The organism is Parabacteroides sp. ASF519, assembly GCF_000364265.2.
Taxonomy (GTDB): Bacteria; Bacteroidota; Bacteroidia; order Bacteroidales; family Tannerellaceae; genus Parabacteroides; species Parabacteroides goldsteinii.
Window position 1 is genome coordinate 2,479,873 of sequence record NZ_AQFV02000006.1, and the last position, 57,671, is coordinate 2,537,543.

Annotated in this window: 45 protein-coding genes (2 of these 45 only partly in view); 37 read left to right on the forward strand and 8 right to left on the reverse strand. The window is 44.6% G+C overall.

What is annotated here, in order from left to right:
* From hisH to metH, 11 genes are all read left to right on the forward strand, one after another.
* Positions 1-354, forward strand: the 3' portion of a protein-coding gene (gene hisH, locus C825_RS09620) for an imidazole glycerol phosphate synthase subunit HisH (RefSeq protein WP_007657442.1). Its footprint begins 237 nt before the window's first position; the window shows 354 of its 591 coding nt (coding positions 238-591); its start codon lies beyond the left edge, outside the window; its stop codon occupies positions 352-354.
* 6 nt (positions 355-360) lie between these two features.
* Positions 361-1,080, forward strand: coding sequence for a 1-(5-phosphoribosyl)-5-[(5-phosphoribosylamino)methylideneamino]imidazole-4-carboxamide isomerase (hisA, locus tag C825_RS09625; protein WP_007657444.1), 720 nt, complete (start codon positions 361-363; stop codon positions 1,078-1,080).
* Between the two features lie 20 nt (positions 1,081-1,100).
* Complete coding sequence (gene hisF / locus C825_RS09630; protein WP_010802324.1) at positions 1,101-1,856, forward strand: imidazole glycerol phosphate synthase subunit HisF; 756 nt, start codon at positions 1,101-1,103, stop codon at positions 1,854-1,856.
* 13 nt (positions 1,857-1,869) lie between these two features.
* On the forward strand, positions 1,870-2,466 hold the full coding sequence (gene hisIE, locus C825_RS09635; RefSeq protein WP_007657448.1) for a bifunctional phosphoribosyl-AMP cyclohydrolase/phosphoribosyl-ATP diphosphatase HisIE: 597 nt from the start codon (positions 1,870-1,872) through the stop codon (positions 2,464-2,466).
* Between the two features lie 6 nt (positions 2,467-2,472).
* A complete protein-coding gene (locus C825_RS09640) occupies positions 2,473-3,150 on the forward strand; it encodes a cell division ATP-binding protein FtsE (protein WP_007657449.1) in 678 nt (225 codons plus the stop codon).
* A gap of 66 nt (positions 3,151-3,216) precedes the next feature.
* Positions 3,217-4,533, forward strand: coding sequence for an aspartate kinase (locus C825_RS09645; RefSeq protein WP_007657450.1), 1,317 nt, complete (start codon positions 3,217-3,219; stop codon positions 4,531-4,533).
* Positions 4,534-4,594: 61 nt separating this feature from the next.
* Complete coding sequence (lysA, locus tag C825_RS09650; protein ID WP_010802325.1) at positions 4,595-5,752, forward strand: diaminopimelate decarboxylase; 1,158 nt, start codon at positions 4,595-4,597, stop codon at positions 5,750-5,752.
* Positions 5,753-5,904: 152 nt separating this feature from the next.
* Positions 5,905-6,669 carry a hypothetical protein gene (locus C825_RS09655; RefSeq protein WP_007657453.1) on the forward strand — a complete coding sequence of 255 codons (765 nt, stop codon included), beginning with the start codon at positions 5,905-5,907 and terminating at the stop codon, positions 6,667-6,669.
* A gap of 58 nt (positions 6,670-6,727) precedes the next feature.
* Positions 6,728-7,294, forward strand: a complete 567-nt coding sequence (locus tag C825_RS09660) for a YIP1 family protein (RefSeq protein WP_007657454.1) — start codon at positions 6,728-6,730, stop codon at positions 7,292-7,294.
* Between the two features lie 13 nt (positions 7,295-7,307).
* Entirely contained in the window at positions 7,308-7,769 is a 462-nt protein-coding gene (gene smpB / locus C825_RS09665) for an SsrA-binding protein (protein WP_007657455.1), read from the forward strand.
* A 45-nt stretch (positions 7,770-7,814) separates the two neighbouring features.
* Positions 7,815-11,507 carry a methionine synthase gene (gene metH / locus C825_RS09670; protein WP_010802326.1) on the forward strand — a complete coding sequence of 1,231 codons (3,693 nt, stop codon included), beginning with the start codon at positions 7,815-7,817 and terminating at the stop codon, positions 11,505-11,507.
* A 319-nt stretch (positions 11,508-11,826) separates the two neighbouring features.
* On the opposite strand, the gene C825_RS09675 is transcribed toward metH, so the two are convergent.
* A complete protein-coding gene (locus tag C825_RS09675; protein ID WP_010802327.1) occupies positions 11,827-12,252 on the reverse strand; it encodes a transposase in 426 nt (141 codons plus the stop codon).
* Between the two features lie 860 nt (positions 12,253-13,112).
* On the opposite strand from C825_RS09675, the gene C825_RS09680 reads away from it, so the two are divergent.
* The 7 genes from C825_RS09680 to C825_RS09710 all read left to right on the forward strand — a co-directional run bounded on the left by C825_RS09680 (position 13,113) and on the right by C825_RS09710 (position 24,750).
* On the forward strand, positions 13,113-13,865 hold the full coding sequence (locus C825_RS09680; protein WP_007657457.1) for a DNA-binding domain-containing protein: 753 nt from the start codon (positions 13,113-13,115) through the stop codon (positions 13,863-13,865).
* A 154-nt stretch (positions 13,866-14,019) separates the two neighbouring features.
* Complete coding sequence (locus C825_RS09685; RefSeq protein ID WP_010802328.1) at positions 14,020-15,834, forward strand: Mfa1 family fimbria major subunit; 1,815 nt, start codon at positions 14,020-14,022, stop codon at positions 15,832-15,834.
* 12 nt (positions 15,835-15,846) lie between these two features.
* Positions 15,847-16,863 carry a FimB/Mfa2 family fimbrial subunit gene (locus C825_RS09690; RefSeq protein WP_010802329.1) on the forward strand — a complete coding sequence of 339 codons (1,017 nt, stop codon included), beginning with the start codon at positions 15,847-15,849 and terminating at the stop codon, positions 16,861-16,863.
* Between the two features lie 3 nt (positions 16,864-16,866).
* Positions 16,867-18,039: a fimbrial protein gene (locus C825_RS09695; protein ID WP_228100005.1), complete on the forward strand. Its 1,173-nt coding sequence runs from the start codon at positions 16,867-16,869 to the stop codon at positions 18,037-18,039.
* Positions 18,040-18,047: 8 nt separating this feature from the next.
* Positions 18,048-19,265, forward strand: a complete 1,218-nt coding sequence (locus C825_RS09700) for a hypothetical protein (RefSeq protein WP_010802331.1) — start codon at positions 18,048-18,050, stop codon at positions 19,263-19,265.
* 21 nt (positions 19,266-19,286) lie between these two features.
* The gene (locus C825_RS09705) at positions 19,287-22,595 is read left to right on the forward strand and encodes a hypothetical protein (RefSeq protein WP_010802332.1); all 3,309 of its coding nucleotides are present in this window, start codon (positions 19,287-19,289) and stop codon (positions 22,593-22,595) included.
* Between the two features lie 163 nt (positions 22,596-22,758).
* Positions 22,759-24,750 carry a tetratricopeptide repeat-containing sensor histidine kinase gene (locus C825_RS09710; RefSeq protein WP_228100004.1) on the forward strand — a complete coding sequence of 664 codons (1,992 nt, stop codon included), beginning with the start codon at positions 22,759-22,761 and terminating at the stop codon, positions 24,748-24,750.
* Here C825_RS09710 and C825_RS09715 read toward each other — a convergent pair.
* A complete protein-coding gene (locus C825_RS09715; protein ID WP_010802334.1) occupies positions 24,743-25,150 on the reverse strand; it encodes a type II toxin-antitoxin system VapC family toxin in 408 nt (135 codons plus the stop codon). The two genes, C825_RS09710 and C825_RS09715, sit on opposite strands and share 8 nt — an antisense overlap.
* Positions 25,150-25,413 carry a hypothetical protein gene (locus tag C825_RS09720; RefSeq protein WP_007657482.1) on the reverse strand — a complete coding sequence of 88 codons (264 nt, stop codon included), beginning with the start codon at positions 25,411-25,413 and terminating at the stop codon, positions 25,150-25,152. Before C825_RS09720 ends, C825_RS09715 begins: the two co-directional genes overlap by 1 nt.
* Positions 25,414-25,504: 91 nt before the next feature.
* Here C825_RS09720 and C825_RS09725 point away from each other — a divergent pair, with 91 nt between their 5' ends.
* Positions 25,505-26,641: a DUF3810 domain-containing protein gene (locus C825_RS09725; protein ID WP_010802335.1), complete on the forward strand. Its 1,137-nt coding sequence runs from the start codon at positions 25,505-25,507 to the stop codon at positions 26,639-26,641.
* 107 nt (positions 26,642-26,748) lie between these two features.
* Complete coding sequence (locus C825_RS09730) at positions 26,749-28,191, forward strand: TlpA disulfide reductase family protein (RefSeq protein ID WP_010802336.1); 1,443 nt, start codon at positions 26,749-26,751, stop codon at positions 28,189-28,191.
* Positions 28,192-28,224: 33 nt separating this feature from the next.
* On the opposite strand, the gene C825_RS09735 is transcribed toward C825_RS09730, so the two are convergent.
* Positions 28,225-28,815 carry an RNA polymerase sigma-70 factor gene (locus tag C825_RS09735; protein ID WP_010802337.1) on the reverse strand — a complete coding sequence of 197 codons (591 nt, stop codon included), beginning with the start codon at positions 28,813-28,815 and terminating at the stop codon, positions 28,225-28,227.
* A gap of 129 nt (positions 28,816-28,944) precedes the next feature.
* On the opposite strand from C825_RS09735, the gene C825_RS09740 reads away from it, so the two are divergent.
* The 4 genes from C825_RS09740 (at position 28,945) to C825_RS09755 (ending at position 36,741) form a co-directional block, all read left to right on the forward strand.
* Positions 28,945-29,961 (forward strand): FecR family protein, encoded by a 1,017-nt coding sequence (locus tag C825_RS09740; RefSeq protein ID WP_010802338.1) that lies wholly within the window; start codon positions 28,945-28,947, stop codon positions 29,959-29,961.
* Between the two features lie 233 nt (positions 29,962-30,194).
* Entirely contained in the window at positions 30,195-33,491 is a 3,297-nt protein-coding gene (locus C825_RS09745; protein WP_007657492.1) for a TonB-dependent receptor, read from the forward strand.
* Between the two features lie 14 nt (positions 33,492-33,505).
* Entirely contained in the window at positions 33,506-35,197 is a 1,692-nt protein-coding gene (locus C825_RS09750; protein ID WP_010802339.1) for a RagB/SusD family nutrient uptake outer membrane protein, read from the forward strand.
* Positions 35,198-35,298: 101 nt separating this feature from the next.
* Positions 35,299-36,741, forward strand: a complete 1,443-nt coding sequence (locus C825_RS09755) for a family 43 glycosylhydrolase (RefSeq protein WP_010802340.1) — start codon at positions 35,299-35,301, stop codon at positions 36,739-36,741.
* Between the two features lie 163 nt (positions 36,742-36,904).
* On the opposite strand, the gene C825_RS09760 is transcribed toward C825_RS09755, so the two are convergent.
* Positions 36,905-37,510 carry an HU family DNA-binding protein gene (locus C825_RS09760; protein ID WP_010802341.1) on the reverse strand — a complete coding sequence of 202 codons (606 nt, stop codon included), beginning with the start codon at positions 37,508-37,510 and terminating at the stop codon, positions 36,905-36,907.
* A 253-nt stretch (positions 37,511-37,763) separates the two neighbouring features.
* Here C825_RS09760 and C825_RS09765 point away from each other — a divergent pair, with 253 nt between their 5' ends.
* The 3 genes from C825_RS09765 to C825_RS09770 all read left to right on the forward strand — a co-directional run bounded on the left by C825_RS09765 (position 37,764) and on the right by C825_RS09770 (position 39,327).
* Entirely contained in the window at positions 37,764-38,048 is a 285-nt protein-coding gene (locus tag C825_RS09765; RefSeq protein ID WP_010802342.1) for a BT4734/BF3469 family protein, read from the forward strand.
* A gap of 8 nt (positions 38,049-38,056) precedes the next feature.
* Positions 38,057-38,197 carry a DUF3874 domain-containing protein gene (locus tag C825_RS27715; RefSeq protein WP_081615940.1) on the forward strand — a complete coding sequence of 47 codons (141 nt, stop codon included), beginning with the start codon at positions 38,057-38,059 and terminating at the stop codon, positions 38,195-38,197.
* 236 nt (positions 38,198-38,433) lie between these two features.
* Positions 38,434-39,327, forward strand: coding sequence for a HEPN domain-containing protein (locus C825_RS09770; protein WP_010802343.1), 894 nt, complete (start codon positions 38,434-38,436; stop codon positions 39,325-39,327).
* Between the two features lie 210 nt (positions 39,328-39,537).
* Here C825_RS09770 and C825_RS09775 read toward each other — a convergent pair whose 3' ends face one another.
* Together C825_RS09775 and C825_RS09780 are read right to left on the reverse strand one after the other, a co-directional pair.
* The gene (locus C825_RS09775; protein ID WP_007657504.1) at positions 39,538-39,696 is read right to left on the reverse strand and encodes a hypothetical protein; all 159 of its coding nucleotides are present in this window, start codon (positions 39,694-39,696) and stop codon (positions 39,538-39,540) included.
* A gap of 121 nt (positions 39,697-39,817) precedes the next feature.
* Positions 39,818-40,111 carry a nucleotidyltransferase family protein gene (locus tag C825_RS09780; RefSeq protein ID WP_010802344.1) on the reverse strand — a complete coding sequence of 98 codons (294 nt, stop codon included), beginning with the start codon at positions 40,109-40,111 and terminating at the stop codon, positions 39,818-39,820.
* 163 nt (positions 40,112-40,274) lie between these two features.
* Here C825_RS09780 and ileS point away from each other — a divergent pair, with 163 nt between their 5' ends.
* The 4 genes from ileS (at position 40,275) to C825_RS09800 (ending at position 45,639) form a co-directional block, all read left to right on the forward strand.
* On the forward strand, positions 40,275-43,703 hold the full coding sequence (gene ileS, locus C825_RS09785) for an isoleucine--tRNA ligase (RefSeq protein ID WP_010802345.1): 3,429 nt from the start codon (positions 40,275-40,277) through the stop codon (positions 43,701-43,703).
* Positions 43,704-43,821: 118 nt separating this feature from the next.
* Entirely contained in the window at positions 43,822-44,202 is a 381-nt protein-coding gene (locus tag C825_RS09790; RefSeq protein WP_007657507.1) for a TraR/DksA family transcriptional regulator, read from the forward strand.
* Positions 44,203-44,829 (forward strand): lipoprotein signal peptidase, encoded by a 627-nt coding sequence (locus C825_RS09795; protein WP_007657509.1) that lies wholly within the window; start codon positions 44,203-44,205, stop codon positions 44,827-44,829.
* Positions 44,830-45,639 carry a DUF4296 domain-containing protein gene (locus C825_RS09800; protein ID WP_007657511.1) on the forward strand — a complete coding sequence of 270 codons (810 nt, stop codon included), beginning with the start codon at positions 44,830-44,832 and terminating at the stop codon, positions 45,637-45,639. It begins immediately after the preceding gene.
* 263 nt (positions 45,640-45,902) lie between these two features.
* Here the strand turns inward: C825_RS09800 and C825_RS09805 are convergent, their stop codons facing one another.
* Positions 45,903-46,670, reverse strand: a complete 768-nt coding sequence (locus C825_RS09805; RefSeq protein WP_010802347.1) for a TrmH family RNA methyltransferase — start codon at positions 46,668-46,670, stop codon at positions 45,903-45,905.
* A 441-nt stretch (positions 46,671-47,111) separates the two neighbouring features.
* Here C825_RS09805 and C825_RS09810 point away from each other — a divergent pair, with 441 nt between their 5' ends.
* The 6 genes from C825_RS09810 to C825_RS09835 form a co-directional block, all read left to right on the forward strand.
* Entirely contained in the window at positions 47,112-47,705 is a 594-nt protein-coding gene (locus C825_RS09810) for a DUF3575 domain-containing protein (RefSeq protein ID WP_044214758.1), read from the forward strand.
* A 13-nt stretch (positions 47,706-47,718) separates the two neighbouring features.
* Positions 47,719-49,149, forward strand: coding sequence for a DUF3868 domain-containing protein (locus tag C825_RS09815; protein ID WP_007657518.1), 1,431 nt, complete (start codon positions 47,719-47,721; stop codon positions 49,147-49,149).
* Positions 49,150-49,172: 23 nt separating this feature from the next.
* The gene (locus C825_RS09820) at positions 49,173-51,140 is read left to right on the forward strand and encodes an Mfa1 family fimbria major subunit (protein WP_010802348.1); all 1,968 of its coding nucleotides are present in this window, start codon (positions 49,173-49,175) and stop codon (positions 51,138-51,140) included.
* Between the two features lie 19 nt (positions 51,141-51,159).
* Positions 51,160-52,182 (forward strand): FimB/Mfa2 family fimbrial subunit, encoded by a 1,023-nt coding sequence (locus tag C825_RS09825; RefSeq protein ID WP_010802349.1) that lies wholly within the window; start codon positions 51,160-51,162, stop codon positions 52,180-52,182.
* Positions 52,179-53,540: a hypothetical protein gene (locus C825_RS09830; protein ID WP_010802350.1), complete on the forward strand. Its 1,362-nt coding sequence runs from the start codon at positions 52,179-52,181 to the stop codon at positions 53,538-53,540. The genes C825_RS09825 and C825_RS09830 overlap by 4 nt, the downstream gene beginning before the upstream one ends.
* Positions 53,541-53,700: 160 nt before the next feature.
* Positions 53,701-57,671, forward strand: the 5' portion of a protein-coding gene (locus tag C825_RS09835) for a T9SS type A sorting domain-containing protein (protein ID WP_010802351.1). Its footprint extends 1,522 nt past the window's final position; only the first 3,971 of its 5,493 coding nucleotides appear in the window; it begins with the start codon at positions 53,701-53,703; the stop codon falls past the right edge of the window.

Sequence of the window (57,671 nt, forward strand, 5' to 3'; positions counted from 1 at the left end):
ATGCAATTAATGTGTCGTCATTCTGAGGAAGGAGATGCAGAGTGCCTGGGGATTTTTGACACGGAAGTAAAGCGGTTCATTCCCCACCGTCATGAGGATAAGGTGCCCCATATGGGATGGAATACCATCACTCAGGTTAAAGACGGTTTATTTACCGCACAATTGGAGAATAAATTTGTTTACTTCGTACATAGTTATTATGTACCCGTAAATGAATATACGGCTGCTACCACTAATTATATATTACCGTTCAGTGCTTCGCTGCATAAGGATAACTTCTACGCAACGCAGTTCCATCCGGAGAAAAGTGGTTCGGTCGGTGAAGTAATTCTGAGGAACTTTCTAAAACTGTAAGAGAATATGATCGAGCTTATCCCTGCAATAGATTTGATAGATGGCAAATGTGTCCGCCTGACGCAAGGCGATTACGATACCAAGAAGGTGTACAACGAAGATCCTCTGGAAGTGGCGAAGATGTTCGAAGCGCATGGCATCCGTCGTTTGCATGTAGTGGATCTGGACGGTGCCCGTCAGGGACGGATCATCAATTACCGTGTGTTGGAAAGACTGGCGACACGGACCGCTTTGGTGATAGACTTTGGCGGCGGACTGAAGCAGGAAGATGATCTGGAGATTGCTTTTGAAAGCGGTGCGCAGATGGTGACCGGCGGAAGTATCGCAGTGAAGAACCCGGAAGTTTTTACTTCCTGGATTACCAAGTTCGGAAGCGAAAAGATTATATTAGGCGCTGATGCGAAAGATAAAAAGATTGCTATCAGCGGGTGGGAAGAAACTACTGATAAGGAACTGATCCCTTTCATCGAGGGGTATTACGACAAAGGAATCACAAAAGTGATCTGTACGGATATCAGCCGGGATGGAATGCTGCAGGGACCGGCTATCGGATTATATAAGGAAATACGGGAAGCATTACCTTTTATATATATCATAGCCAGCGGCGGCGTCAGTTCGATAGAAGATATAGAAAAACTGGCTGAGGCGGGAATACCGGCGGTAATTTTCGGCAAAGCCATCTACGAAGGAAAGATCGATTTGAAAGATCTGCTTCGTTTTACGTGAAACAAAGGAGAAATCAACGTATGCTAGCCAAGAGAATAGTGCCCTGTCTGGATATTAAAGATGGAAAAACAGTAAAAGGTATTAATTTTGTAAATTTCCGCGATGCAGGAGACCCTGTGGAGTTGGGAACGCAATATAGCCGGGAAGGAGCTGACGAACTCGTCTACCTGGACATAACCGCTTCGCATGAAGGACGTAAGACCTTCACCGAACTAGTCAAAAAAGTAGCTGCAAATATCAGCATCCCTTTTACTGTGGGCGGCGGTATTAACGAATTGAAAGATGTAGACCGTCTGTTGAGTGCCGGTGCCGATAAGGTATCCATCAACTCGGCGGCACTGCGCAACCCTTCGTTGATCGAAGAGATCGCGAAGAACTTCGGAAGCCAGGTCTGTGTCGTGGCTATCGATGCAAATTATGAGAATGGCGACTGGATCTGTTATCTGAACGGCGGACGTATCCCGACAGAGAAACATCTTTTCCAGTGGGCGGCCGAAGCTGAAAACCTGGGAGCCGGAGAGATCCTGTTTACCAGTATGACACACGATGGTGTGAAAGACGGCTATGCAAACGAGGCGTTGTCGACCCTGGCGGACAACCTGCATATCCCGGTCATTGCATCGGGTGGTGCCGGAAAGATGGAACATTTCCGTGATACATTCGCGGCAGGTAAGGCTGATGCGGCATTGGCTGCCAGCGTATTTCATTTCGGTGAAATCGGCATAGCCGACCTGAAGCAGTATCTGAACAGGGAAGGAATCAATGTAAGAATATAATTACAAGAATAAGATGAAATTAGATTTTGAAAAAATGGGCGGACTTATCCCGGCAATCGTTCAGGATAACAATACCAACAAAGTATTGATGCTGGGTTTTATGAATGAAGAAGCCTATGAAGAAACAAAGGAAACCGGTAAGGTGACCTTCTTCAGCCGTACAAAGAACCGTTTATGGATGAAAGGCGAAACCAGCGGCAACACCCTGCAGGTGGTTAGCATGATGGTGGATTGCGACAATGATACGATCCTGATCAAAGCCAATCCCGCCGGTCCGGTTTGCCATACAGGTGCTGATACCTGCTTCGGCGAAAAGAATGTGGAAGATATCATGTTCCTGAAATATTTGCAGGACTTTATCGAACAGCGCCGTCAGGAAATGCCGGAAGGCTCCTATACGACCTCCCTGTTTTTGAAAGGTGTGAACCGTATGGCCCAGAAAGTGGGAGAGGAAGCGGTTGAAACTGTGATCGAAGCGACCAACGGAACGGAAGACGGCTTTATCTACGAAGCATCCGACCTGATCTATCATCTGATCGTATTACTCACCAGCAAAGGACTTCGTCTGGAAGACCTGGCACGCGAATTAAAGAAAAGACATAAAGGATAAATTACTATGGAAGATACAACACTGCTCAGACTGGATGGCGTAGAAATCTGCCGCGATGAAAATGTCATATTGCACGATGCCTCTTTTACTTTGTGTAACGGGGAGTTTGTGTACGTCATTGGAAAAGTAGGCTCCGGAAAGAGCAGTCTGTTGAAATCCTTGTATTGCGAAATCCCCATCAGCCAAGGTGATGCCTGGCTGTTGGATTACAATCTCTGTAAGATGAAACGGAAAGATATCCCGTATCTTCGCCGTAAGTTGGGGATTGTGTTTCAGGATTTTCAGCTGCTTACCGACCGTTCGGTGATCAAAAACCTGGAGTTCGTCTTGCGGGCGACAGGCTGGAAGAAAAAGAGCGAGATTAAGGAGCGCATCGACGATGTGCTTCACCAGGTGGGTATGCATAACAAAGGGTACAAGATGCCGCACGAACTATCGGGTGGCGAGCAGCAACGTATCGTCATAGCAAGAGCACTCCTGAATGATCCTAAACTGATATTAGCCGATGAGCCGACCGGCAATCTGGACCCTGAAACAAGCGGCCAGATCGTACAGCTTCTGCACGACATCTGTGAGAAGGGTACGGCGGTGATAATGACTACACATAACTACACACTGGTGCATAATTATCCGGCCCGTATAGTTAAATGTGAGAATGCACGCCTGGGTGATGTCGGTGAATAATTTTTTATGTAACTTTGCACACGCAAAAGAAGCAAGGAACGAACAATTTAATTATAGGAAAAGAAAATGAAAATTTTAAAGTTTGGCGGTACTTCTGTGGGATCTGCACAGAGAATGAAAGATGTAGCAAAATTGATTTGCACGGGCGACCGTAACATTGTCGTATTGTCTGCCATGTCAGGTACAACCAACTCGTTGGTTGAAATATCCGACTACCTGTACAAGAAAAATCCGGATGGTGCAAATGAAATCATCAATAAGCTTGCACAGAAATATTACGGACATATCGAAGAACTGTACAGTACCGACGAATATAAGCAGAAAGCCAAAGAACTTGTAAAATCTCATTTCGATTATATCCGCACTTTTACTAAAGACCTGTTCACCCTGTTCGAAGAAAAGGTCGTGCTGGCACAAGGCGAATTGATCTCTACCGGCATGATGAACCTGTATCTGAATGAAACAGGTGTGAAGTCTGTCCTGCTTCCGGCATTGGAATATATGCGGACGGACAAGAATGCAGAACCGGACCCTGTATATATCAAAGAGCGTCTGGTTAAACTGCTGAATGAACATAAGGATGCCGAGTTGTATATCACTCAGGGTTACATTTGCCGTAATGCTTACGGTGAAATTGATAACTTGCAGCGTGGCGGTAGCGACTATAGCGCTTCTTTGATCGGTGCAGCTCTCAATGCTGATGAAATCCAGATCTGGACAGATATCGACGGAATGCACAACAACGATCCGCGCATCGTAGATAAAACATCTCCTGTCCGTAACCTGCATTTCGAGGAAGCAGCTGAACTGGCTTACTTCGGTGCGAAGATCCTGCACCCGACTTGTATCCTGCCGGCCAAGTTGAACAATATACCGGTTCGCCTGCTGAATACTATGCAGCCGGATGCTCCGGGTACATTGATCTCCAACAACACCGAAAAAGGAAAGATCAAAGCCGTTGCAGCAAAAGACAATATCACTTCCATTAAGATAAAGAGCGGCCGTATGCTGCTGGCTACCGGTTTCCTGCGTAAGGTATTCGAAACTTTCGAAAACTACCAGACTCCGATCGACATGGTTACTACTTCTGAGGTAGGCGTATCGGTAACGATCGACAACCGCAAACATCTGGAAGAAATTGTAGACGACCTGAAGAAATACGGAACCGTTACCGTAGATGAAGATATGGTAATTGTTTGCGTAGTTGGTGACCTGGAATGGGATAACGTCGGTTTTGAAGCCCGCATCGTTCAGGCGATGAAAGATGTTCCGGTACGTATGATATCATATGGCGGTAGCAACTACAACGTTTCGCTTCTGGTGAAAGCCACTGATAAAGTGAAAGCGCTGCAGGCGTTAAGCGATCATTTGTTTAACAACTAAATATATGAGGGCAGCCTTTTCCGGACTGCCCTTTTTTTTAATTTATATATAATAAAGTAATATGCTCAAAGGAACATTCCCGATAGATAAATTGAAGGCACTTCCTACGCCCTTCTATTATTATGATGTAAAGTTATTACAGGATACACTGGATATGGTGAAGAATGAAGCCGGCAAATACGGCTATCATGCACATTATGCCGTAAAGGCAAATGCCAATCCGCGAATCCTTTCTATCATAGCTGAAAACGGACTGGGTGCCGATTGTGTAAGCGGCGGTGAGGTTAAAGCGGCATTGGATGCAGGTTTTCCGGCTGATAAGATCGTTTTTGCCGGTGTGGGCAAAGCCGACTGGGAGATCAACCTGGGACTGGATAACGATATTTTTTGTTTCAATGTGGAATCGGCGGTAGAGTTGGAGATAATCGACGAACTGGCTGCCGCAAGGAATAAAGTAGCCTCGGTCGCTCTCCGTATCAACCCGGAAGTAGATGCCCATACACATGCCAAGATCACGACCGGTATGAAGGAAAATAAGTTCGGTATCAACCTGAGCCAGTTAGGACAGGTGCTGGATAACCTGGCGAATCTGAAAAATGTGAAACTGATCGGTATTCATTTCCATATCGGTTCGCAGATCACGGACATGTCGGCTTTCCGTAACCTGGTGATTCGTGTAAACGAAATACAGGAAGACCTGGAAGCACGTGGTATCCGGATCGAAAATGTGAATTTCGGTGGCGGTCTCGGTATCGATTATTATCATCCGAATCATTTGCCGATCCCGGCTTTCGATAATTACTTTGCCGTATTCAACAAATTGCTGAAAGTACGTCCCGGCCAGCAGGTACATTTCGAACCGGGCCGCTCGGTAGTAGCCCAGTGCGGTACATTGATCTCAAAGGTGCTGTATGTAAAGGAAGGCGAGACAAAGAAATTCGCTATCCTGGATGCCGGTTTCACTGAACTGATCCGTCCGGCCATGTATGACGCTTATCACCGGATCGAGAATATTTCCAGTGATGAAGAGGTTGAATTGTATGATGTAGTTGGCCCTATCTGCGAATCATCCGACGTGTTCGGTAAAGATGTAGAATTGAATAAAGCGCATCGTGGAGACCTGATCGCCTTGCGTTCGGCCGGTGCTTACGGCGAGGTGATGGCTTCCCAGTACAACTGCCGCCAGCTTCCGAAAGCCTACTATTCCGATACGATTTAATTGTTAATTAATTATATAGAGAAAGCCGGGTTTCTTTGTTTTTGCAAAGGTTCCCGGTTTTCTTGTTTGTTGTGTTTCCTTTTTTACTACCTTTGTACGATCCCGTCATGTGGGGTGTGGTTTAACTTGAATGTTCGTAAAGATAGAATGTGATGAAAAATAAAGAGTTATATAGCATATTCATAGTTTGCTTGTTGATGATGTCCTCTTGTCTGGGGGATACGAATACACAGATCACCGTAGGGGAGCAGGAAGCTGTGTATCAGACCCGTCCGACCCAGGGCTTCTTTGTTGAGGGCGGGCGTTTCCTTTATGGTACCAATTTAGGCGTAAGTGGGAATAATGGCGATTGTTTTCTGATACAATATTCATTTGATTCGGCTGCTCCTGAGTTACAGAATTCGGATAGTTTGTCTATCGAGTTGATAGAAAATCCTGTTCCTGTGGATTTGTGGCCTGTGGATAAAAACTGGACGGATACGACGGTTGTATTGAAAGACGAGATGCTGACAAAAGCTATCACTGGAAGGGACTTTTATATCAGAGGCCGGCTGTTTTTATGGAGTACCCATACGGTTGTGGAGAACCAGAAGGATAGTTTCATGATAAGCTATAATCCTGAGAACCTGTATACCCAGGAAGACGGCAAACGTATTTACAATTTATATCTGAGAGCGATAGCGAGAATTGAAGTCGGGGAAGGGGAGGAACTGCCTAAAGGCCAGCAACTGAACTTGGTGAATGCCTTTAGTGTGGAAGAGTTCTATAATATGGTGAGTGCTTTGGAGGAAGAAAAAGGCAGTAACACATTTTCTATAGCGATCAATTATGCTTCTGCTTTTAATAAGGATACGACGGCCTGTATCTGGGACAGGACGGAACCGATAGAATATAAAATTAACAGCAGGACGGAATAAGGAAAAACAGATAAATAGAGGGGATAGGGAGAATACATTCAAATAGAAAAACAGAGAGATGTACAAGGAGATAATTAAATGGGTTATAGCCATCATATCCCAACCGGGGAAGGCCTGGGATATGCTGTCGAGGAAAGAAGAGAAGGGCGACGAGTTCTTGTCGCGCTTTATATATCCGTTAATCGGGCTGGTAACTGTGGCTGCTTTTCTGGGCGTATTGTTTACACGGAAGGAATTTGATGTCGAACTGGCGTTGAAGTCGTCGATCAAAACGCTGGTCGCTTCGTTCGGAGGTTTTTATCTCGGGGCGTATTTGCTGAATGAAGCCTGGCAGGGATTGTTCAAAAGAGAGAAAGACATGAAACTTTGCCAGCGTTTTGTCGGTTATTCATCCTCCCTGATGTTTGCGTTGAACGTCGTACTGATGCTGTTGCCGGAGTTTTTCTTCCTGCGCATCTTTATACTTTATACATTTTATATTGTATGGGAAGGGGCCGGTCCTTACATGCAGGTGGAAGAGAAAGAACGCCTGAAGTTTGCCGGTATAACGACCGTTATCATTTTGCTGACACCGGCGGTGATCGAGTTTGTTTTATTCATGCTGATGCCGGGGTTACGTTATTGACAGTTAGAAAAAGATGAAAGAAAAGATTAGTAATAATATACAGATAAAGAATAAGCGGGCAACCTTCGATTATGAATTGCTCGATACCTTTACTGCCGGGATTGTGTTGACGGGGACGGAGATCAAATCCATCCGCCTGGGAAAAGCCAGCCTGGTGGATACGTTTTGTATCATGGAGAAAGGCGAGTTGTGGGTAAAGAACATGTATATCGCCGAGTATTTCTATGGTACCTATAATAATCACGTCGCACGCCGCGACCGCAAATTGCTGCTTACCAAAAAGGAACTGCGCAAGATAGACAGTGCCGCCCGCAACAGTGGTTTTACCATTATCCCGACCCGTATGTTCATTAATGAAAAAGGGCTGGCGAAAGTGGTTGTCGCTATTGCCAAAGGTAAGAAGGAATACGATAAGCGCGATTCCATCAAAGCCCGTGACGATAAGCGGGAGATGGACAGGGCATTCAAACGGTAAGAAATATTCTTGCCGTTTCTCTTTTCATAAAGAAACAACATATCTATGACTAAAGAATTATTTATACGATCTCTGCAGGAGCGTATCCTGATACTGGATGGTGGTATGGGTACCATGATCCAGGGGTTCAAACTCAATGAACAGGATTATCGCGGCGACCGTTTTGCCGATTTCCCCGGACAACTGAAAGGGAACAACGACCTGTTGTGTATCACCCGTCCGGACGTGATCAAATCCATTCACCGGCAATACCTGGATGCCGGGGCCGATATTTTTGCCACCAACACATTCAATGCCAACGCGATCTCGATGGAAGATTACGCCATGCAGGAATATGTGCGCGAAATAAACCTGGCCGCCGGTAAGTTGGGACGCGAAGTGGCCGACGAGTTCATGGCGGAACATCCCGACAGGACTATTTTTGTTGCCGGCTCGATCGGTCCGACCAACAAGACTGCCTCCATGAGCCCCGATGTAAGCAACCCTGCTTACCGTGCCGTTACCTATAAAGATGTATATAAAGCATATAAGGAACAGGTGGAGGCCTTGATCGACAGCGGTGTCGATCTCATCCTTTTCGAGACGACCTTCGATACGCTGAACGTGAAAGCCGGACTCGAAGCTGCCGAAACAGCTTTGAAGGAAAAAGGCAAAGACCTGCCCATCATGTTGTCCCTGACGTTGTCGGCTCAGGGAGGACGCACGTTGTCGGGACAGACGCTGGGTGCTTTTCTGGCATCGGTCCAGCATATCAATCTGGTCAGCATCGGCCTGAACTGCTCGTTCGGTGCAGCCGATATGAAGCCTTATCTGGCGGAACTGGCCAAACATGCCCCTTACTTTATCAGTGCCTATCCGAATGCCGGGTTGCCTAACAGTTTCGGTACGTATGATGAGACACCCGAAAAGATGGCTGTCCATGTCAAACCGTTTATCGAAGAAGGACTGGTAAATATTATCGGTGGCTGTTGCGGTACGACTCCGGCCCATATCGCCCAGTATCCGGCATTGGTAAAAGGAGCGAAGCCGCATGTGCCGGCTCCGAAACCGGACTGCCTGTGGCTGTCGGGCCTCGAACTGCTGGAAGTAAAGAAAGAAAATAACTTTATCAATATCGGCGAACGTTGTAACGTGGCCGGCTCGCGCAAGTTCCTGCGCCTGATCAAAGAAGGAAACTATGAAGAGGCACTGACCATTGCCCGCAAACAGGTGGAAGACGGTGCCCAGGTGATCGATATCAATATGGATGATGGTATGCTCGACGCGGTGAAGGAGATGACTACTTTCCTGAACCTGGTAGCTTCCGAGCCTGATATCGCCCGTGTCCCCGTCATGATCGATTCCTCCAAATGGGAAGTGATCGAAGAGGGACTGATGTGTGTGCAGGGAAAGAGTATTGTCAACTCGATCTCGCTGAAAGAAGGGGAGGAAGTCTTCCTGGCTCATGCCGCCCGTATCAAACAGTTGGGAGCTGCCGCCGTGGTGATGGCTTTCGATGAAAAAGGGCAGGCGGATACTTTCGAACGGAAAGCCGAAGTTTGCGGACGCGCTTACCGTCTCCTCCGGGAGAAAATAGATTTCGATCCGAACGGAATTATTTTCGACCCGAATGTGCTGGCAATCGCAACCGGGATGGAAGAACACAACGGATACGGACTCGATTTTATCCGTGCCGTCGAATGGATCAAACAGAACCTGCCGGGTGCGAAGGTGAGCGGCGGTATCAGTAACCTGTCGTTCTCATTCCGTGGAAATAATTATGTACGTGAAGCGATGCACTCCGTATTCCTTTACCATGCTATCAGCAAGGGACTGGATATGGGTATCGTCAACCCGTCATCGGCCGTACTGTATGAAGATATAGAACCTGAATTCCGCAATTTGCTGGAAGATGTGATCCTGTACCGCCGTCCCGAAGCGGCAGAGGAGCTGATCGCCTATGCCCAGAACCTGGTCGTTGAGAAACAGGGCGGAACGGAAGAAAAACATGAAGCCTGGCGTGAGCAGCCTTTGAAGGAACGTCTTGAATATGCCCTGATAAAAGGTATCGGCGACCATCTGGAAGAAGACTTGCAGGAGGCGTTGAAGGCATATCCGCGTGCCGTGGATATTATCGACGGTCCGTTGATGAGCGGCATGAATAAGGTCGGCGAACTGTTCGGGGCCGGAAAGATGTTTCTGCCACAAGTGGTGAAGACTGCCCGCACGATGAAAAAGGCAGTGGCTATTCTGCAACCGGCCATCGAGGCGCAGAAATCGGCAGCCGGCTCGGCAAAAGCCGGAAAGGTGGTTTTTGCTACCGTAAAAGGCGATGTGCATGATATCGGAAAGAATATCGTTTCGATTGTCCTGGCCTGCAACAACTACGAAGTGATCGACCTGGGTGTGATGGTTCCTGCCGAAGTGATCGTGCAGACTGCCATGAAGGAGCAGCCCGACCTGGTTTGCCTGTCCGGCCTGATCACCCCTTCGCTGGAAGAGATGGTACATGTGACGGACGAAATGCAGAAAGCAGGTCTGACCATACCTATTATGGTGGGTGGTGCAACAACCTCCAAATTGCATACGGCTATCAAGATCGCTCCTCATTACGACTATCCGGTGATCCATGTGCTCGATGCGTCGCAGAATCCGTTGATCGCAGCTAAGTTGTTGAATCCGGATACCCGTGATGCGTATATCGAAAACCTGAATAATGAATATGAAGCCTTGCGTGCTTCCATGGAAAAGAAAAAGGAAGTGCTGGTTTCATTGAGCGAAGCTCGTGCCAATCCTCAGCAGATAGATTGGAAGGGATATACGCCGGTGGTTCCGAATCAGATGGGTATCCATGTATTGCCTTATATCCCGTTGGAGGAAATTATTCCGTATATACATTGGACATTCTTCTTTACCGCCTGGAAACTGAACGGCCGCTTTGCCGGTATCACCCAGATACACGGTTGCGACGCTTGTCGTGCTTCCTGGCTGGCAGATTTTCCGGAAGAGGACCGTGCCAAGGCTGCCGAAGCCATGCAACTGTATCAAGACGCCGTCAAACTGCTGGACCGCCTGGTGGAGATGAAGGCTGAATATTGTAAGGTCATCTACGGGTTCTTCCCGGCTAACAGCGATGGCGATACGATCCGGATGGGAGAGATCGCGATCCCGGTATTGCGTCAGCAGTCGAAAAAGGAGGAGGGCGTTTATAAATCGCTGGCCGATTATATCATGCCGGTGTCGGAAGGCCGTACCGATTATGCGGGGGCGTTTGTCGTAACGGCCGGTGTCGGTGCCGAAGACTTGAAGAATAAGCTGGAAGAAGAAGGGGACACCTACAATTCCATGTTGCTTCAAACATTGACGGACCGTCTGGCGGAAGCCCTGGCGGAATATCTCCATGAAAAAGTCCGCAAGGAATACTGGGGGTATGCTCCGGACGAAGCCTTGTCGATCCCTGACCTGTACAAAGTGAAATATCAGGGTATCCGTCCGGCAATCGGTTATCCTTCATTGCCCGACCAGTTATTGAATTATACGCTGGACAACCTGCTCGATATGTCGCAGATCCATGTGAAACTGACGGAAAACGGCGCCATGTACCCGACAGCAACGGTAAGCGGTATCTATATCGCCCATCCCGACTCACAATACTTTATGATCGGCTCGATCGACGAAGAACAAATGAAAGATTACGCCGCCCGTCGCAACCTGTCGGAAGCGGAGGCTAAAAAACTGTTGAATAAGAATATATCCTGAATAAAGAATAAAATTATTCCCATAATTATCTCTTAAACGAGGCTCGCCTCGTGCCGCAGGCTCTCTTTTGCCGTCAGTTTCAACTGACGGATAATTAAATTTTCCGGCTTTGCCGGATTCCTCTGTGGGTTTTAACCCCTTTAATAATAATAATAAAGGGACTAAAGTCCGCAAAGGAAGAGGCTTTGCCTCCTGTTTTTAGATCCGTCAGTTGAAACTGACGGCAAAAGAGAGCCTACGGCATGCTATGCTCCACATGGCATATGGGATATGAGACATGGCATATGGTATTGGTATAAAGCCATACCTTATAACAATATTACAATCCTTCTTTGTGGAGTATTTTCAGAAAAGATTCATATTCCTCTCCGAAACTATACTTTTTATGATGCTCTTCCTGTTTTCTAATATATCGGCGAACTGTCTCCAGCCGATCCGGACTTACCGAAATAGCAAAATAATCATCCTGCCACTCTAAATGTCCGTATTTCATTTGGGAATACCAATGGGAAGACTCTCCTTTAATTAATTTCTCTATTTCGGCCAACGATTGACCTGGTTTAAGAAATAACAAGAGATGTACATGATTTGTGAATCCTCCGATATAGTCGGTAAGAATACCCTTTGATTTTGAGTACTTTCGTATATGAGCAAATAGTTCATACCGGTAATGTGGATTCTTTAATAACGGAGCTCTGTCTTTAGTGCTCCAAACGCAATGGATAAGAATAGATACGTAAGACATAGTCAATGGTTTTAAAATTGCGGTAAATGTAGAGATAATTATTTGAATTATCTCAAAGCGAAGATTTTTCTTTTCAAATAATTTAAACAGGGTAAATCCTGGTGTCGCAGTTCTTTTATGTCTTTAGCTTTCTTTCTCATGTTTTTGATTCTCTTTTGCTATAGGCTCTCTTTTGCCGTCAGTTTGAACTGACGGATAGATAAACCTTCCGGCTTTGCCGGATTCCTCTGTGGGTTTTAACCCCTTTTCCGGGGGGATATTATGAAAGGGGATAAATCCCACAGAGGAAGAGGCTTTGCCTCCTGTGTTTAAAACCGTTGGTTGAAACCAACGGCAAAAGAGAGCCTGCGGCATTCGTGTTTTCCGATTGCTTTTTGTTATGTGGGTTTGAGTTTGTGATGGTTGGATATGGTGGCTTAATTAGAGGGGGGATACAAGAGTTTTTTATTCTATTATTTTATACAATAACCGATGTTTTGAAAGTGTTATTTTTTACAGTAAGATATTATGAAAATCATTACATTTTAAATGTGGTTTAATCCTTCTTTTATAACAGGTAGTAATTGCTTGTTATGCTATTTGGATAGTATAGTCTTTGATAAACAAGGTTGATTGTTGGTGTTTTTAAAATGCTTCTATTTCTCTGAAGTTATTCTTTAAAAGAAATCTGTTATCTGTGAATTGGTCTTTTATGATTGTTTTATAATATATAAAAATTACAATAATATTTGGCGAGATAATAAAAAAGGCATAGATTTGTCGGCGTGTTGAAACGAACGTTTGGTCCGGTTATGATTTGACGGCAGACAACGCCCGTAAAATGCGTAGTGAAGAATTATTAATCTTAAAAAGCTAGTATTATGCAAAACAAATTAAGAGGATGGTTGACTGATAACAGTGTTACGTCAGACCCGAATGACCAGATTTTAGTGCTCGACCCTGCCGGAAATGTCGGCCTTACCGAAATTTATGCGGAAATGCGTTCGGAAGATACCGGACTTCGCGAAGAAACCCTCGTTCATGTAGTAACCCTTTTCCAACGCATGGTGGCTCGCTTCCTGATGAACGGCTATAATGTGAATACCGGCCTGTTCTATGCTGTGCCCCGTTTTACCGGAATAGTCGAAAAAGGGCTTTGGAATCCTCTGAAGAATGGTATTTATGTCTCTTTCATTCAGGATAAAGTCCTTCGTGAAGAGATTGCAAAAACCGAAGTCGTCATTAAAGGTGAAAAACCGGGTATGATGTATGTGCTTGAAACCGAAGACCGCAGCAATGGCTTGACCGACGGAAGCATGACACCGGGGCGAAATTTCGCTATTCGTGGTTCTTATCTTCGTGTGCTTGGCAACGATCCTTCTGTCGGCATCACTTTGCGCAATACGACGACCGACTCCATTACCAAAATTGAAAGCGATATGTTCGGGATTAACGATCCGTCCAAAATTATGTTTGTCGTTCCTGCCGACTTGGCAAATGGAAGCTACGAACTGACTATCACCACTCAATATATGAAAGGAAAAACCGGCGTACGTAAAACACCTAACTCCGTATCTATTCCTGTATTTGTCGGGCAACAGGGCGGAGGAGGCGACCGTCCGGAGATCGAGTAAGTACTATTTCCGGGTTTCCTGTCGGCGACGCCTCTGTCTTCCCACTGGCGACAGAGGCGTCGCCGTTGCGGAGACAGGACGGTCTCCGGTAGAGAGACCCTCCCTGGTCACCACATCGGTGACCTTTTTCCGTCATTATTAAACTAACTGATATATGAAAAAGAATTACTTCTATTGGACGGCTTTGCTGGCACCGCTTTTGGTGGGCTGTACGAATGACGAAGTGAAAGATGATAAGGGTGACCCGCAACCCGAAAAAGATACCTATACCTCGGTCTGCATCAAGTTGCCGACGGTGAGTTCTGAAACAAAGGCAGAACCAGGTTACGATGCCGGAGAGAAAGGCGAATATAAAGTGTCTGACCTGACGCTTCTATTCTTTCGTGCTCCTGAAGGGCAGGAGGAAAGTACTACTGCTGAAAGCGACTTTGTTTTATCGGAAGTCGTTTCTACCAAAGCAGAACTGAGTACGGGAACTGTTTTGCCCGGAACGATTTTACCGGATAATAGTGCAGATGATGATGCCGGGGCTACTACTAAAACGTTAAGTACCGGCCCTATTCCAATCAGTAGTAATTCCGTACGTGTATTGGCTTTGCTCAATGTGGGACCTACCAAAGGAATAGCGAAGGAACTTCTGAAGCTGGGAAGTCCTTTTAGTACCATTAATAATGCGCTTCCTATTCCCGGAGGCAATCTGGAAGAGCTTTTAGGTACGGCCCATGACTGTTTTCTGATGACTTCCGCTCCCGTTTATAGCGATTCGGATATGAAGACCTTAACGAAATGTGTTACAAGTAGCAATGAAGTAACAGCAGGAAGTAATCCTACGACTATTAGTGTAGAAAGAGTAGTTGCCAAGGTGAGTCTGAAAGCTGGTGATAATTATAAGGCGGATGCTGATACCGGTACAAAGTATTTTACAGTGGGAAACGATCTCAGCCATGCAGGCGATAAGATAACCATCCTGGGTTGGACGCTCGGCAATACCAATACGAAGGCTTTCCCTTTCCGCAAAGTTGCAACGAGTTGGTCGACTATCGATCCTTTATGGGGAAATGCGATTTGTCCTTCTAAAACGAATCCTGCACGTATCTATTGGGCAGTCGATCCCAATTATGACCGGACTGTTGCCGAATCTCAATTCTCGACTCCGGAATCTGTAACGGATAATACCGGTTGGACTGATGCCACTGAATATTGCCTGGAAAATACCTGTGATTATAATTGGATGTATAAATCCCAGGTAACCCGTCTGATTGTCAAGGCCAAATATATTCCTAATAGTACGAATAAGACAGCCACGGGAAATAATACAACCGATGATGATGCTACCTGGTGGTCGTTCACCACAGTGGCTGCCCATTATTCAGCAAAGAATATGTATTGGAATATTATAAAGTGGGCACATGATAATTTGAATAAAGATAATAATATGCCGGATGCTCCGACTGATGGAAGCGCTATTACCACTTCTGAGGCTGGCAATACATTAACAGGAGTTTCTGGTGATAATAAATGGACCATTACTTTAGAATCGGATGGTCATTTACATTATAAATTGGTTAAAGTCAGTTATTTCCCTACTACAGTAGGTGGTGCTCAAAAAGATCTTTCCGGAGCCTCCCTGGACGCTTTCCATTCCAGCATGGGAAGAATCCAGAAATACGACAAAGGCGTCTGTTACTACGAAATCTTTATCCGTCACTTTACGGATGAGGAGGGTGGTTATGCACCGATTGACGGTTCTCCCTGGGTAAAAGAAGGCGAGTATGCACAGGCCCAACTCGGCCGTTACGGCGTGGTAAGAAATAACTGGTACACCGTAACCATCAACTCGATCAAAGAACCGGGCGAACCGACAATCCCCGACGATCCGGAGGAACCCGTCGATACCGAAACTGCCTATATCAATTGCAGTATCGAAATCTCTGCATGGGCGAAAAGAGACCATAGTATCGACTTGTAAAGTCCGGATTGTATGACTGAACCTGTTCGTATATGGCGATTGCTGGTAGCCTGGCTGGTATGCCTGTCGGTCTTTACCTCCTGCATCCATGACGATCTGGCGGGATGCCCGCAGGCCTACTCCGTTTGTTTTCGTTACGATTACAACATGGGGTTCACCGACCGGTTTGCCGGTGAGGTCGACAGCCTTTCCGTTTATGTCTTCGATGCCGGCGGGAAGTACCTCCGCACGTTCAGCGACGGAGGAGAAGCCTTGCGCAAACCCGGTTACCGTCTGCCTCTGCCACTCGACCCCGGTAAATACCGGTTGGTCGCGTGGGCTGGATTGAAAGAGGGATGCTTTGAACCTTCCGGCATGCAAGCGGGTGTTTCCGTACCGGAAGACCTGGTGGTCACCCTGCGATGCGATGGCGACGGCGAAGTTCCCTGCGACAAACCCCTTTCCCCGCTTTGGCAGGCGATGCAGGAAACGGTCACCGTCCCTCAGCCGGGTACGGAACAGACCGATACGCTCCGACTTATCAAGGATACGAATATTCTGCGTGTCATCCTTCAACGGCGTGACGGAGCGACCCTACATGCAGCCGATTATGATTTTAGCATACTATGCCCGCATGGCAACGGACGGCTGGCTTACGACAATACGTTGCTCGACTGCCACCCCCTGGTTTACCGCCCTTACCTGCAAACGGAAGGGACGGACGGCGAGGGGTCCGGCGGTGCGGAGGCGGTTTCGAATGTGATAGCCGAACTGTCCCTCTCGCGCCTGATGGAAAACGATGCCATGCGGTTGCATATTACCGATGCTTCCGGTGATGTGACCTTGGTCGATATTCCGCTGGTGGAGTACCTCCTGATGACCGGCAGGGAACAGGACGGCAGGATAAAGTCTGACCAGGAATACCTCGACCGGCAGGATTTCTATACCATCACCCTTTACCTGAAAGGTGAACCGGGCGAGGAACAATGGTTTGACGGGTTGATCATTATTAACGGTTGGGCTTTACGCCCCGGCTCTGTGGATTTATAAGAAATGAAAGGAATATCCCGACATATGATTGCTGTTTTGTTGCTGGCAGGGTTGGCGTATTTCCTGTCCGGCTGCTCCAATGAGGTGCTTATCGGGGAGAAAGGCGGGAAAGACGATTCCGACGATGGTAAGGTGATGTTGACCATGACGGTACGTGCCACCCCGCTTTCAGTCTCCGGCGATACCGATGCCGGATCGGAAGAGGAAAGGGCGATCCGTTCGCTTTATGTCTTTGTCTTCAACATCGGTGCCAGCCAGTATTGCGAAGCGGAAAGGTTCAGTGTGTATGATATGGCAGAGGGTACAGACGGAAAATATACCTTTAAGATGGAAGTCACTCCCGGCTATAAACGTTTTTATCTGGTGGCTAATCCCGGAATCGATCTTCGGTCGAACCTCGCCAGCTATACCCAGGCGGAATTGCAGGATTTACGGACAATGGTGCTGAATGATCATGAGGATGACTATAGTTCGGACGGAGAATTGAGCAGAGGGTTAAAATTGGACCAGCTCATGACTGCCCTAAAAGACGGAAGGGGAATACCGATGTCGATGAGTGTGACAGGGTGGATAACCTTGAACAAGAACAAGACCGGGACTGAGGGTACGGCACAGGGAAATTTGATGTTGGATGACGGGTCTGATACTTTTAAGCTTATCCGTGCTGTTGCCAAAGTCCGCCTGATCTGCCGGGTGAAGAAGGAACTTCCGAGTAATAATTTTGAGCTGGAAACCTTTGAAATCCTCCAGGCAAACAGACAAACATTTCTGTTCCCAAAATATGCCGTGACGAATGGAAAATGGGTAATTGATTTTCCTTCCATGACGGAGGCGGCAGATTTGAGGAGAACTGTCGGATATGTGTATGGCAAGCAAGAAAATCATTCGGGGCAGGAGTGGTTGGAGTTTGACCGGGGAACGCATTATCTGTATGAAAACTATTTTGGTCCTACATTGCCGGACGATGCACAGGAAGGATTGATCGATGAGACGAAGTATAGCCATATACATGTTGTTTTGGATGACGGACGCGATAGGACTTTTGCCTTGCCTTATTTAAAACGGAATGATTATCTGACGGTTCGGATCAATATGAGTGCTTCCGATATTATCTGTGATATACAGCCGTGGGAGAAGGATGACATTTATCCGGATTATACTGGAACGATAAAATGAGATGCATTATGAAATATCGGATATTGCATAGAACAATTTTGGAGCTGGCAGCTTTATCCCTAGTCGTAGGATGTACAAAGGAATTGCCTGCAGGTGAAAAACTTTCCGAAGGAGAAAAATACACGCGGATTGTGTTCGGCCCTTCCGGTTTTACAAAAGCTGACGATCTTCGTACCCCGACAGTGGGGAATGAGGACGGAATAAAATCGCTTGATATCTACGGAATCGTCAGGGGGAGTAGTTCTATAGTTAACATATTCCATGTTCCAGGGGTTAACCCGACTTGGAGTGATCAAGTCTGGGGAAAGATCAGGGGGGATACGGCTGTTATTATGAGTTCGCTTTTTGAAAGGAATGACAGAGGGGATAATATTGAATATGTGAATATATATGCAATAGCCAATGTTGAACAGTTGGTTTCTGCCTATACGGACATTTTTAATTCTTTTGGAGACTATAATGAGCAAATAAAGAAGGTGGTGAAAAACTATCTGATAGGTAGGCCGAGTCAGGCAATAGGTCAGAATGTTGAAGACAAATTAAAAAAACTGGTTGTAAAAGCCAATGGTCTTTCAGCCGCTCTCGATTACCCGGTTATGGTACAGTCGATGAAAGTGGTAGGCGGCGTATCTTATCTTCATATGCCGTTGGAGCGGATTTATTGTCGTATCGGTTTTTCGTTCCTGTTTACCGGTAATTCCGAGGACAAAATTAAAATTGATAAGATCACAATTGACAAGACGAGTAACCAAGGGTATTTGTTTCTGGAAGAGAATGAAGCAGATAATAAGACTCCTTTAGGTTCCTTGGTATGGTCTGCCGCGGTCAATGGTCCGGGAGTGTTTAAAGATGCCAAAGGGGGTACGAATACGAATGGGGAGCAATCTACAGGGGGATCCCTCATGACCCTTTATGCAGAATCTTCCAGTGTGGCCCCTCTCTATTTCCGTACCTGCCAGTACCTTTGTGACGATGAAACGGAGGCGCCTTCCATCACCCTCGACATTACCGTAACCGGTAATGGAAGTACAAAAGCACGTACACTGACCGCGCCCCTGTACAGCTCAGGGGGGATAGGAGGTAAAAAGCATTATGGTTTCCTGCGGAACCATTCCTATCAGGTAATTTCTACGATCAATACCAGTGCGCTTCAACTGGAAGACGTGACGGTTGAGATGCGCGATTGGAACGACCGTCCCTCGGTCGATATTCCCGAATTCAAATGAGTATTACGTAAATATCAGGCTATGAAATACAAAGATATCCCAGTTTGGTCGATTATACTTTCCTTCTTTTTCATCTTTGCCTCGTGCCGTGATGAGATGGCCGGTAAAGGTGGTGTCCTGGAAGTGGAAGAAGGGATTCCCGGCACGCTGACCCTGTCGGTCACTTCCGGCAATCCCGCCCTGCATGTGGTTACACGGGCTTCGGAAGAGGAAGAGAAACATATCTCATCGCTCTATGTCTTTATTCTGGATATGACTTCGACAGGTGGTCCGGCGACTCATCCGGTCCTGTCGAGAAAATGGTTTCCTGATACGCAGAGTTTCCCGCGTGATGTTTCCGGGAATATACAGGTCGGTATTCCTGCTGTCTCCTGCAACTCTGTTCGGATATTCGCCGTTGCCAATCTGAATACGGCTAACCAGTTGTCGAACAACAAAGAGATGTTGGAGGCTTTTCACAATGCAGCCAATGAAGCTGAACTGGAAAGTATAACGGCTCGGTTGGATGTGTTTAAGACGGCAACGGATGCGGAGCCGGAGAGTGGGAGGAGCCTGGCGCTGGTCGATCGGTTGCAGGGCAGTTTGCTTTCTGCCGGACATTACTCTTCTTCGCCGGATTATTCTCCTTATGCGAGTGCAGAACAGTTTGTACTGGATAGTGATGTCGTAACAGGCCGCTTAATAATGAAGAAAACTACGGGTGAGATTGTAAATGGGGCCATCCGGCTTCATCATCTGGATGCCCGGTTTAATTTCGTTGTGAAACTGGCGGACAGATTGCCGTCGGGCGCTTATTTCAAACTGAAATCATGGAAGGTGAAAAACCTACATATGCGGTCGTTTGTGCATTGGCAGCAGGATAGTCCCTGTTCTTCGGGAACAGAAGAGTTAGGAGGAACTACCGATATGAATGGTAATTATATCGACGAAACCTCTGCCGATGGCAAAGTAACAAGTAGCTTTACCTTTTATACGTTTGAAAACCGGCATGCTCCGGCTGCCCCTTTCATGAGTGTCGATAAGGTGAAAACAGCGATGGAGGCCGAAGGATTGTCGTGGAACGAAGATTCCGGCTTCACTTCCGATCAAGCATATATGTTACGTGAAAAGAAAAATCCGGACGGCAGTTTTAAATATGCACCCGGTAATGCCGCCTATGTCGTTTTGAAGGGTGAATATTACAATCCGGCGGAAAAGGTGCTGGGAGGTATTACGCAGCAATGTTCGGCAACTGTAACCTATCTCATCCATCTGGGATATATCGGGGAAGGGAATATGGAAAAATCAATGGCAGGCAGTTCTTCGGAACAGCGGGAGTTGGATAAACTGAACGACTACCGTATTTTGCGTAATTCGAATTATACTTATACGGTTACAGTCGGCGGAGTGGATAATATCCGGGTCGAGGCGGAGGCTGGTGGCGTTGAGAACCAACCCGCTGCCGAAGGGAATGTAGTCGATTCGGACTTCGATTTCCAGGCGGATGCACATTATGAACAGCGGCTGGTTAGACTGAATCTCAAGAGTGTTGTTGCGCGAATGAATCAGACCGGTGCCGGTTATTCTTATACAGTGAATACTCCTTTTACTTCCGGTCCGGTATCGGTGACGCTTCAGGATGACGGAGGCAGCGACCGGTCGATCATGCTGGATGACGGATGGGTACATTTTGCTTATCTGGGAAACGATATTTACGGAGGACTGTCGGAGACGCTGCACCGGCGGATAGAGGAAACCGGCGGGTACGGCTTGCCTTATACTTATACGTATGACCTGGAGCCGGGGGAAAGCTCGGTCAGTAATCCGGTACAGCTATGGGGACCTGTCGCTCTATTGCAACACCTGAAGTCGTGGATTAATATCTATAACGCGGAGTTAGCAAAAGGGAAAAAGATCGAGGGGCGTGAGGAAGATCCTTATATCGTGCTCGACGGAGGTGCTTATTTTTACCTCTATCGCTATTTCACAGTCTATGTCGATGAATATTATTATATCCAGGACCCGGTGACCGGAACGACTTCGAATACATTTTGGATGAGATTCTGTAATGCAGCCGACCGTACGATGAGTGTTTTTCAGGGAATGGATACGAGTGCCGATGGTCACAGTAGCTACACCCGTTCGGGCATGAATATCCGACAACGTTCCATCCAGACCTTATATTCGCCGGGACAAAGCGGGCAACAACTGACCTACAAGGCTTTCGGTATCGAACATACGGACGAGTACGGAGGAAACTATAACATAACGTCTGACGCGCCTATGCTTTCCGCTTCTTCCACTTCTGCCGACGGGCTCGATAATACCTGTCGAGGACTTTGGGATAACAAAGTTCTAGTGATTGAAGCCCTTGGTGAGTTTACCTGGAAAGGCGGGAACGGAATCTTTCCAGTGACCGATCGGACGTCCGATAGTGGTGCAGGGTGGCCTATGGCGCGAAGCAGTCGCTATGTCAATGTCGCTGCACTTTCACGCAACAGAGATAACAATCGCAATGGCCTGATCGACCTGGATGAGATTGTATGGTATGTGCCGGCTAAAGAACAGATGATGCACCTCTATGTTGGTACTTTCCTGATGGATGACCCGCTTTATCAGGCCCGTTTGCAGAAGGGGGATAATCTGTGTTATGCAACCAGCACTTTCGACGCATCGAAGGGACTGGCTATCCTGGTAGCCAATAAGGGAGCTGCGATCGACTGGATGAAAGACGGCTCATTCAGTGAGACGGACAGGAAGAATTGCTATATCCGGTGCGCTCGCAATCTGGGTACTCCGCCGGTGATGCAGGCATATGCACCTTATACCGGCACCGGCTATGCACATGAAGGTTTGGCGTTCGTCTCTCCGGCACCGGGTAGTACGGGTGTAAATTATATAATTACATATAATAAGCTAAGTACTACGGCACTGCGTTCGTATATCGGTGTCGGTTCATTGGGAAGTCATACACAGTTCCAGGCGGCCGCCCGTCCGTATCGTAGTTTTATCACGGCAAAACAATTACTTTACGGGGCAGGTAACTCTCCTGTCACTTGGAACGAGGCCCGTAACTTATGTTACAATTATTCGGAACAGACTGATCGCTCGGACAAAGGGACCTGGCGTTTGCCTAATTCCTGTGAGGCGATGGCTATGTTGTTTAAGTTTACGGATAATTTGTGGGATAAGACTGTCGGTCGGGTCATGTGGTCGTGTACCCGGTATAGTGGAAGCGCATTGTCTGTCGAGTATATTGGAGTGGAGTATGATAAGCAGGAGATAGTATGTGCGCCGGGAACGGATGTCGTAGGTTATGCCAGATGTGTGCGTGATAATAATGATGAATAAAGTCTATTATTTTGTATAATATCGGGCAGTGTCTCGCAAAAACATCTATCTTTGGAAATCAATAGTTATAGGTGGGTTTATGAGGAAGAAATGCATATATGTAAGAGGGTTTTTTATTATCGTTAATCTGATCTTGTTGAGTGGATTTGATTACTGTTTGGGTATGAATAGTTTTGAAAATCAAAAGAAATCAGGTCAGGATAGTTTGTTGTCCGTTCTTCGGAATACAACGGATGTGAAAGTGAAACTAAAGTCATTGTTCGAGTTGTCTCGGCTGAACTGGGAAACGCCGGAAGAAGTCGGTTATCTGCAACAACTCATGGAAACGGCGGCTCCGGTCGATTCTATGAATCATTATTATTATGCCCTTTCCGGATTGGGACGTTATTATTGCAACCTGAATAAATTGGATAGCCTGCTATATTGGGGAGGGATATTCGATTCGGTAACGAAGGTTCGCAAGGAAACTCCTCATGAGGCGTTTGATTTCCTGAATTATTATTGTCGTTATTACCTGAATAATGAAGAATACGAGTTGGCGATGAATGAAGCCGTGCGTCTTCAGATGCTCTCGGATGAGACCGGTAATTTGCAAGGGACTATCTCGAGTAATGAATACTTGGGGTTGATTTATATCATGATCGGTCGCGACCGGGATGCTGCGACCGCTCTTGAAAAAGGGATGAGCTTGCTGAAAGAGTCCGGGGGGCAACCTGATTATGAAATGCAACTGACGCCCTTCCTCTTGATTGCTTACCTGAGGCTTAATGAATTGGAGAAAATGAGGTCGCTCCTTGTTTATTATGAGTCTGTAATACATATGATGGAGAGTGAACGACCAGCTAAATGGATGAATTATCCGTTCCGGCAGAAGTATTGTTTCTTGTATTCCTATTATACGAACTTATATATTGCAGAAGATAAACCGAAAGAGGCGAAGAAGGCTATGCAACAGGCGTTTTCCTATGTGGACGATACGAACAGGAATGACCCTTTTCTGATCTCGGTATACAACCTGGCGATGGCCCGGTATTATTTTTATGTGAAAAAGTATCCCGAGGCGATCCGTGAAATAGATAAAGTATTGTCTGTCGATTATTCTACCGAACCTCTTAAATTGAAGGCTGAGATACTGAAAGCGGCCGGAAAGAAAGAGGAGGCGCTGGTCTTTTACGATCAACTGCTGACGTTTGTAGAACAGATAAATGTTAAGGCTTTCACCCGCCAGCTAAACCAGCTCCGTACACTGCATGATCTGAATGAACAGAAAATACAGGAGCAACGTCTGGTTTACCAGAAGGAACAGTTATCTCAAAAGCAAACCCAACTGACTGTCTCGCTTGTCTTTTTCGGTGTGCTGTTGTTGCTGTTCTCTTTTTTACTTCGTTACGTTTACCATGTCCGCAAACTGAAGGATGACTTGCAAAAGGAACGCGGGGTATTGATCGATACGACTGATAAACTGCGTATAGCCAAAGAACAGGCGGAGGAATCCAACCGGCTGAAGTCTGCGTTTGTCGCCAACATCAGCCATGAGATACGGACGCCGTTGAATGCGATCGTCGGCTTTTCCGGTTTGCTGGAAGATGCGGACGAGGAAGAAAGGAAAGAGTTTATCCGGATCATCAATAATAATTCGGACTTGTTGCTCGACCTGGTAAATGACGTTCTCGACCTATCGCGTCTGGAATCGGGGTCTTATAATCTGAACCTCAAAGAGTGCAATATTTATGCATGTTGTAAGGATGTTGAAAAGAGTGTGCAGCAGAAAATACAGCCGGGTGTAAACTTGACTCTGACCTGTTCGGAAAAGGATTTTGTCATGAAGACCGACATACTTCGTTTGCAGCAATTATTGCTGAACCTGTTGACCAATGCCGCCAAATTCACCGCTCAGGGAGAGATCAACCTCGATTATCAGGTCGACAAAGAGAAGATGCAAGTTATTTTCTCTGTCACGGACACCGGTTGCGGTGTACCTCCCGACAAACAGGAAAGCATCTTCAATCGTTTCGAAAAGGTGGATGAATTCAAGCAGGGAGCCGGTCTGGGCCTGCCTATTTGTCGTACGATCGCCGGACTTTTCGGTGGCACGCTAACTGTCGATCCTGCTTATACCGGCGGGGCACGGTTTATATTTGTGCATCCTATCTAACTGTCCAGTTTTCGATGAAAATTCCAGGCAGTCTTTCCAGATGTTTTATGTTGTCTGTAACCAGGATTAAGTTGTTATGAATAGCTGCACATCCTATTAAGATATCAAAATCATCAATTAATGTTCCTTTTCTTTTCAAATTAGCTTTGATATCCCCAAATAAAGGTAATGTTCCTGAAACGGAAATTACTTTGAAACGGTCTACTATAAAGGCAACATCTTTTAAACGTTCTTTTTTATTGTCACTGAATGATGCACCAAAATAGAGTTCTCCTAAAGTTATTTCAGATACATAACAATTTTCAGCTTTGGCTTTTAATATCGCCTCGCGAACACCATATTTGTTCTTAAGCATAGATATGCAGATATTGGTGTCTAACAGATAACCTTTAGTTTTCATTAAAATTCGTCTATTATTCGAGTTTGGTTACTGGTTCTGCTTTCCCTGATTTTCCGGACTTCATCTTCAACAGAAGTATCATCTTCCCAAGCTCCTGATAATGCACTGAAGAAATCGGAAGATTTGGATGAGGTTTTTTTTGAATATGTATGCGTGTCTTTTAAAGATTCAGACAATTTGCTGATTAAGTCTAATTTTATATCCGGACTTAATGGAGCCAACAGTTTCATATACCAATCTACGGGATTTAATGCCTGTTCCATAAAGTTTCTCCTTTCTTTTTTACAAAGATAGCTCGTTTGTTTTAAAGTGGCGGTATATTTATGTTGTTTTTTGTTTTAAAGTAGATGGTAAATGGGGAAATTAACTCTGTATAAATTCATAATCCGTTTGGAGAGTGAAAAGGGATTATCTATCTTTGTTTGCATGATGAATGTAAAGGATGTGATTAAAAATATACGTTTGCGCTGGGTTGTACTGGTGGTTTTGCTGGTGTTTATTTGGACGACCATGTCTTCTCCTGTGATGGGAGAGTGGTATGCCCGTGCGGTTTATCCGGTGTTTTCGGCGGTGTTGTCCCGTTTTTCTTCTCTTTTCCCTTTCTCGATCGGCGATTGCTTCATTTATGGCAGTATTGCAGGGTTGGTAGTCTATCTGGTTTATGCGATTGTGAAACGGCGTCCGTGGTTGAGGACCATCGGGCGGATGGCGGAATTTTTGCTTTGGGTATATGTCTGGTTCTATATGGCCTGGGGGATGAATTATTTCAGGATGAACTTCTATGCCCGGGCGGAGGTGCCTTATGCAGCCTATTCGGAGGATAACTTCCGTTCGTTTCTGGCTGATTACACGGAGGCATTGAATGCTTCTTTTGTTCCTGTCGGGAAGGTCGATAAGGCGGTCGTGGCGAAGGAGGTGGAGAAAAGCTACCGGGAAATAGCGGGACGTTTCAGCCTGGTCCGGCCGACGGCTTACCTGCATCCGAAACCGATGCTGGTTCCGGCCCTGATGAGTGGTGTCGGCGTACTGGGATATATGGGACCGTTCTTTATTGAATACAATCTGAATCCGGATCTGCTTCCGGTCCAGTATCCTTTCACCTATGCTCATGAAATGGCACATGTACTGGGCATATCCAATGAGGCGGAGGCAAACCTGTACGGCTTTCTGGCATGTTCACGTTCCGAAGTACCGGAAATACGTTTCTCCGCTTATTTCGGTTTGTTGCCTTATGTGCTGGGCAATGCGTACCAGTTGTTGCCGGAAGAGGAATTCAACCGTTGGAAAGAAACGATCTCTCCGGATGTGAAAGATGCCTACAATCGTAAAGTGGCTTACTGGCAAACGTTGTATAGCCCGACAATCGGTGATATACAGGATACGGTCTACAACTGGTTCCTGAGAGGAAACAACATTCCTTCCGGCCGTCAGAATTATTCGGAAGTGGTCGCTCTTTTAATGGCTCTGGATGCTTCCTCACGAGAAAAATGATCGCGTAACAAGCCAACAGAAATAAATACCTAACGGTAGATATGGATTAAAATAATTCTCTACTTTTGCATATATCAATTATGTAGCAAATATCTAAAACTAATAAGATGAAAAATCAAAGACTGGGATGTGTATTGGCTGGTATAGCTATTTGGGGATTAACGGGGTGTTCGCCGGAATCGATAATCCTTGAAGGTAAAGTTTCGAATCTTTCCGGTAATACGATTGTTTATCGGCCGACAATGGATGGTATATACAATGCGACACAAAGGGATACCTTGTTTCTGCAAGCCGACAGTACGTATCGTATCACTCTTCCGTCTAAAGGAAATGAGAAGATATCTTTCTATATCTATGGGCAAAAATACCTGGGAACGGTTTATGCTGAACCGGGAAAGAATGTACTCGATATCGACGCATCCCTCGAAAATAACCTGAGTATTGAAAATACGTTGGTAAAAGAAAATGAAATAGTAAAAGAACTTTCCCGTTTACAGGAAGAAGTCTTTAATTTGAGAGCACGAAGAGGCGATGCTTTCCAGGTAGCAAAGGATACAGTAGCCTCTTCCGTCTATCAGAAACTGACGGATTATGCGTCGGGAATAGAGCAAAAGATTACAGGGGTGGATGATGTATTCAAAAAGAGGGCGATACAAGACGTTCGTATGCAGATGTTGCTGGCCTTTATGAACCAATATTTTGGCATTAACTATCAGGGTACGGAAGAAACAAAGAAAGAGTGGGAGGCCGTCTATCCGGAAATGTTGGCATATGCGGATATCAGTCAGCCGGAGAATGTCTTTTCCGAAGCATTTGCTGATGTGATATCCAATGTAGCCGGTATAGAACTTTACATGAAAACAAAACAGCAGCCCAAAGACCGGAATGAAGGCAAGCAGAAACTTTTCGACTGGTATAAAAACAATCTGAAAGGGCGTGTACAGGAAGTCGCCATGGCCAACGTGATCCTTGAAGATGCTTCGAACGAGAGTTATTCAACGGGGATACCGGCTTTATACGAACAGTTTAAAGAATTGCATCCGGGTAGCACGCTGACTCGGGCATTGGAAAAAGCGATACAGAAAAATATCGCATTCAACAACCAGGAGCTTCCCGAAGACATTCATATACTGAACACCGATAGTGTGCGTTCCTTTAAAGAGATAACCGACCGATATGCCGGCAAAGTTATTTTTATCGATATCTGGGCTACCTGGTGCGGTCCTTGTCGTGAGTCTTTTGCCCATGTGAAACCTTTGCAACAATATGCGAAAGAGAATGACATCGTATTGTTGTATGTTTCTATCGACCGTCCGACCGATGCCGCTTTGTGGAAGAAGATGGCCGGGTATTATAATCTGAAGGGCGACCACGTTATTATTAATGAGTTTTTCAAGATGGATATCTACAATACATTCGGAAATAACGGTGCCTTATACATACCTCATTGCGCTATCATCAATAAGAAGGGAGAGTTGCAATTCAAGAAAGCAGCCAGCCCGGAAGATATGGATAAACTGGCGGAACAGTTACGGGAAGCCGGTGAATGATTCTGAAATCTAACCTTACAATTCAGTAAGCCTTTAAGAAAGCAGGTTTTTGGGGAGTAATAAGAAGATGATCGGTAGATAATCTTTTAAACTGACCCGTAACTGTTTTAAGGCTTGCTGGATACGGTAATTTACCGTCTGGGTGGAAACTTGCAGGATTTCGGCAATCTCTTTATAACTTTTATTTTCAAAGCGATGCATTACAAATGCCTCCCGGTAACTGGGCGGTAAGGCATGTATTGCCTCAAAGATATGCTTTTTCAGCTCTTCCGTTTGATAGAAATCGGTATCCTGTAGCATTTCCAGCATATATTCGTAGAAACGCGTTTCTGCCCGCAGTTGTGACTGTTGGCGGGTAAGTTGATTGATGCATCTGTGGTAGACTGCCTTGTACAGGTATTGGCAGAAGGAGGTATTGAAGGTTTGTATTTCCCGATTTTCCCATAACCATAACATGACATCCTGCACGATCTCTTCGGCATCTTCCAGACTGACAAATCGATTTGCATACGTACATAACATCGGATAGTATCTTCTGAATAAGGTACCATAAGCCTTTTTATCCCCATGTTGCATGGCTGATAACAGAAATGAATCATCTATCGCTTGTGAGGTATTTTTCATATCACTTTCTCCCTGGTTGCAAAGGTAGGTTTTTTGTCGTAGAAAAAAAATATCAAAAAAAAGTGGATTCCCGTTTAGTAATCTGTCGTAGTTCTCTTGTCTAATATATAAACAGGGATAAAAGTGCAGATGGAAACATTCAATATAGATAAGATAGAAGAGATTCTTCCCCGGTATTGTTCCGGTGAGGCAACGATAGAAGAATGCCGGATGGTAGAGGAATGGATCGGGCAGTCGGAAGATAATTACCGGATTGTCAAACAAATGTATGCCATCGATCAGGCAATGGGCACGGTGCGGATGGAATCGCAGGTGAATACAGAGAGGGCTTTGGCCTCCGTCAACCGTAAAATGAGTAAGGAACGTTCGCTCGTAAACTGGTTTACCTGGGTACAGCGGGTGGCAGCTATTCTCTTTGTTCCCCTTCTTATTATCTGGGGCATCGAGCACTTTACTCCCCGGACTGAGATTGCCCGGATGATCGAGATAAAAACAAATCCGGGAATGACGACGACTGTCGACCTTCCTGACGGTTCCAAAGTTTATCTTAATTCGGAATCTTCTTTGACCTATCCTTCTTCTTTCAGTGGAGAAAAGAGAAATGTTCAACTAAAAGGAGAGGCATTCTTTGAAGTACAGAAAGATCCTGAACATCGTTTTATCGTATCCGGTCCTTGTCAAACGCAGATTGAAGTCCTGGGAACGTCTTTTAATGTGGAAGCGTTCGAGAGAGATTCGTTTATCTCCACAACGTTGGTGGAAGGGAAAGTCCGCTTTGCTTATCAGAAGAATCAGAAACTTGCTACGGTAGAGATGAAACCCGGACAAAAACTGCTGTATGATACAACCTCTTCTCAGGTTAAGCTGCTTCGGACAAGTGGTGAAACAGAGACTGCCTGGAAAGACGGAAAGATCGTTTTCCTGGCAACTCCGTTACCGGAAGCATTGCGGATGTTGGAGAAACGTTTTAATGTAAACTTCGTATTATCCAATGACCGCCTTCGTAGTGAAGCCTTCAACGGTACTTTCACAAACCAGCGTCTGGAACGTATATTGGAAATATTTAAAATATCATCGAATATAAAATGGCGTTATCTGGATACCCAGAATACGACAAATGAGAGAGCGAGAATAGAAATTTATTAATCTAATTGAAAAGATCATGAAAAGTAAACCACCCTAAAGAAAAACATCCGGAGAAATATTGGCGTATTTCACCGGATGGAAAGAATTAATTTAAAACGCTTGTTTGGCGACAAGCAGTAGTAAATCACTTTTATTAATTAGATCAGTACAAAGTTATGCAAAAACATTTTAATACCCAACAGTTTTGGGTAGCAGAGTTTCTGCGGTTTATCTTAAATAAAATACCGAGAGTTATGAAGTTATCAGTCTTCTTACTATTATGTTCCATAGGTTTGGCGCAAGCAACAGACAGCTATGCACAGAAGGCTACAGTGAATCTGGAGATGCGGAACCAAACGGTAAAAGAAGTGTTGGATGAGATCGAGGAACAATCAGATTTCTCTTTCTTCTTCAATATCAAACATGTCGATCTGCATCGGAGAGTCTCTGTCGTAGCTAAGAAAAGCGATATATTTAAAGTGCTGGAAACAGTGTTTGCCGGTACGGATGTGCGCTATTCGGTAGTGGATAGAAAGATAATCCTGTCGACAGAGAAGCAGGAAATTCAGCAAATTAATCAAGATAAAAAAGTTACAGGTGTTATCAAAGACCAACATGGTGAACCTGTTATCGGTGCGAATGTGTCTGTAAAAGGTACGACTATAGGAACAATTACCGGTATCGATGGTGATTTTGCTTTAGAAGTGCCGGCAAATGCAGTCATACAGGTTTCTTATATCGGTTATGTCCCTCAGGAACTTCGTTTGGGCGGTAAGAATCATCTGGATGTTGTGTTGAAAGAGGATTCGCAAGCATTGGATGAAATAGTAGTCGTAGGTTATGGCGTACAAAAGAAAATAAATCTTACCGGTTCGGTATCATCTGTTAAGAGTGAAGAGCTGGAACGTCAACCGATCGTAACCATGAAGGATGCTTTGGCAGGTTTGGTTCCCGGTCTGACAGTCGTGAAGTCGTCCGGACAACCCGGATCGAGTAATCCGACCATCACAGTACGTGGGGTAGGAACGTGGAAAAACGCAGGTCCTCTCGTATTGGTAGACGGTATGTCGATGAGCATTGCTGATGTTTTACCTAACGATATTGAAAGCATATCGGTATTGAAGGATGCGGCCTCGGCTGCTATCTACGGTTCACGTGCTGCCAACGGGGTAATTCTGATTACAACGAAAAAAGGAAAAGAAGGTAAAGTGCAAGTGAATTATAACGGAAATGTCGGTTGGCAACAAGCTACGCGTCAGCCAAAATCGGCTACAGGTTGGCAGTATGCGGAGTTGTACAACCGTGCAATGTTGGCCGACGGCAAAGCATTGCCTGACGGAACGACATTACTATTCCCGCAGGATAAGATCGATCGTATGAAGAATGGTACAGGAGATATCGATCATAATGAAGCGAATACCGATTGGTTCGATGAACTGTTACATACAGCTTTACAACATACTCATGATATTTCTATTACGGGAGGTAACGACCGCGTGCAGTATGTCGGAACAGTAGGGTATGCAAAACAGGACGGTATTATCGAGTCGTCATACGAACGTTATAATACTCGTTTGAATACGACGGCTAACCTGGCTGATTGGCTTACTATTCAATCAAACATTGCTTATATCAATGATGTCAGCAAAGAGAGTCCGGGACTTGGTTATGCCTATTATTACGCACCACGTTCATTCCCCAATATGCCGGTTAAATATTCGGATGGTACCTGGTCGTTCCACTCTACACCGAAGAATCCGGTGCGTATGACGACTGATGAATATGGTTATCAACGATATGAAACGGATAAGTTGTCGTTGTTACTTTCGCCTGAAATCAAACTGTTCGAGAACTCATTGTTCCTGAAGGGCGTATTAGGCTACGAAAGTAAAACATCTTATGTGGACAAGTTTGAAAAGAAAGTTATTTACGATGCTTTCGAACCGGCCGGACAGAGCGAGAATATATTCGTGGCTCGTAATACCAAGACGGATACCTGGTATCGCAACCGTAACCTGACCTTAAGTGCTACGGCCAATTATATGAAAAAATTCGGCGACCATGATATTAATGTATTGTTGGGAGCATCACGCGAACAGTTCAGATATAATACAACCTCAGCTTCACGAAAAGATTTCCCGACCGATGATTTCGAAGTGATCGATCCGGGTGATGCCGCCACAGCTACGGCCACAGGAAATAAGACCTATAGTGCCTTGACTTCTGTATTCGGTAGATTGAATTACTCTTACAAAGATCGTTACCTGTTTGAAGCGAATGTTCGTCGTGACGGTTCTTCCAAATTTGCCCGCGGACATCGTTGGGGTACGTTCCCTTCTTTTTCGGCTGCCTGGAGAATATCTGAAGAATCTTTTTTCAGTCCGCTTAAGAGTGCTGTGCAGAACCTTAAACTGCGTGCATCGTGGGGTAAGCTGGGGAACCAGAGTATCGATAATTATCTGAGTATGTCTACGTATGCTGTTGTAGGTGGCGGTACCCGTTTTTATTTATTCGATGGTACTGTACAATCATTAATGACGGAAAGTGTTATGGGTAATAACATTATCACATGGGAAACGAGTACGAACCTGAACTTCGGTCTCGATGTCAATGTACTCGATAATCGCTTAGGTCTTACGTTCGACTGGTATAACCGGGATACGGATGATATTTTGTTAAGCCTCGAAGCTCCCAGCCTGTTGGGTATCACACCGCCTATTTCGAATGCAGGTAAGGTGAGAAACCGCGGATGGGAATTGACTGTCAACTGGCAGGATCAGATAAACAGCGACTTCAGTTACAACGTTAATTTCATGTTGTCCGACGTAAGGAATAAAATTCTGGATATGCACGGATACAAGTCACCGACATCCAGCCTGACTACCCGTATCGAAGGCGAACCGATCGATGCGCTGTTTGGTTGGCAAACGCTGGGACTTGCCGACACGCAGGAAAAATATGAACAATACAAAGATGTGATGTTGACATACAACTCGAATTTCTCAATGGGTGATATTATTATCGCGGATTTGGATAAAGACGGAAAGATTACGGAAGCCGACAAAAAGATTATCGGTAACCAGATACCCCGTTATACCTTCAGCCTGAACCTGGGATTCAATTATAAGGCATTGGATTTCTCTGCCATGTTCCAGGGAGTAGGTAAAGTCGATGGTTTCCTCGGACGCGACATTATCGAACCGCTGGGTTCTCAAACGGCTATGGAAGAACATTATTATGATTCTTTCGACCCGTCGAACCCGACTACCGGTAAATATTATCCGCGTATGACAATGGCCAACCGCCTCAATTATGCCAATATGTCGCATTGGGTACAAGATGCCTCTTATCTGCGTTTGAAGAACTTACAGGTAGGGTATACATTTAAGTTCGGCGAAAAGTCACCGGTAGAGAGGACCCGGATTTATTTCTCCGGCTCCAACCTGTTCACGTTGACAAAATATAGAGTCTTTGACCCGGAAAACGGATTGAATACCACTTCTTTTCCGAACTCACGAGTATATAGCATAGGTGCTAATGTTACATTTTAAAAATTGAAATCATCATGAAGAATAAATTATTATCGATAGTCTTTTTAGTAGGATGTGCACTCTGTTCTTGTGACGACGTGCTGGACGCACTTCCTGAAGATAAATTGCCGGAAGAAACTTTTTGGCAGACACCCGGTAATGTCCGTGCATTTGTTGCAGACGTATATTCCCGCTCTTTCCCGTTGGAATATGAAATGCATCCTTGTTTCGATGAAGCGATGTCTGATAATTCCCATATGGCATGGGAGGGATGGTATACCAATATAAAATTGATTGCTAACGGTTCATATCTTACAACCACTTCTGTTGTAAATAATAATTGGGCTTATGCCTATACCAATATCCGTATGACCTGTCAGTTTCTGCAAAACATAGAGAAATGTACAGAGTTGGATACTGCGGAAAAAGAGGCGCTTACCGGACAAATACGCTTTTTCCTGGCTTACAGTTATATCCGTTTAGTCGCCCTGTACGGAGATGTACCTTTGGTTGAAAAAGTGTTGACAGAAGAAGAGTCCAAAATTCAGACCAGAACGCCCAAGGCTGAAGTGCTGGCGTTTGCCCACGGTCAACTCGACCAGGCTATTAAGGAGTTGGATGGTAAGGCACTCGGAAAAGGACGTGTTACGGCCGGAGCATGTAAGGCCCTGAAAGCACGTGCTTATTTATGGGAAAATGATTATAGTAACCTGCTGGCTGTTACATCGGAATTGATTGGTAAATATTCGCTCAACACTGCCGGTGAGACACCTTATGCCGACCTGTTCAACGGGAATGCCGAAGATGCGGACGAAATTATTCTGGCACGTGAACATGCCCATACAAGTGGAAGTATCACAACCGGTAACCGGTTGAATCAAGCATTTTTCCTGAAAGAAATGTCTGGTGGAGATGCTCTTCGTGCACTTACCCCTACCGGAAGTTTGATCGATGCTTACCCGATGGCTGATGGCCGGTTGATACATGAAAATGGTTCTACTTATAATCCGAAAGATCCTTATAAAGATAGAGACCCCCGTCTGGCACAATCTATTATCTATCCCACTTCTACGATTCGTGAATCGAAAACAATGACATGGGTACTTTATGATCCGGAATCAGAAGAAAGTATCCCGGGACAACGTTATGATGCGAAAGAGCCTTCATCTACCGGATATGTCTGGAAGAAGTATTGCGACTGGAGCGATCATGCCATGGTCCAAATCCTGGACGGTGGTGTAGATGTTATCTATTTCCGCTATGCAGATGTATTGTTGATGCACGCCGAAGCATTGCTCGAAACGAAAGGGGTTGCCGCTTCTTCTGAAATTTTCGGTATTATCAACCAATTGCGTGATCGTTGTGGCGGCGGACGTGTAACGGCGGCCAACTATACATCGGAAGATGCACTGCGGACATTGGTTCGTAACGAACGCCGTGTGGAATTGGCAAATGAAGGTCTGCGTTTCTTCGACCTTCGCCGTTGGAAGGTTGCTGAAAAGACTGTGGCAGTCTCCGGTGAGGGAATGAATGGCGAAGTATATGGTGCTTTTATGCGTTTGGACGGTGTCGGTGCTACCGACAGGACAGTAACCGTGGATGGTGTTCCCCGTCGCTATGTGGAAACGTATAAATTCGATCCTTCCAAGCATTACCTGTTCCCGGTACCATCTAAAGACATCGACCTGACCAACGGTTCGTTGACGCAAAATCCGGGATGGAACTAAGCTGGATCTTTCCATCGTAATAAACATTGAAGGGCTGTGTCAAAATGGGGTTTTGATACAGCTTCTTCTTAAATCATAATTAGAAAAACAGTTGATTTTATATGAATTACTATTTTTGGGCAGGTTGTCTGCTTATGGTGGGACTACTGGTCGGATGTCAACCAGGAGAAAAGAAGACATTGGCCGATAAAGGTGAAAATGTCTTTCCTGTCTCCACCCATCGGGCATTGAATCCGATAGCACCTCCGGGCGTATTTATAGCCGATCCGGAAGTAAGGCAAATGCCTGACGGACGTGTCTATATTTATGGTTCGCGCGACGAACCCGGTAACAGCTGGTGTTCGCATTCTTATAATGTGCTTTCTTCTTCCGATCTGGTGAACTGGCATGTGGAGCAATTCTCCTTTGCCACCGAAGGGGTGGGGAAGCAGGTCGACTATACCGACAGGCTTTTGTTTGCACCCGACTGTATCTACCGGGATGGAAAATACTATCTCTATTATTGCCTGGCCGGAGGTGGGGAAGATGAAGGTGTTGCCGTTTCTTCTTCTCCTTATGGTCCGTTCAGGGATGGGAAGGTAATGGAAGGGATAAGCGGTATTGACCCGTCCGTATTCATCGATGATGACGGGCAGGCCTATTTGTTTTGGGGACAATGGCATGCCAGGGGGGCAAAGCTGAGTAAGGATATGCTTTCCATAGAAGGAGCTGTTCATGACAGTTTGCTGACCTATAAAACGCATTTTTTCAATGAAGGCAGCTCGGTCCGCAAAAGAAACGGCATCTATTATTTAGTATATGGAAGCCATTCCCGGCATGGAGAGTCCAACTGCGCTACGTTGGATTATGCGACAGCGACTTCTCCGTTAGGTCCTTATACATACAGAGGGGTCATTATCGATAATTGGGGTAGTGACAGGAATCTGGTGAACAATCATGGTTGCATCACCGAAATCGACGGACAATGGTATATCGCTTATCATCGTCCTACCCATGCAACTGCAACAGGTACTATGCGGAAAGCCTGTCTGGAGCCTATCACTTTTAATCCGGACGGCACGATACCTGAAGTAGAAATGACTACACAGGGAATCGGCGGTCCCATCTCTCCGTTCTATCGGATGGATGCAGCCAGGGCTTGTCTGCTGTCAGGCAATGTGATGGTATCCGTACGCAGGCCGGATAACGATATTCCGGTAGAGTATTTGGCAGGTATTCGTGACGGGGATCATGCTTATTGGAAATATTATGACTTTACCAGTACCGATGCCGACCGTTTTATTTGTAAGACATGGGGCAAGAACAGGGCCGCAAAGATAGAAATTCGTTTGGATGGTCCGGAAGGTGAGTTGCTTGGAGTCTGTGATCTGACTCCTATGGAGGGTGAAGTGGCTTATGCCGTTCATGAAACAAAAATTAAACCGGTTACAGGCAAACATGCGTTGGTACTGGTTTTTAAAGCGGTTGAACCGGCGGATACAGAGGATGAAGACTTAATGAATTTGGAGTGGTTTACTTTTTCTACTTCCCATACTCCTCGGTGAAGTGGTATTTTTTGGAAAAAGGACTATAGTTTTGCCTGGTTGGGCATTATACTATAGTCCTGAATTCATCTCAAAATAGAATGATTTCTACTTCTTCTATTCAAAATAAGTTTTCCGGAATAATTCCTTCATTTGTTCATCTGTGAGTAATATCTGCTTATTATCAACCCTCTACAGATGAAGGCAATGAATAAACCCTGGTGCTTCGATACCCATTTTTCTCCAATTTACCTTCATCGATCAGTTTTTTCAGGTCTTCTAAAGCACGATACTTGGAGCAACCCGTCAGTTCCCGGTAATCGCCGCAAGTGATATAATGATGCTTTTCCAGGTATTCCGTCAGCCTGCGGACCCGTTCTTCGAAAGGAGGCAACACACCTTTTCCTTCCGGCATGCGTTCCAGATCCATTGTCTTTAGTTTGTTTTTCAGGTATTTGCCACAGCGGAAATTCACATTCTTGAAGTGGATCGACTCGCTTCGGATCTCCTTCTTATCCATGACCGGACGCGAAGAAAGCGAGACACTGAAAAAGCCCAATTCCTCCAGTTCGACATTATATCCCTGATCCAGACGGCTGGCCATCACATCGGCAATGACCCGCAACGCCCCTTTTAGATCGGCTCCCGACATTCCGGAGCGAGCTTCCGCCTCTTCTATCAGATCGTTCGTACGGATTGTTCCGTAAGGTACTACACGCGGATGCAACGCCTGTTTTTTCTTATCTCCCGTTGGGTTCGGATTGCGAACCATTCGATATCTTGCACACATATCAGTTGTTTTTTAAGGTGTAACCAGGCATCCGGTAATGCCGGAGTGCTTTCTTATATCTTATTTGTCAGTTATCATACGCTTGTTCGACTGCTGTAGGACGCTTGTAAGACTACTGTTGAATAAGCGTATGACAATTGAAAAACAAGAAAGAATAACGCACTAAAGATATAAATAATAATCGACAGAAGCCTTGTTATCCATAGTTTTTTTCTTATCTTTAAGCAGAAAATACACCTTGGATCACAAGCAAATGAATGTAACACAGTATAAAGACGGAAGTAAGTCCGTTAAAACCTTTTCACTTAGTGAATTAGTCGATACGATGAAGGACCGTGCGTCCGGTCGTGCAGTAGAAGAATTCCGGGAAAAACTGGAGGAGTGTCCTCCGGGTTGTCCTTGTCCGGCGGCAAGTAAACTGCCCCGGATTGTTTTTGGTGCCGAATACCGGAAGAAGAACGGAGAGATGAAAATGGCAGCCTACAACGGTCTTGTTCTTCTCGATGTCGGTAAGATGGAGGCGATTGGTTATCAGTAGCTGAGATCATGCAACATATCCGTAAGCGTAGCCGCCTTAGTTTCAGTAGCACAACGATCAATGGCTTTGGTCGTTTACTGCGCCGAAATAACTATCCTTCTCGCCACGCTTTGCGTGGAAATTTGTATCATGTAGAAGAGATCGGATGATATTCTTCATTTTGTTCATCTGCAAGGCGTTTATTTTTAGTGTTATAACTTTGCAGATGAATAAATGAAGGAAAAAATGGGAAAACATTTATTCGGCATATATGGCATAGAGCAAGCAGATGGTTTATAACTGTATTGCAGTTTCAGAAAAAATGAATGTATGTAAGTTTGATTAGTTACGGCAGTAAACTTTTTGTACTTTTGTAGACATTATCGTACATAATAATACAGGCATAATGAAAGACTCGATAGCTTATTTACCCAAAGACAAGCAGGAAGATTTAAACTTTCTGGTTAATGAGATACAGAAAAGATTACCTCAGACGGAGTTTATTATTCTGTATGGTAGCTATGCAAGAGGAAATTATGTACGCCGTAGCATACGGATTGAAGATGGCGGTATTCCTACCGTCAAAATATCCGATTATGATATCTATGTGATAACCAGTGGTATCAATAGTAAAAAGGCTGATACTATTCTGGATAACGTGGAAGATATATTTTTTGCCGGAAAGGATTTTGACCGGGATACTCCTGTTCAGTTTATCAATGATGATATTAAGATAGTAAATAAGTACCTGGAGGAGGGGCGATATTTCTATACACAGATTAAACAGGAAGGTATTGTTCTGTATAATAGCGGTAAATACAAACTGGCTCGCCGCCGGAAATTAAATTATGCAGAGATAAAGGAACAGGCGCAGGAATATTTTGATGAGAAGTTTAGTTACGCAAATGATTTTCTTGGAGTTACCAAGCTTATCTACGAGAATATGAATAATTATAAACTTTGTTCATTTAATCTTCATCAAGCCTGTGAGAATTATTACTATGCAATTCGATTGACATATACTTTACGAAATAATAAGCAACATAATCTTTCCAAACTATCATCTTCCACTAAAAGGTATTCAGAGGATTTGGCAACAGTTTTTCCACAAGATACACTTGAAGAAAAACGGCTTTTTACTTTATTAAAGGCTGCTTATGTGGATGCCCGGTACAATCCGCATTTTGTTGTGACCAAAGAGGATATCGATCAACTAACTCCGAAAGTAGAATTGTTAAGGGATATAACAAAACGGATTTGTGAATCGAAGATTAAGGAGTATGCGGAGAAAGTTTTGTGAAACTTTGTCAGGTTTGTTGTTGCTGCAATTCGATTATGTAATATAGGCATCCTCATCGTTATGAAAGGATATTTTTAAATCAGTTCTTTCAAATCATAGTACATTGGAATTGTATCGTCTTCGACATTGTTAACTAATTGTTTAAATCCGCGTCGCCGCAATCAAACGGTTTTATCTTTTCTAATTCTTCTAACTTTGCTAATTTCATGTTCACATCATAAAGGTTGCTATTTTCTTTATATTCTCGTAAGCTTCCTTTATACGTCTTTTTTCATCGTCAGAAGCTGGTTTCACATCCTTAATGGATTGATTAAAACGCTTTGCGTCTTCTCCAAATATGATTGGAGTCTCTTTTATCGGTTTGGCCATCGTAATAATTGTTTATAGTTTATAAATCCGATACAAAGATAAATATTATTCTTGATCTTTCTCCTATTTAGTCAAGGAAAGATCAAGAATACACGAATGAATTAATACTATCCTGTTTTTGTCAAACATACAAAGCTTCCTTTTCGATATTTCGTTTCAGATACTCATCCATACGATCACGCAATCTTACTAGGTCGACCCGGGATCCTAGCAAAGCTTCAAGATCAAATTTGATGCGGGCTAATGTGAGAAGATTGGGCGCAGGGGCTTCAAAACAAATATCCACATCGCTATTTTCTGTTTGCTGGCCACGGGCAACACTGCCGAAAATCCCCATACGGACAATACCATATTTACCGGCATGGGAATCCATATATTGCCGTAATAGTGTCAAGTATTCATTTGTCGATTTCATAGCAGTTACCTTTTATGAGGTCAAAGATAGTTATATTTTTTTGAAAGGGAGATTACTTAGCTTTGTAAAATCCAATCAGGTTCTACGAATTTCTTTATTGCCTAATTAGAATTAAATCACTAACTTTGCGGCATTTTTAGAAGAAAGATAAATATAACGCGAAATGAGTAAGAAATTTGCCGAATATTCTAAGTTTGACTTATCGAATGTCAATAAAGAGGTGCTGAAGAAGTGGCAGGATGGAGACATCTTCCACAAGAGTCTTGAAATCCGCGAAGGATACCCCTCATTTGTATTTTACGAAGGACCGCCTTCTGCAAATGGTATGCCGGGTATTCACCACGTTATTGCCCGTTCGATTAAGGACATTTTCTGCCGTTACAAGACCATGAAAGGATTCCTGGTCAACCGTAAGGCGGGATGGGATACGCACGGCCTGCCGGTTGAGTTGGGCGTGGAGAAATCCATGGGTATAACCAAGGAAGATATCGGCAAGAAGATTTCTGTCGCTGACTATAACGCAGCTTGCCGCCGCGATGTGATGAAGTTTACCAAAGAATGGGAAGACCTCACCAACAAGATGGGCTACTGGGTGGATATGGAAAATCCGTATATCACCTACGATAACCGTTACATCGAAACGCTGTGGTATCTGCTGAAAGAATTATATAAGAAAGGTTTGCTGTACAAAGGATATACGATCCAACCGTATTCGCCGGCAGCCGGAACAGGTCTTAGCTCGCATGAGTTGAACCAGCCGGGTTGCTATCGCGATGTGAAGGATACGACCTGTACGGCTCAATTCCATATCCTCGATCCGAAGCCCGAAATGGCACAGTTCGGTGATGCATTCTTCCTGGCATGGACGACTACTCCGTGGACATTGCCTTCAAATACGGCTCTTTGCGTAGGTCCGAATATCACTTACGTGGCTGTTCAGACGTACAATCCGTATACCGGTATGCCGATGACTGTCGTGTTGGCAAAGGATTTGATGGATGCACATTTCAATCCGAAAGCTGCCGGTCTGGAACTGTCTGATTATAAGATAGGAGATAAGCTGATTCCGTTTAAGGTGGTTGGCGAATGGAAAGGACCGGAATTGGCTGGCATGCATTATGAACAGCTGATTCCCTGGGTAAATCCGGGCGAAGGTGCTTTCCGTGTAATTACGGGTGATTATGTAACAACCGAAGACGGTACGGGTATCGTACATATCGCTCCGACTTTCGGTGCGGATGACGACCGTGTGGCTAAGGCAGCTGGCGTTCCTCCGTTGATGATGATCGACAAGGATGGCAACAGACGTCCGATGGTGGATATGACCGGTAAGTTCTATCTGCTGGAAGATCTGGATCCGGAGTATGTACAGGCTCATATGAACGCTGCCGATTACGATCCGTGGCAGGGTAAGTTCGTAAAGAATGCGTACGATCCGGAGAAAACCGATAAAGACGAAACATTGGATATCGAAATATGTATGATGCTGAAAGTGCAGAACCGCGTGTTCCGCATCGAAAAGCATGTACACAACTACCCGCACTGCTGGCGTACCGACAAACCGGTATTATACTATCCGCTGGATAGCTGGTTTATCCGCACTACTGCTTGCCGCGACCGTATGATCGAACTGAATAATACGATCAACTGGAAGCCGCAGAGCACCGGTACGGGACGTTTCGGTAAATGGTTGGAAAACCTTCAGGACTGGAACTTGAGCCGTAGCCGTTATTGGGGTACCCCGTTACCAATCTGGCGTACGGAAGACGGAACGGAAGAAAAATGTATCGGTTCGGTTGAAGAACTGTACAACGAAATAGAAAAGGCTGTTAAAGCCGGATTCATGGAAAGCAATCCTTATAAGGATAAAGGATTCAATCCGGGTGAATACAATAAGGATAATTACGAAAAGATCGACTTGCACCGTCCGTATGTGGATGAGGTGATCCTTGTTTCTGAAAGCGGTAAGCCGATGAAACGGGAAACCGACCTGATCGATGTTTGGTTCGACTCGGGTGCGATGCCGTATGCCCAGATCCATTATCCGTTCGAGAATAAGGAAATACTGGATAACCGTACGGTTTATCCGGCCGACTTTATCGCGGAAGGTGTCGACCAGACTCGCGGTTGGTTCTTTACCCTGCATGCGCTGGCAACAATGGTATTCGATAGCGTGGCTTATAAAGCGGTTGTTTCCAACGGTCTGGTACTCGACAAGAATGGTAATAAGATGTCCAAACGTCTGGGAAATGCGGTCGATCCGTTCTCTACAATCGAACAATATGGTTCCGACCCGTTGCGTTGGTATATGATTACGAATGCATCTCCTTGGGATAACATCAAGTTCGATATAGACGGAATGGATGAAGTGCGCCGTAAATTCTTCGGTACATTATATAATACCTATTCATTCTTCTCACTCTATGCAAATGTGGACGGCTTCGATTATTCGGAACCGGATGTTCCGTTGAACGAACGCCCGGAGATCGACCGCTGGATTCTTTCTTTGCTGAATACATTGGTGAAAGATGTGGACGGATTCTATGATACCTACGAACCGACCCGTGCGGGACGTGCTATCTCTGAATTTGTAAACGATAACCTGAGTAACTGGTATGTACGTCTGAACCGTCGCCGTTTCTGGGGTGGTGGTATGACAACCGATAAGTTGTCGGCTTACCAGACTTTATATACTTGTCTGGAAACGATAGCCAAGTTGATGGCTCCGATTGCTCCGTTCTATGCCGATCAGTTGTTCTGCGACCTGATTGCCGTAACCGGACGTGAGACGGTTGAGTCTGTCCACTTATCCGATTTCCCGAAATATGACGAAGCATTGATTGATAAGGATCTGGAAGAACGTATGAAGATGGCGCAGGATGTTTCGTCCATGGTGCTGGCTTTGCGTCGTAAAGTGAATATCAAAGTTCGTCAGCCGCTCCAGACCATTATGGTGCCGGTTATGGATGCCCATCAGCAGGAAAGTATCGAAGCAGTGAAGAACCTGATCCTGAACGAAGTGAATGTGAAGGAACTGAAGTTTGTCGATAACGCTGCCGGAATCTTGGTAAAACGTATCAAGCCGGACTTTAAGAAGTTAGGCCCGCGTTACGGTAAGATCATGAAGAGCCTGGCTGCCGCTATCCAAAGCATGAGCCAGGAGGATATCCTTGCTTTCGAAGCTGCCGGAACATTCACGTTGAATGTGGAAGGACAGGATGCAACTATCGAACGTACGGATGTTGAAATTATCTCGGAAGATATCCCGGGCTGGTTGGTTGCCAATGAAGGCCGTCTGACCGTAGCTCTTGATATCACAGTCACTGAAAGCCTGCGTAAGGAAGGTTTGGCACGCGAATTGGTGAACCGTATCCAGAACTTGCGTAAGAGCAACGGTTATGATATAACGGATAAAATCAATGTGACTATTCTTTCGACCGATGAAATGGATGACGCAATTAAGGAATTTAATGAGTACATTGCGAACCAAGTGCTGGCTGTATCTGTTGAAATAACAGAACATGCCATAAGCGATGCGACCGTCCTTGATTTCGAAGATTTCAATCTGTCGGTACGAATCGAAAAAGAGTGATTTTTTCTATAAAAAAGAAAGGCGTCCCTTGCCGCATATAAATATTATCGTATATTTGGACTGCGACTTGGTCGCCTGATATATATTATGAATTGTGGAACCTAAAATTAAATGAACCATGGCAGAAAAGACAAGATATTCGGATGCTGAACTCGAGGAGTTCCGCGCCATTATTTTAGAGAAGTTGGAGGTAGCCAAGAAGGATTACGAGTTGTTGAGATCGGGTGTAACCAATTCTGATGGTAACGATGTGGCTGATACATCACCAACATTTAAGGTGTTGGAAGAAGGTGCCGCAACTTTGTCGAAGGAAGAGGCCGGACGTTTGGCACAACGCCAGATGAAGTTCATACAGAACTTACAGGCTGCTTTGATCCGTATAGAAAATAAAACGTATGGCATTTGTCGTGAAACGGGTAAACTGATCCCGAAAGAAAGACTGCGTGCCGTTCCTCATGCTACTTTGAGTATCGAAGCAAAACAAGGAGGTAAGAGATAAATGAAATTTTCTAAAGGTTGGGGAGCAGTGTTGATTATAATGCTGCTCCTTATTCTTGACCAGGCTCTCAAAATTTGGATCAAGACACACATGCAGTTGCATGAGAGTATAGAGATTACCCCGTGGTTTTATCTCTATTTTACCGAGAATCCGGGAATGGCTTTCGGTATAGAAGTAATAGGTAAGTTGTTTTTGTCGATATTCCGTATTGTGGCGGTCGGCTTTATCGGTTATTACCTGTATAAGCTTGTAAAAGACAAATATAATTTCGGTTTTATTGCTTGTGTCTCGTTGATATTTGCAGGAGCAATCGGTAATATTATCGACTCCGTATTTTATGGAGTGGTATTTGATCATAGTTTCGGTCAGATCGCGTCTTTTATGCCTGCGGGCGGAGGATATGCGGGATGGCTGCACGGGAAAGTAGTGGATATGTTTTATTTCCCGTTGATTCAGACGGTATTGCCTGACTGGCTTCCTATTTGGGGAGGGGAGGAGTTCGTCTTTTTCCGTCCTATCTTCAACTTGGCGGATTCAGCAATCTGCGTAGGTGTTTTCTTATTATTGATATTTTACCGGCATACCTTGTCGGCCAGTCTCTCTAAAGAAAAAGAAAGTAATAAATAAATGCGGAATAAATTGCGCAGATATGGTGTCGCATTGTTGACGGCAGCTTTGTTGGTTTCCTGTAGTAAGGTGCCTGATGGCATTTTGTCGGAAAAGGAAATGAAGGCTGTCCTGATTGATATGCAACTGGCTGAAGCTATGATCAGCACGGATTATAAAAAGTATAGCGACGATGCTGAGAAAGAAGCGCTTTACCAGTCTGTATTCCGCAAGCACAAAATAGAACAGGCTGTTTATGACAGTTCGCTGGTCTGGTATGGGCGTAACCTGGATGTGTACATGCAGGTCTACGACTTGGTTCTGGCCGAACTGAATGAACGGCAAAAGGCGCTGGGAGATGTGCAGGCAAATGCCGCCCCTGTATCTAAACAGGATTCGGTAGATATCTGGCCGCGTCTTACTTATCTTACTTTAGAACCGAATGCCCTGTTTAACGGGATAGCGGTCGATATTAAACCGGAAACCAACTATCCGTCCGGCAGTACGTTTGTATTGGGAATGCGTGTCTGGGGATTGAACGATGCGATGAAGAATCGTCCGGAGATCCGTCTGAGTGCCAATCAGGGAGATACGATTATTACCGTAAACGACAAAATTCTTCGCGACGGTTATCATGAAACAACGTTAAGGACTTTGCCTACCAAACAGGTAAAGAGCGTGTATGGTTTTATCCGCCTGAACGGAAAGGATGATTCCACCTCTTATTTCAAAATTTATGTGGATAGTTTGAGCCTGATGCGGTATAACTACGGTCGGTTACCGGAAAAGGACTCCATACAAGTTGCACGTAAGGACTCTATAAAGAATTAGATCAAAATATGCGCAGGATTGCTTCGCATTATATATATTGGCGTAAATGGTACCGTATGCATTATCTTGAGTTGGATGCAAAGGGACGTTTGACCGGTGTGTATCCTCTGGTACAGGAGATTGCGAATACAGAATTTTATGACGGTACTTTATTGCCGGTACCGTCAGATATTACTTTTCCTCTGGTTGGAGTTTCTTCTTTAGCGGAATGGCTGGCTGTTACGGATTCAGTAACCATAGACTCTCTGGTACAAGTCTGTCATTTACCCAGCATTTCCCCGACGACGCCTGAACTCGGCGCAGACTACAGCAGTGGCGATTGCTACGTTCAGCGACTCTGATGTTTCCCTGTCCTGTGGATAATTAGGTATGTATAATTTTTCATTGACAAGCGTTTCTATCTCGGGGCGGATACCGTTTCCTTCATTTCCCATGATGATGATACCTGTTTCCGATAATTCTTTCGCGTACATATTTTCTCCGTCAAGAAACGTTCCATATAACGGGATTTGTTGTTCTGCCTGTTTTTTCAGGTAGTCGTGCAAATCCGTATAATGTACTTTTACATGGACGAGAGCCCCCATAGTGGCTTGTACCGTTTTGGGACTGAATACGTCGGCGGTGTCCTGGCTACAAATAATATGTTCGACGCCGAACCAGTCGGCCAGTCGTATGATCGTACCGAGATTGCCGGGGTCTTGTATCCCGTCGAGGGCAAGGATTAACTGTTTTTTGGGGTCGGCATCATCCAATGACCAGGTCGGACGTTTGAAGACGGCCAGTACATCCTGCGGGTTTTTCAGGAAACTGGCTTTCCGTATATCGTCATCATCAGCTTCCAGCAACTCCTTGGCGGGAATGTCGCCTTGTGTTGCCATCCATGACGGTTTGGCTATCAGCAGGTCGCATTCGAATGCATGTAACATGTCTGCCACCAACTTATTTCCTTCGGCAACAAATGCATTTAACTCGTTGCGAAACTTCTTTAATTCCAGTGAACGGATCTGTTTTATTTTAGACTTACTCAGCATCTTTACTCTTTTTACAAAGCAAAAGTACAGGAATTTATTTAATTTCAGTTACATTTCATTGAAAAGTGGATATAAGGTAAATACATTACAATTCTTCTTTTGGGAGGATTGTGCCTATTACTTTTGTGAAGTATGAAGGACTAAATTTCTCTATTGTTATACCATATGTCTTGATTTGAGCGGTATTTGGAATAATCTCTTTTTATAATTTATAATTTTAAGGCGAAGTTTTCGAAAAACTAGTATAGATGGATAAATCCAGTAACCCTCATGAGGGTTTTTTGCTGTGTACACAGCAAAAAATTATATATATTTTATTTACTTAATTTACAGGCAACCCTAATGCATGTAGTCTGGATATGAATGAAATGAATAGATTGATAGCGATGTGAAGAGGATAATAAACGAATGAAACAAAATAACTAAAAAACAAAAAGTATGATGAGAAAACTTATTATCATGATCTTCCTGTTTGTGATTCCACTGTCGTTTTATGCACAGGATAGATTGAGTGGCCAGAAAGGATCAGTCGTCGGTCTGAAAACGAATATTCCGTATTGGGGAGCGATGGCGACTTTCAATGCCGGAGTTGAATTCCGTCTGGCACGTCATTGGTCATTAGATATAGAAACCGGTCTGAATCCGTTCGACGGAAAGAAAGAAGATGGTAGCTATGGTAAATCTCTTAAGCATTGGCGACTCCATCCGGAGTTGCGTTATTGGTTTTGTGAAACTTCCTACAAACATTTTATCGGTCTGCATGTCCCTTACATATTATATAATGTATCGGACATCAAAATACTGGGAACCGAGAATGAGCGCCATCAAGGTTGGGGAGCAGGAGTAGGAGTTAGCTACGGTTATTCATGGTTGCTTTCCAAGCATTGGAATTTGGAAGCGACGGTCGGTGTGGGATATCTCTATCTCGAATCGGAGAAATACCCCTGTACAAACTGCGGTCGTCGTCAGGAATACGTCAAGAAACATTACTTCGGTCCAACACAGGCTGCAATTAACCTGATTTATCAATTTTAATTTTCGCCGCCTTATGAAAATGAACAAACATATACTTATAGTAACGAGTCTGCTGGCGGCAACTGCTTTGCAGGCACAGGAGATTAAAGTAAAGGATAAGATTGTTGAGAAATCGGACAATGCGTTGATTATTGGTATGACGTTCGATTTTGGTAAAGTGAAGGTTCCTGCTGACCGTAGTCTGGTATGCACACCGGTGGTTGTTTCGGGTGATAGTATCCGTCCTTTGACACCGGTTATTCTCAATGGTCGCGATCGTCATATTTTGTACGACCGTACAGGGCGTACTTATTCGACACACGGGGAATATGAATTGCGTCGTAATAATGGTGAGGAACAATTCTTCGAATACACCACTCGCACACCAATGGCGCCTTGGATGAAGAAGTCGGAAGTGGCTCTCGTAACCGACCTCTGCGGTTGTGGTTGGGAAGCGTTGCAGAACGACCGTTTGCCACTCTTTCCGATAAATATGTCTGAACCGGTTGTTTTGAGACCGTTGCTCGCCTATCGTACACCTGAAGCTGAGGCGGTCAAGGCGCGTTCGATCGAGGGAAAAGCATTTTTGGATTTCCCGGTTAACAAAATAACGATTTATCCCGACTACCGAAACAATCCGCGTGAGCTGGCAGCTATCCGTGCGACGGTCGAGTCCGTGAAAGACGATCCGTATGCTACCATCACGGAAGTGTGGATCAAAGGTTTTGCTTCTCCCGAAGGCTCATACGCCAATAATACATATTTAGCAGAAAATCGTGCCAAGGCCTTACGCGATTATGTGAAAAGTCTTTATCGTTTCGAGCATGCTACATTCAGTGTAGATTTCGAACCGGAAGACTGGGAAGGATTGGAAAAGCGTCTGGAAGAAATGAATTTACCGGACAAAGCTGAGTTGCTGGCTATTATTCGTGATCAGGAACCACGCGACCTCGATAAGAAGGAGCAGAAGTTGAAAGTCTTGAATGGTGGTAACTCTTATAAAATTTTGCTCAGGGATGTTTATCCTGCGTTACGCCATTCGGACTATGTGGTGAAGTATAACATCCGCAATTTCACAGCCGAAGAAGCCCGGTCGCTTATCTATACTGATCCAAAGCAGTTGAGTCTGAATGAAATGTTTATGGTGGCTCAAAGTTATGAGGCTGGAAGTGAGAAATATAACGAAGTGTTCGAAATTGCTGTCCGCATGTTCCCGGAAGATCCGGTATCGAACCTGAATGCCGCCAACACAGCTATTCAAAGAGGCCAGTTGGATCAAGCGGAACGTTACCTTCAGAAAGCAGCCGAAGGAGATGAGAAACAGTTGGCACGTGCATCTATTCTGATGCTTCGCGGTGATTTGGACGGTGCGGAAAAGATCTTGAATACGTTGCAGAATAGTCCGGTGACAGGAAAAGCTGCCCAGGCAAACCTCGAACAGATCAAAGCAAAACGTGAAGAATGAAAAACGTCAAAAAATGATTGATTATGAACATAGCCTATAAATATCTTTTATACGTCTGTATGGCAACCTGTTTTATGCAGGTTGGCTGTACTGACGAAGTTCATTTGAACCGTGATGACGGGGAGGAGGATGTGGTGGTGGAAAACTACCTTCGTCTGACTATCAGTAGTCCGGAAGCCAAACACTTAACCCGTTCAAACCCCACCGGTGGCGAGAATGGTGACGGCTATGAGCCGGGACAGGACTACGAGACACGCATCGACGATCTGATGCTACTCTTTTATCAAGGGACAGACGGTGTGAATTCTCCTGCCTCGACCCCGATAGATAAAATTATGTATCTGGATCGTGACGCCATGGAGGGTGACAATCGTACTGAACCGGTACTTGTGGGGCTTCCGGGTGGTTGGTATGACTTGTTGGTCATTACCAACACTGGCAACATACGTTCGCAGCTTCAGGGAATGACGCTCGGCGGTGTGCGTGACTATTTGCAAAAGCGTGCCTGGACGGAGAATGGAGGAAAATATTCTCGTTTTGTGATGGCTTCGGATGGTCATTTGGACACACAAGTGTATATCTGTGGTGAGAATACGATCGATAATCCGGCTTCGGCCACAGTTGAGGTGGAACGTCATGCGGCACGCATCGATTATCAATTGGTACACAAATATTATGATGTGACGGACAAGACAGCCGGCGAGGCCCAGGTTTCCATTACCGGGGCTTTGATCGTGAACAAACTGGATGCCGGTTCCTATATGCTCAAACGAGTGATAGGTGCAGCATCGGACGGTTCGTACGGTGCGGAAAGTACGCTTAAATACCTCGGCTTGGAATTACCTGAATGGGGCGATCACCAGACCAACTACGTGCTGGATCCGTGGAGTCGCAAGAAGACGCTGGCCAATGTGGATCGTCGCGTTTTTAATCCGGAACAGCCATCCGGTTCCGGACAACCGCTTGCTTCGCTTTATGAAAACTATTTTACGAGCTACGGTACATCGGTATCCAACTGGAAGTTTGCTCCCGGTTTGGGTGAACGTGTGGGTGACTGGTACCGTGTGGGTTACACGAAAGAAAATACGGTGGCTAAGGCGGAACAATCGCCTTATATCAATACGGGAGTCGTATTTAAAGCTTCTTATGGACCTAAGAAATGTATTGTTTATGATCCGGTTTCCGGTAAAGCGATCGAACGGACGGGCTTGGATGGTGCACCGTTCACGTTCTTTGCATACAAAGGCGTTATATACAACTCGGCGGAAGCTGTTATGGCCGCATTTACAGGTAACGGCACGAATGTGGTCGGCTATGATTTTGCCGGTAAGACTTGGGGCGATGTCGAGAAGTTGACGAAGGAGTTAAAGGAAAACGATCCGGTGGGTTACCGTCGTTTTCTTACTCAGAAGGCAAAAGGCAAGACGGCAACCGACCGTTTGACAGAAGCAGAAGCCTACCAGTTGTCCTGGAATAATTATATGTATGTCACCTTTGGGTACTCGTTGGGTTCGAACGGTACATCCATTATTAATCTGAATGGCAAGGATACTCGCCGATTATTGGCACGTTACGGACTACATACGTATGCTGACGGAGTTTGCTATTATACTCACTGGATTCGTCATTCTAACAACAATGATCCATCAAAAGGGATTATGGAATATGCGATTGTGCGTAATAATGTTTACAAATTGCGTCTTAGTGACATTTATGGCCTGGGACATGATATCCCATACGAACCGCCGTTTGATCCGGAACCTGTCGATCCGACACCTCCCGGTCCGGATGACCCGGACAATCCTCCTACACCTCCCGGCCCGGACGATCCGGATAACCCACCGACGCCTCCAGGGCCTGATGATCCGGATAATCCACCAACGCCACCCGGACCGGATGATCCTGATGACCCGGATATCGATCCGCTTATCCAGATCGAGGTGGTTGTGAAACCTTGGTTGATAATCGACCCTGAAACGTTTTATTTCTAACCGTTAAAATAAGAAAACGATGAAATCAATAACAACAAAATATATCTTTTTCCCGGTACTGGTACTGTTGTGCCTGGCCGGGTTGGCTTCATGCGATTATATCCATGACGAACTACCTCTTTGCCGGCATACACTCCGTTTTGTCTACCGGCATAATATCAAACATGCCGATGCATTTGCCTATGAAATGGAGAATCAGGAGGCAGCAAAAAATGTTCGTTTGTATATTTATAGTGCTGATGGCAAGTTTCTTTCATCTCGCCTGATCGAGGGGGAAGAGTTAAAAAAGAACGAAGTGGATCTGAGCGAACTTGCCCCGGGCGATTACCGCCTGTTGGCTTGGGCCGGTTTGAACGCTCAGGATTATACGTGGACGGAACCGGCCCCCGGTTCTTCTATCGATGACTTCCGTATGTCGGTACAAATGGTGGAAAATCGTGTCGATCGCGAATTGTCCGGTCTTTTTCAAGGGGAATTGGAATATACGATACCTATCGGAGGTACTACCGATACCGAGTTCCCATTGGTAAAGAATACCAATAAGATACGTTTCATACTGATCGATGCCAACCGGGGAACGAAACTGACGTCGGATGCATTCGACTTTGCTGTTACTACCACAAACGGCGATCTTGATGCGCACAATGAACCGGTTTCTCCTACACGAATCACCTGGTTGCCTTATTTGCAACAAGTAGAGGAAGTGAAAGCCTCCGGTAACGAAACGATTAAGTATGAAGCTGTTTGTACGGAATTGAATACACTTCGTTTGATCGACAACACTACCGGTACGCTTCGTATCCGTTATGCGAGTGAGAAGACGCCGTTTATCAACGTCAGTCTCACGGAGCTCCTGAAATTGACACAGATAGCATCTCATAAACTACCGGGACAGGAGTATTTGGATCGGCAAGACGAATATGTGATCACCGCATACGTCGACATCGTCGGCGGACGGGCACATTGTCTTGAAGTGATCGTTGATGACTGGATTGTTCGTTTGGAAGACTTGACACTTGGAAATGAGGAGATGACATTATGAAAGGTCGATTGAATCCATATAGGAACCTGTCAGCGGTTGTCTGCCTGCTTGCTTTTCTCGCCTTCGGTTGTGTGAGTGGCGAGAAGGGTGGCTCCGGCGACCTGGACCTTCCTGAAATAGTGGAGGTGGATTTGCAAGTGGGCATAGCGGATGTTGCGCCCTCGTTGCAAACGAAAGCTGACGAAGGTGAGGAGGTAGAAAAGAAAGACGAGAATGCTTTGGATGGTGAACAGATTCATTCGCTGGCCGTGCTGATTGTTAATAATTCTACCCAAAAGATTGAGAAGAAGTTTTTGCCCGATTTAACGAATGATGAGATGGCTAAAGAGGGTGAACTGACAAGTTGGAGTTCCGAAGAGTTCCGGTTGCCCAAAGGAACGAAACGGATTTATGCTTTTGCCAATTGGGAGTCGCTGAAGAATGAGACGCTGAAAGCTGCTATCGAGGCAAAAGAGGGTGACGAGATGCCGAAGCTACCGGAAGATGTCTCCTGGCCTGAAGGTGGTTTTAACCCGAAGGAAGGAATTTATCTTCCGATGAGTTACGCTGAGACGTGGGAGGTTTCTTCTTCGGTAAAGAAAAGAATCGAACTTACCCGTTTAGTGAGTCGTTTGCAGGTGAAGGTGGCTAATGCCACAAGTCACGAGTTGCAGTTGGATGGCCTTACATTCGGTTCTTTTAATAATAGAACGCTTTTGTTTGGTGGGGCTATTAAGGATTGGTATGAAAAAGGTGATGTGAGTTTTTTACCTGCGGAGACAAAAACGCTGCAACCGATGGGGAATAAGCCGGAAGAATATACCTCCGACTGGATGTATGTTTTTGAGACAGCTCAGGCAAAAGGTTTCCTGCTTGATTTTAACACGACAAGTAAGGGGAAGATATTTCATGCTGACGATATGCATAGTGGAAAAAGATATACTAAAAACACGGAAGTCGAACGCAATCATATTTGGAGTCTGAACTTGTGGGTTTGTGGTTACACGTTGACTTTGAAGTTGAAAGGAGAAAATCCGCCGATCGGTGGTTATCCAGTGATGACGTCGGAGGTGATGGAAGGTTTGAACGGTACGCTGTATGGTGGTGGTCCGTTTACTCTTGAAATCGGAATGTTGAAATCGCCGGAAAATCAATTGACTGTACCGAATGATATCCAATGGTCAATCATAGATGTTGAAAATTCTGATTTGTTAATAGAACAGTTAGAATTAACAGGTAAGACGATAAAGGGTTGTATGGTTGGATATGCTGATAATGGAAAGATCCTTGGATTTAAGTTGAAAGCAACAAGCAACGGTCAGACGATATCCGTTTTTCCTGTTACGCTGAAATTTGAGGAAATATTCAACATGAAATAGGAGTCCGTCTGTTCGTTGAACAGGCGGGCGTCTGCTTATCGAACAGATGGGCTCCTGTTCATCGAACAGACGGACGTCTGCTTGTCGAGTAAATGAAGGGTTACTCGATAAGCAGTTCGAAAGATAAAAATAACTGATGTTATAACTAAATTAGAATACGATGAAACGAAATAAAATAAAATATGACAGGTGGCTTCGGATGCTGATTATGTCGTTCGCCTTGCTGACAGGAGGGGGGATGGTTGCGTGGGGGCAGAAAACTGAAATTAGTTTGGTTCTTTCAGAAAATCATGATAATGTTCATTCTGAAGTAAAGACGATTTATGTCGATCCAGACAAACCACGTAAGTTATCTCTTCCTGAATTGAATATCAACACCAGATCTGGTAGTGATGTCTCTTATAACTGGTTTGTTCATTGGTATGTAAAAGGCAAAGGAACTATTCGACATGAGGTAATAACTGTTACCAGTGATCAGGCTCAAGCACGTGGAGGATATCTGGGTATAAAAACTGATGGTAATAACTCATATGTTACAAAAGATTACTTTGCAAAAGTAAAAGAAACAGATGGTTTGATTTGGTCAAATAGATTAAAAGAAGATAATGTAGTGACTGGCGGATTAGGTATTGATGCTTCTACTATAACTTATGAATTACCCAATGTTTATACCGGGAATGACATAGTCTATTGTGATGTGAGTATTTATAAAGATGGAAAAAAAATATCAAATAATAATTATCAGGAACCTACATTGTTGAAGCGATATATTTATGAAATCAAAACGGCAGAAGAATGTATTTCTCAAATTAATGGTAATCCGGATCCAGATTCAATATATTTTCCAAAAGGTTCTGAGTATATAAATTTCTCGATGCCTTATGCTCCGGATAATTATTTTTGGAAAGAGGGAGATCTCACACATCAAGGTGCGAAATTTCAGTATAGGATAGTAGGAAAAAGTGATGCGTTTGAAGATTTTAAACAGATAACGAAAACAGCTTCTCTTACTTTGCAGCAAAATCAGAAACTAGATGTGAAAAATGTAACTGAAGATTTCACGGTGGAGGTTCGGGCTGTATGTGAAACGCCGGGGCATACGGGTGAAAGTCCTATTATCGCCCGATTTACTTTTCGTCCGATTGAAAATGCAAATTTTTTGCTAGAAAAAGATATAGATAAAACTGAACAAAGTGTAAGGTGGCCTAGAGGTAATACAAAAAAATATGAGCTGATCGGATGGGTTGATTTTGACCAAGATAGAGCAACAAAAGAAATTGGAGTGGGAGATAATATGTCAGATGAACCATTAGGCTCATTTAATGACTCTTATACGACTTACGGATTTTTAGCAAAAAACGGTAAGTCTTTATTGGATAAAGACGGGAAGTGTTTTACTTCAGCTCCGGGTGTATATGGCTTGTTCAGAAGTGCAAATGCTCTTGGACATTCCCGAAATGACAATGAATGTTCGACAGAAGCCGGTGTGAATAGAGTTTATAAGTGGATAACTCCTTATATCGAAAAAGCGCATAAGCATACTGTTCAAATGTATCAAGAAAAGCCTTTGTATGATCGAACATATGAAATAACGAAAGGTACAAATGATGAAAAATATGGCTTTTTTTATTATATTGATGCAACGGATGAACCGGGAACATTGGTGGCTGTACCGATAGATGGCACTATTTGCGGAAATACGGAGTTGACAGTGACGGGGTGGCTTGCGGATATGACGCGTCCTTGTAATGCAGATGGGAATAGACCTTTACGTCCTAATTTGAATTTGCTTTTTAAGGCAACTAAAGATGGGGAAGAAGTTGTACTTCATCGATTTACAACAGGTGATGCATTAGATCACTATGTCTCAAGCACAGGTTCTAATAACAAAGAAACTGAGGTAAATGAATACCTGATGCAATGGCAGCAATTTCATTATAAGTTCGTTGTTTCAGAAGAAAAGATCGCTGGATGCTCTGATTTTCGTTTGGAAGTTCAGAACAACGAGCCTCACACCGACGGTGCCGACTATGCTATCGACGATATCCGTATCTTCAAAAGAAAACCGGAAGTGGGAATTGTTCAAGCTGGAGATTTGTGTGATACGGAGTTAAAAGAGGTCCGGTTTGTGACAAGTTATAGCAATATAATAGATGTAATGGGACTGACGAAAGGTGAACCGGTATCGGGTGTGAATCAAGATGTCGTATGGGATGAAAAATCATTGCCGAAGGCGTTAGTTGAATATATAAAAGCACACTACAAGGATGATCCGAAAGGTGCTGTAGAAAATTACTTCACAAAGATTTATTATTCTATTTATGACTCTGAAAATAAGAATGAGCCTCTCAAAATAGATTATAACGGTGATGGAGAACCTGAGTATTGTCGTGTATCTTATCTTTCCACACGTAAGGAAGACATGGGATGGGTTGATTATTCATCTTTTGGTTCTGAACAAAAAGACAATACGGATAAAATCTATTCTATGTCTCTGGAAATCGGTCAATATTTTAAGAGTAAGAAGTATATAGCTAGAATTTCATCACAACCGATAGGTAATGGAGCTGGGGAGATATCGCCTGTATGTGATGCTTGTGCTTTGATTGGAGATCCGTTTGAGATATCGGTTGCAGAAGATCGCTTTAAAATATATGGTTCGGATGATACGCAAACTGAAATATCGGAAGAAGATGTAGAACAAGAAAATACGTATCGTATTGTCGGTAATTTTCAATATTTCAAAGACGATAAATGGAATATATTGGAAAATGCCAGCTTCGACTGGTTTATTGGAACTCTGGAAGAGGCTAAAAAATTAACAGTAGAGGTAGATGGAAAATCTTATTCGATATGGGGAGCCTTAAGTGAGATTTCAACTAATGCAAGCAATAATAGAGATATTTTGAAAGAAGCTTTACAAGATAAATATGGTTTCTATAGTAAAAGTACTCCTAAAGGTTTGTTTGTTTTAGAAGCTTCTTCTTTTGATTACGAGATGGTTGGAGGATACCAATCTGTAGTTGGTCTGGCACGAGCTAAACAAAAGGATCCAACAACCGGTGAGGAAATTGAAAGTGATTTGTATTGCACGGAGCCTGTAGTGATCAAATTAGGTGGAACACCTCCGACAATTACGCCGGGTGATCCGGATGTACCAGAACTCGATCCGGAAGATCCTGATGATCCCGATAACCCTCAACCGGATAAAGATCCGGAGACCGGTTCGTATGTTCGTTCGGTTCGTGTTGGCTTGGTTCAGATTCGGGAGATGGTGAAGAATAATGGAACGTTGCGTATTCCTATTCATTTCCGGAATTCGGGAAAGGCAAATAGAATATTCTCTAAGAATAAAAATAATGCGGATATAAAAGTAGTCCGGACTGCTGATAAGGAGTTTGTAAACAATCAAGATCTTGTAATTGCGACATTGGATAAGCTTGTAGATAAAAATACTACTGCTAATTGGAAGGAGAATTATTTCGAGATTAGATTTACAGACAAGGCTATCGGTAATTTCCGTGAAGGCTTCTGGTATATGGTTGATATACCATACGCTGTAATTTATAAGGATAATGTAGACAAAATAGCTTACGAAAATTCTTTTAAACTTACCCTCAAAATCGTACCGGAATACGTGACTTGGGTAGGTAGTGAAAAGACAAAGCATAACTGGAATAATGACGACCTGAATCATTGGAGACGTTCTACAAATGCAGAGCTTTATATATTAGGTGATAAAGTAGCAGCCGAGGCCAATGGCACACATCCCGAAGCTTACACTCCGATGCGTTTCACGAAAGTGACAATTCATGGCAAAGCTACAGTAGAAGAAAAAGATGGTTCTTATTCTTATGGGGATAAGGGGGCTGCTTATGCCGCTTATCCTCATCTATACAAGCTGGAGAAGAATACCGGTGACCAGGAAAAAGATCCTGAAAACGTCTTGTTGAATATGATGCCTGGTATAAATGTATCGGATGAAATCGGTGCTGCCACTAAAAACATCGAATATGACTTGTTGGCTGATCCGGCTTTTGAAGTGGAACTAAACCGAAAACCGGTTAATGCACTATCTGAACATTCTTACGCCTGTGTCCGCTTCTACGGCAACACTTGCGACGAAATCTA

Coding starts and splice junctions, on each gene's coding strand:
- C825_RS09775 (WP_007657504.1), bottom strand. CDS start 39,696: ATGGCCAAACCGATAAAAGAGACTCCAATCATATTTGGAGAAGACGCA.
- C825_RS09660 (WP_007657454.1), top strand. CDS start 6,728: ATGTACAAGGAGATAATTAAATGGGTTATAGCCATCATATCCCAACCG.
- smpB (WP_007657455.1), top strand. CDS start 7,308: ATGAAAGAAAAGATTAGTAATAATATACAGATAAAGAATAAGCGGGCA.
- C825_RS09820 (WP_010802348.1), top strand. CDS start 49,173: ATGAACATAGCCTATAAATATCTTTTATACGTCTGTATGGCAACCTGT.
- C825_RS09795 (WP_007657509.1), top strand. CDS start 44,203: ATGAAATTTTCTAAAGGTTGGGGAGCAGTGTTGATTATAATGCTGCTC.
- C825_RS09640 (WP_007657449.1), top strand. CDS start 2,473: ATGGAAGATACAACACTGCTCAGACTGGATGGCGTAGAAATCTGCCGC.
- C825_RS09810 (WP_044214758.1), top strand. CDS start 47,112: ATGAGAAAACTTATTATCATGATCTTCCTGTTTGTGATTCCACTGTCG.
- C825_RS09770 (WP_010802343.1), top strand. CDS start 38,434: ATGAAAGACTCGATAGCTTATTTACCCAAAGACAAGCAGGAAGATTTA.
- C825_RS09730 (WP_010802336.1), top strand. CDS start 26,749: ATGAAAAATCAAAGACTGGGATGTGTATTGGCTGGTATAGCTATTTGG.
- C825_RS09750 (WP_010802339.1), top strand. CDS start 33,506: ATGAAGAATAAATTATTATCGATAGTCTTTTTAGTAGGATGTGCACTC.
- hisA (WP_007657444.1), top strand. CDS start 361: ATGATCGAGCTTATCCCTGCAATAGATTTGATAGATGGCAAATGTGTC.
- C825_RS09645 (WP_007657450.1), top strand. CDS start 3,217: ATGAAAATTTTAAAGTTTGGCGGTACTTCTGTGGGATCTGCACAGAGA.
- C825_RS09740 (WP_010802338.1), top strand. CDS start 28,945: ATGGAAACATTCAATATAGATAAGATAGAAGAGATTCTTCCCCGGTAT.
- C825_RS09760 (WP_010802341.1), bottom strand. CDS start 37,510: ATGTGTGCAAGATATCGAATGGTTCGCAATCCGAACCCAACGGGAGAT.
- hisIE (WP_007657448.1), top strand. CDS start 1,870: ATGAAATTAGATTTTGAAAAAATGGGCGGACTTATCCCGGCAATCGTT.
- C825_RS09700 (WP_010802331.1), top strand. CDS start 18,048: ATGAAATATCGGATATTGCATAGAACAATTTTGGAGCTGGCAGCTTTA.
- C825_RS09745 (WP_007657492.1), top strand. CDS start 30,195: ATGAAGTTATCAGTCTTCTTACTATTATGTTCCATAGGTTTGGCGCAA.
- C825_RS09705 (WP_010802332.1), top strand. CDS start 19,287: ATGAAATACAAAGATATCCCAGTTTGGTCGATTATACTTTCCTTCTTT.
- C825_RS09765 (WP_010802342.1), top strand. CDS start 37,764: ATGAATGTAACACAGTATAAAGACGGAAGTAAGTCCGTTAAAACCTTT.
- lysA (WP_010802325.1), top strand. CDS start 4,595: ATGCTCAAAGGAACATTCCCGATAGATAAATTGAAGGCACTTCCTACG.
- C825_RS27715 (WP_081615940.1), top strand. CDS start 38,057: ATGCAACATATCCGTAAGCGTAGCCGCCTTAGTTTCAGTAGCACAACG.
- ileS (WP_010802345.1), top strand. CDS start 40,275: ATGAGTAAGAAATTTGCCGAATATTCTAAGTTTGACTTATCGAATGTC.
- C825_RS09815 (WP_007657518.1), top strand. CDS start 47,719: ATGAAAATGAACAAACATATACTTATAGTAACGAGTCTGCTGGCGGCA.
- C825_RS09800 (WP_007657511.1), top strand. CDS start 44,830: ATGCGGAATAAATTGCGCAGATATGGTGTCGCATTGTTGACGGCAGCT.
- hisF (WP_010802324.1), top strand. CDS start 1,101: ATGCTAGCCAAGAGAATAGTGCCCTGTCTGGATATTAAAGATGGAAAA.
- C825_RS09690 (WP_010802329.1), top strand. CDS start 15,847: ATGACTGAACCTGTTCGTATATGGCGATTGCTGGTAGCCTGGCTGGTA.
- C825_RS09825 (WP_010802349.1), top strand. CDS start 51,160: ATGAAATCAATAACAACAAAATATATCTTTTTCCCGGTACTGGTACTG.
- C825_RS09655 (WP_007657453.1), top strand. CDS start 5,905: ATGAAAAATAAAGAGTTATATAGCATATTCATAGTTTGCTTGTTGATG.
- C825_RS09710 (WP_228100004.1), top strand. CDS start 22,759: ATGAATAGTTTTGAAAATCAAAAGAAATCAGGTCAGGATAGTTTGTTG.
- C825_RS09790 (WP_007657507.1), top strand. CDS start 43,822: ATGGCAGAAAAGACAAGATATTCGGATGCTGAACTCGAGGAGTTCCGC.
- C825_RS09830 (WP_010802350.1), top strand. CDS start 52,179: ATGAAAGGTCGATTGAATCCATATAGGAACCTGTCAGCGGTTGTCTGC.
- C825_RS09805 (WP_010802347.1), bottom strand. CDS start 46,670: ATGCTGAGTAAGTCTAAAATAAAACAGATCCGTTCACTGGAATTAAAG.
- C825_RS09715 (WP_010802334.1), bottom strand. CDS start 25,150: ATGAAAACTAAAGGTTATCTGTTAGACACCAATATCTGCATATCTATG.
- C825_RS09675 (WP_010802327.1), bottom strand. CDS start 12,252: ATGTCTTACGTATCTATTCTTATCCATTGCGTTTGGAGCACTAAAGAC.
- C825_RS09735 (WP_010802337.1), bottom strand. CDS start 28,815: ATGAAAAATACCTCACAAGCGATAGATGATTCATTTCTGTTATCAGCC.
- C825_RS09780 (WP_010802344.1), bottom strand. CDS start 40,111: ATGAAATCGACAAATGAATACTTGACACTATTACGGCAATATATGGAT.
- C825_RS09680 (WP_007657457.1), top strand. CDS start 13,113: ATGCAAAACAAATTAAGAGGATGGTTGACTGATAACAGTGTTACGTCA.
- C825_RS09720 (WP_007657482.1), bottom strand. CDS start 25,413: ATGGAACAGGCATTAAATCCCGTAGATTGGTATATGAAACTGTTGGCT.
- C825_RS09685 (WP_010802328.1), top strand. CDS start 14,020: ATGAAAAAGAATTACTTCTATTGGACGGCTTTGCTGGCACCGCTTTTG.
- C825_RS09725 (WP_010802335.1), top strand. CDS start 25,505: ATGGGGAAATTAACTCTGTATAAATTCATAATCCGTTTGGAGAGTGAA.
- C825_RS09695 (WP_228100005.1), top strand. CDS start 16,867: ATGAAAGGAATATCCCGACATATGATTGCTGTTTTGTTGCTGGCAGGG.
- C825_RS09755 (WP_010802340.1), top strand. CDS start 35,299: ATGAATTACTATTTTTGGGCAGGTTGTCTGCTTATGGTGGGACTACTG.
- metH (WP_010802326.1), top strand. CDS start 7,815: ATGACTAAAGAATTATTTATACGATCTCTGCAGGAGCGTATCCTGATA.